The sequence below is a fragment of the Shewanella sp. SM101 genome (assembly GCF_025654465.1).
In the GTDB taxonomy this organism is placed as follows: domain Bacteria; phylum Pseudomonadota; class Gammaproteobacteria; order Enterobacterales; family Shewanellaceae; genus Shewanella; species Shewanella oncorhynchi.
The window spans coordinates 1-57671 of the sequence record NZ_JAKKRH010000017.1 but is presented as its reverse complement, the minus strand read 5'-3'; the positions used below and the strand labels follow the sequence as shown (position 1 = coordinate 57671).

The following is a 57671-nucleotide window of genomic DNA, read 5'->3' as shown; positions in this document are numbered from 1 at the left end:
CGGCGCTCTTTGTATTTTCTATTCACATCATGGGGATTAGTTCGATCATGGGCGCAATCAACGTGATTGTGACCATAGTGAATTTACGCGCGCCAGGCATGACATGGATGAAGTTACCATTGTTTGTCTGGACTTGGCTTATCACGGCATTCCTACTGATTGCGGTTATGCCCGTACTCGCTGGCGCAGTGACTATGGTGCTGACCGATAAGTTTTTCGGCACGAGTTTCTTCGATGCGGCTGGCGGCGGCGATCCTGTGATGTTCCAGCATATTTTCTGGTTCTTCGGCCACCCTGAAGTTTACATCATGATCTTGCCGTCCTTTGGCATCATCTCTGCCATAGTCCCAGCCTTCAGTCGTAAACCCCTATTTGGCTATGCATCCATGGTTTATGCTACGGCTAGTATTGCAATTCTGTCGTTCCTCGTGTGGGCGCACCATATGTTCACCACAGGTATGCCAGTGTTTGCCGAGCTGTTTTTCATGTATTGCACTATGTTGATTGCAGTGCCAACTGGGGTGAAAGTGTTTAACTGGGTTGCCACTATGTGGCGCGGCTCACTCAGTTTCGAAACGCCCATGCTGTTTGCTGTAGCCTTTATCATACTCTTCACTATTGGCGGTTTTTCGGGATTAATGCTCGCCATTACGCCCGCCGACTTCCAGTACCACGATACTTATTTTGTTGTGGCACATTTCCATTATGTGCTCGTGACTGGTGCGATTTTCTCCATCATGGCAGCGGCCTATTACTGGCTACCTAAGTGGACGGGGCACATGTACAACGAACGACTGGGACAATGGCATTTCTGGTGCTCGGTGATATCCGTCAACGTGCTATTTTTCCCGATGCATTTCCTTGGGCTGGCAGGAATGCCAAGGCGTATCCCTGACTACTCGATTCAATTTGCCGATGTTAATCAAATCGTCTCGATTGGTGGGTTCGCCTTCGGCTTATCGCAATTGATTTTCTTAGTATTAGTAATTAAGTGCATCCGTGGCGGCGAAAAAGCTCCCGCTAAACCTTGGGAAGGTTCCGAGGGTTTAGAGTGGACATTGCCAAGCCCTGCGCCTTACCACTCCTTCACGACACCACCTGAGGTGAAATGAAATGGCAACCCAACACCAGCAAGATAAACCTAAGTCAAATCGTAAACTTATCAGCATGTTAGTTATAGGCTGTATTGGAATGTTTGGTTTTGGATTCGCGCTGGTGCCGCTCTACGATGTGCTGTGCGAGCAACTCGGTATCAATGGAAAACCATCCAATACCGCGAGTAGTTATCAAGCAATCACAGTAGATACAAGCCGAATAGTGACTGTGGAATTTATTTCTCAGGTACAAACAGGCATGCCATGGACATTTGCGCCACAAAGCAAACGGCTCGAAGTTCACCCTGGCGAGCTAATTCATACGGCATTTTTGGCGCGCAATATGTCCGCTAAAGCAACGATTGGCCAAGCGATACCTTCAGTTTCGCCCGGCCAAGGTGCCGCTTATTTTAATAAAACAGAATGCTTTTGCTTTAATCAACAACCCTTAGCGGCGGACACTAGCGCTGAGCTGCCGCTCATTTTCTATGTGGATCCTCAGTTACCTGAGTCTATCCATACTCTGACCCTCTCTTACACTCTCTACGACATTACCGACAAGCAGTTAGCGTCTGCCATAGAGCAAGGAGCTGCAAAATGACAACGAAACATCAGTCTTACTACGTTCCATCCCAAAGTGTCTGGCCTATTGTAGGTGCCATTGGCTTGTTCTTAATCGCCTCTGGTGCAGGCCTTTTCGTGCAACAGTTGAAATCAGGTGCATCCGGTGGCGGTTATGTGCTGCTGGTTGGAATAGCTGTGATCCTATTCATGCTGGTAGGTTGGTTTAGAACCGTGATCCAAGAGTCGATGGCAGGGCTCTATTCTAGCCAAATGGATCGATCGTTTCGCCAAGGTATGAGCTGGTTTATTTTTTCGGAAGTCATGTTTTTCGGCGCTTTTTTCGGGGCACTATTTTATGCCCGCATGTTCGCAGTGCCTTGGCTCGGTGGCGCATCGAATAATGCCATGACCCACGAAGTACTCTGGCCTCAGTTTGAAGCTATTTGGCCGCTCATTACTACGCCAGATGGCACTAAAACCCAAGCTATGCCATGGACTGGACTGCCATTAATCAACACTATCGTACTGCTAACCTCCTCAGTTACCTTACATTTCGCCCATGTCAGCCTAGAAAAAGGCAAGCGTTCTGCCATTACTCTCTGGCTTGGTATCACCATACTCTTGGGTATGGGTTTCCTTGCCTTACAGGCAGAAGAATATATGCATGCCTACCGGGAAATGGGACTCACCCTGACCTCTGGGATTTATGGCAACACCTTCTTCCTGTTAACTGGCTTTCACGGCATGCATGTCACACTGGGGACGCTCTTTTTATTCGTGTTGTTTTTCAGAGTGTTGAAGGGGCACTTTAGCGCAGATAAACATTTTGCGTTCCAAGCGGGGAGTTGGTATTGGCACTTTGTGGATGTGGTCTGGCTGTGTTTGTTTATTTTCGTTTACGTTCTCTAGTGCTTTAGTAAGGCGTGGGATTGGGGCTAATTAACCCAGTCCCTAAGGCCACCAGCAATAACAAGATAACGAGCACGGAGAAAATCACTCGCCGCCCAAGATAACGGCTCATAGGCACTTTTTCATCACCTTTCACCATAATAAACAAGGCGCGACCTAGATTAAAAATGATGAATAGCAACAGCAGAACTAAGACCAACTTAAAAATGAACAGGCTATTCATACAATATCCTCATGTTCTGCTGAATAAATTAACGGTTTTTCTACTGATATTGACTGTGGCTGTATTAACTATATTGGTCAAGTTGGGTTTATGGCAGTTAGCCCGTGGTGAAGATAAAACGACGCTTTTAGCCCAGATGGAAGCAAGGCAAGCTTTGCTGCCATTAAGTTTTGAGCAGCTCCAACTCAAGGTCGGCAAAGAAGGTGTGACTGGTTATCGACTGCAAGTACGCGCCACTCCCGCAAGCTCACAAATCTGGCTGCTGGATAATCAAATCTATCAAGGTCAAGTGGGATATTTAGCCTTTCAACCTCTGCAAGTAGAAGTTGAAAAACCTTGGTTGCTGGTCGAGTTAGGCTTTGTTGCCGCTGGCTCCCATCGGGATGAGTTGCCTCACATCACTCCCCTAAGCGGAGCATTAAATATCGAAGGCAGACTTTATCAAAAGCAAATCAATCCCTTGAGCCAAGCTTTAATGGCAGAAACAGGGACAAGCATTCGCTTTCAAAATTTAAATATGCCCGAAATGGCTAAGGTATTAGGGCACCCAGTGTTACCTGTCGTGTTGCAACCAGAGCAATTACCTTCCCTCACATTGCCCCATCCTTGGCAACCTTTCCCACTGTCGGCACAAAAACATTGGGGCTATGCGTTGCAGTGGTTTTCGATGGCAGCCGTATTTGCAGGGCTAATGCTGTGGCAAGGGATTAAATATGTAAAACGCCATAGCGCCCAAACAGTCGCAAACTCAAGGAGCAAATAGGGAAATTCGTACCATACTTAACAAGACACCAATAAAACTAAATAAATATAAAACAATAAATTAGGGATAATTTGAATGAGAGGAGCAAGCATGAACTCCCAAAACAAATCTAAACACAAAGCATTAGGGCTATTACTGCTGGCGTTTATTGCACCCGTAGTGATTGCTAAGCTAGTGCTGAGCCTCAATTTATACCATGGCGGTGCCACCAATCATGGCGAGCTGATCAGTCCCGAAACCAGTTATGCCAGCCTTGGGGTTGAAAATTCTAATCCCAAAGAATGGCAACTACTGTATTTATTGCCCACCAAATGCAACGATGCTTGCCGCGAACGCCTGTATATTTTGCGCCAAAGCCACACAGCGCTAGGGCCAGATCAGGCGCGAGTAGAACCGCTCATCCTCACCCATCCCGACAGCGATCTTAACGCCTTAAGCACCTTTAACTTCAATACTCGTCCCGCCAATGCAGGCTTAAGCAAATGGTTAGATGAACAGCAGCTAATCATAGTCGATCCCTTAGGCAGCTTAGTACTGCGCTACCCTCAAGTGCAGGGCAAAGAAGCACATTTAGCTCAAGGCAAGGCACTGATTGCGGATCTGCGTAAGTTGTTAAAACTGTCGAGGGTAGATTGATGCAACTAACTTGGACCCTACGCTTAACCTTAGTCTTTACCCTATTGGTGATTTTAATGGGCGCTTACACCCGCCTATCGGATGCAGGGCTCGGCTGCCCCGATTGGCCAGGCTGCTACGGCCATATTAAAGTGCCCACCCAAGACCATGAAATCGCCCATGCGCAAACTATATTCCCAGATCACGATATCAATCCAAAGAAAGCTTGGCTGGAAATGATCCACAGATATATCGCAGGCGGACTTGGCTTACTGGTGTTGTTCATCTTAATTTTGTGCTTAAAAACACCGGAAGCACCCAAAAAGTTGCCGATCATCATAGTGCTGCTGATCCTTTTTCAAGGAGCGCTAGGTATGTGGACAGTGACCATGAAACTCATGCCAATAATTGTGATGTCGCATCTTATTGGTGGCTTTAGCCTAATCTCGCTGCTGTTACTCCTTTACCTGCGAACCCGACCTCGGCGTATATTTAATAGCGAAACTCATGCTCGACATCTCGCACCGTTAGCATTGGTGAGCCTATTCGTCCTTGTGGGTCAGATCATGCTGGGCGCTTGGACATCATCGAATTACGCGGCGCTCGCCTGCACCGCATTACCCATCTGTGAGGGAAATTGGGTAGATAACTTAGCAATAGCCGAGGCATTTTCACCGTTCCAAGGCCAACACCCTAGCTTCGAATTTGGTGTGCTCGATTACCCTGCACGAATGACTATCCACGTAGCCCACAGAATTGGCGCTATCGTCACTGCCAGCTTGTTACTCGTGCTCGCCTACCGATTATTTGTTGGCGCTACGGAACTTAAGGCTTTAAGCCTTTTATTAGTGGGGCTAGTCATACTACAAGTGAGCTTAGGTATTTCTAACGTAGTGATGCATTTACCACTCGGTATTGCCGTGTCTCACAACGGTGGTGCGGCACTACTGCTACTGACCTTAGTCACAATCAACTATTTTTTATGGCGCAAAGCATAAGCGAGGGATCCAAGATGGCAAAACCACTCTCAATCACCAGTAGCCTGCCCACTTTCAGCGTAACATGGCGCGCCTATTTTGAAATGACCAAACCTAAAGTGGTTGCACTGATGCTGCTCACAGTCTTAGTCGGCATGTGTCTTGCTGTGCCCCATGCAGTCCCCGTTCAACCTTTAATCGCCGGTATGCTGGGTATTGCTATGATGGCGGGTTCTGCGGCGGCGTTGAATCATCTGATCGATCGCCGTATCGATGGCTTAATGGCGCGCACCTACAATCGCCCACTGCCTAAGGGACGCATTTCGGCCACGCGCGCGTTAATTTTCGCCGCTAGCTTAGGTAGTTTTGGCTTTATCGTCTTATATTCCTTAGTCAATCCACTCACAGCTTGGTTGACCTTTGCCAGCCTGATTGGCTATGCCTTGGTTTATACTGCCTATTTGAAACGCGCAACATCACAAAATATTGTGATCGGTGGCCTTGCGGGAGCTATGCCACCCTTGCTGGGATGGACGGCAGTGACGAACGAATTTCACGGCCATGCGTTATTGCTAGTGATCATCATTTTTACGTGGACGCCACCACATTTTTGGGCACTGGCCATTCACAGACGCGCCGAATATGCCAAAGTAGATATTCCCATGCTGCCAGTCACCCACGGTGTCGAATTTACTAAAACCTGCATCTTGCTCTACACAGTATTGCTGGCGATTGCTTGCCTGTTACCTGTGCTGGTTGGCATGTGTGGGCCAGTGTATTTCGTCAGCTCGAGTTTACTCAGTACGGGATTTATCTATAAAGCATGGCAACTTAAATATCGGGATCATGATGGCTTAGCGATGCAAGTGTTCCGCTTCTCTATCTACCATTTAATGTTGTTATTTATGACATTACTGCTAGACCACTATTTGTGGAACTAGTGTATGGAACGAGTTTGTCGCGCTAACCTGTATTTATGGAGCGAATAATGCAGAAAAGAATTTTAGTCATCGCCATTTTGTTGTTCGGTCTTGGCGGCCTATTTGCGGTGAAATTTAATCCACCAAAACCTATCGAGTTAGAGAGCGGTTTTCTGTTTCCACAGGCCTATGAATTAGCGCCCTTTGAATTGATTGATCAACACAAGCAAGCTTTTACCAATGCCAGTTTGCAGGGAAAATGGAGCTTATTTTTTATCGGTTTTACCTTTTGTCCCGACATTTGCCCTACGACCTTAAATAAACTTGCGGCAGCTTATCCTGATCTAAACAAAATAGCGCCATTGCAAGTGGTGTTTCTATCCGTCGACCCCAAACGGGATACACAGGATAAACTCTTAACCTATGTGAATTTTTTCAATCCAGAGTTTAAAGCTGTAACGGGTGAACAAACGCAAATCTTCCCGCTCACACGCAGCTTAGGACTCACTTATGCCATGGTGGGTGAAGGAGAAAATTACCAAGTCGACCATAGTGCGGGTTATGTGTTGGTGTCGCCGCAGGGAACGCGAGTTGCGGTATTTAAACCTACGGCAGCGTTAGGCAAACCGCCGCAGGTATTAAATGATAAATTAATTAGCGATTTTGAAAAAATAGTGGCGCAATACAAACCTAGCCGTTGATCACTCTTTGACCCAAGAGCCATCGTCCTTTGGCCTTACCCAAGGCTGAGAAAACCAATAGTAGCCATTACGCGCCTTACTCGGCGCTGTGCAGTTATAACGCGAGCGCCCCGCGGGCAAGGCTAAATCCGCTTGAACACTAAACTCGTTTTCATTGAGCCAAGTCGGCTGTTTTGAGCCTTGACCTTGGATATAACACATCACTTGCTTAGCAGATATATCACTCATATCGAGGGTCACTTTAAGCTCTGGACGCCAATGACCACCCTTTAACTCAGGATCACTTGGGGTTTGTGCAATCACAGGCATATTTAAGCTGTATAACTTTGCCTTAAGGCTTTTTAGGTCAGCATATTGTCCAGCAACGGGGAAACGCGGCAGGGCCGTTAATGGCGAATAGGGCCCCGCGGCACCGGACTGTTGCCCAAAAGCGACAAAGCCGTTCTCAGTTAACATATCCTGCAACGCTTGATTGTACTCACCATATGGATACGCCAACATTTTAAAATTGTGCCCTGTGGCATCTGCAATCGCTTTTTCTGTATCTAAGATATTGGCTTTTATCCGCGCTAACCACTGCGCCTGTGATTCATTTTCTAAGGCGCGGATCAAATGTTCGTGCGCCCAACTGTGGTTAGCAATATCGGCGCCTTCCTTGGATAGTGTGATGAGTTCATCCCAAGTCATCATCTCGGTAAACTTTTGTTTAATCGGCTCAATTGCCACAAACAAGGTGTAGGGGAATCCAAATTCCTTTAGGATAGGATGCGCAGTAGTCGCTATACTGCGATAACCATCATCGAAGGTAATTGCGATTGTTTTAGCGGGTAAATCTTGTTTTTGCTTGATCGCTTCAACCACTTTAGAAAGCGGGATCACCTTAAAGCCGTCATCGACGAGAAACTGCATTTGCTCACGAAATTGCGCGGGCGTAACGCTGGTTGCCGCCGGAGTGGTTTCTGACACATGGTGATATTGCAGAATGACCACGGCATGGGCAGAAAACGTCATTAGCCCTATGAGTGCCAACAGCACACGTTTAACCATAATGTAAACACCTCTGAAATTAATGAATACTGCTAAATCAACTTGGCTCGACCTCATGCTCAACGGCGCGAAAAATCGCCAGTTACTGGCGCTCGCCCTGCCGATGATACTCTCCAATATCACTATCCCGCTGTTGGGCTTAGTGGATACGGCTGTTATAGGTCATCTGAGTGAAGCCTATTATTTAGGGGGAGTCGCTGTCGGGTCAACGATTATCACATTAATCATTTGGTTATTGGGATTTTTGCGTATGGCGACGACAGGTTTAGTCGCGCAAGCCTTTGGTGCTGACGATCTTCACGCCCAGCACAAACTCTTAGTCCAAGGCGCTATGCTAGCGATGTTATTGGGCGTAGGCGTTATCGCACTGCAAGTCCCGATATTGAATTTAGCGTTGGGATTATCCGAAGCGAGTAGCGAGGTCGAGCGTTATTGCCGCGAATATTTTCAGGTACGGATTTGGTCAACGCCCTTCGCCCTGCTCAATTTAGTGATGTTAGGTTGGCTCTTAGGGCGACAACAACCTAAAGCCGCCATGTGGCAGCTGATTTTAGCCAACCTTGCCAATATTATTCTCGATGTGGTGTTTGTCCTCGGCTTGGGTTGGGGCGTTAAAGGCGCTGCCCTCGCCTCAGTCTTTGCCGATATCACCGCTTTCTCAGTCGCACTCACTATGGTGTTGCAACAACTCAAGCGCGCACCCGAGTTTCACTTATCTCAGCTATTTCCCCATGTCACCTTAACGGGTTATGGCAAATTACTGAGGCTCAACACCGATATTTTTGTCCGTAGCCTCTGCTTGCAGGCAGCTTTTGCCTTTATGACATTCCATGGTGCAGGTCTAGGTGATAATACCGTTGCGGCCAATGCCGTGTTATTGAATTTACTGCTGTTAATCTCCTATGCACTCGATGGCATTGCCTATTATGCCGAGGCAGAAGTCGGTCGAGCTTATGGGCAAAAACAGGCAGAACAATTAAGGGAAGCTGTGATCTTAGCTTGGTGCTGGTCGGCCATAACGGCACTAGGATTCTGCGCTGTATTTAGTCTTTTTGGCAGTAATATTATCGCGTTATTGACCAGCATTAATGAGGTCAGAGCCACTGCGCAAACCTATCTTATCTGGCTAATATTCTTGCCTTTATGGTCCTTTAGCTCGTATTTATTCGATGGTGTTTACATAGGTGCCGCTAAAGGAAAAGTGATGCGCAATAGCATGATACTCGCCACCTTTGGCGCGTTTTTCCCAACATGGTATTTACTGCAGCTGCTATTACTACCAGAGCAAGGCAACCATGCCCTCTGGGCCGCGATGAGTGTCTTTATGATCATCAGAAGCCTAACGCTCGCAGGGCATTATTATTTCAGTCAGGCCTTTTTACATAAATAAATCTGTAAAGACAGTAGTTTACTAATCTCAAAATCATTATTATGTTGATTTTACAATTGTAACGAAGATGTGAATCGATAATGAAAAGGATTTTACCGCTGCTATTGCTGTGGCTATGTAACTATACGGTTGCCAACACTGCGCCACAATTACCCGTTGAAGCCTTTGCAAGCATCCCAGATGTTAGCTCTGTGCAGCTCTCGCCTAATGGCAAAAAAATCGCTTCTGTTGTACGGGTCGATCAAGCCAAACTCAAAGGTACTGTCGTTAGTATCCAAGATATAGAAACAGGCGAAAAAAGCATTCCGCTGCACACGGATAATCAAAAATTTGTCATCCTGTCTCTGCAGTGGGCAAACGATAATATCTTACTGATCAGTGCTAAGTTTCCGGCTAACCGTTACGGTACACCTACAACCGAAACCCGCCTTGTTAAGTATGATTTGACCACGAAAAAGACCTCGAGTGTCCTTCCGCGCAGCGTCTTAGACCGTCTTAATTGGATCCCGCAACATCAGGGGCAAATTATCGATCTTATGCCAGATGATCCCGATAATATTTTACTGTCATTAGACGGAATGGGCGAAAACGTAGGCGAAGACAGCGTTCTGAAAGTCAATTTAGCGCAGGGGAAATCCAGTTACACCCAAAATGCTAAAAAGAAGATTATAAGTTGGATTACCGACAGGCAGCACAAAGTCCGCATTTCTATCTACAACGATGATACTGAGTACCGTATTTATGAACAGGCCGAGCAAAAGAGTGATTCACGCTTGCTTTGGACCTTTAAAGCTTTTTCTGAGGACACTGTTTGGCCATTAGGTTTTGATGCAGACCCTAATATCCTCTACGTTCGCGCCTATCACCAAGGTTTCGAAGCCATTTTTAAAGTGAACCTGACCGACCCTAATCTTACAAAAGAGTTGGTTTACGCCAATGAAGCAACTGACGTCGAAGGGGATTTACTCTACTCGCAATTAAAGAAAAAAGTCATTGGTATCAGTGAAGGCGACGGCGAGGAATACACCTTCTGGGAAACAGAATATGTTGGACTACAAAATGGTCTTAAGGCTGTATTACCCGATGCTCACAACTATATTACTCAATTCAGTGCAGATGAACGCCGCTACATAGTGTATTCCACCAGCTCGACCGAGCCTGGCACTTATTATTTCGGCGATAGGGACGAAAAAACGTTATATCCCATCGCGAACAGATACGGCAAGCTCAATAGTGAGCTACTCGCCAACACCCAACATCTAACTTACGAAGCAAGGGATAAGCTCAAAATCGATGCTTACCTAACAGTGCCAAAGGGACTCGAAGCTAAACAGCTACCGACGATTATTTTCCCCCATGGCGGCCCGATCAGTTACGACAGTAACGGCTTTGACTATTGGGCACAGTTTTTCGCTAATCGGGGTTATGCGGTATTTCGAATGAACTTCAGAGGCTCGGCAGGTTACGGCTATGAGTTTATGAAGGCTGGCCTAAAAAGCTGGGGACTCGAAATGCAAAACGATGTTGAAGACGGGACTCGTTACCTAATTGCTCAAGGGATTAGCGATCCTAAACGCATTTGTATTGCCGGTGCGAGTTATGGTGGTTACGCGGCCTTAATGGGGGCAGCTATGACTCCCGATCTTTACCGTTGCGCCATCAGTGTGGCTGGTGTGACCGATGTGGCCTACCTAGTCAAATCAAGCCGCAGACATACCAACTATGAAGTGGTTAAAGAGCAAATAGGAGATGATCTCGATGCCCTCTATGAGCGCTCACCTATCAGTAAAGCAGATAAAATTAACATCCCAGTATTACTGCTTCATGGCGATAAAGACAGAGTCGTTAAGGTTCAACATAGCCGAGAAATGTATGACGAGCTCAAATCACTAAATAAACCAGTGGAGTATATTGAGTTGGAAAATGGTGATCATTACCTGAGCAATAACGACAACAGACTCGCGACGTTTAAAGCCTTAGATAAGTTCTTAGCTGATAATCTCAACCCTAAGTTATAACTTAACAGCTGCACTTAAAGCGAAAGCCAAATATAAAAAACGCGACTCAAGGTCGCGTTTTTCATTCAGCTCAACAAACAAGATTAAGCGTAAGAATGTTCACCGTGTTGGTGATCTGTCACGTCACGTACGCCAGTCAACTCACCTGGGAACATGTCTAACAATTGTTTTTCGATACCATCCTTCAGGGTGATATCAACTTGAGAACAACCATTACATCCACCGCCGAACTGCAGTACGGCTACGCCTTCTTTGGTAATTTCAACCAGCATGATATTACCACCATGGCCAGCTAACTGAGGGTTGATTTCAGATTGGATCACGTATTCGATACGCTCGACTAAAGGTGCATCACCAGACACTTTACGCATTTTTGCGTTAGGTGCTTTGAGCGTGAGTTGTGAACCTAATTGGTCAGTCACAAAATCGATAGTGGCATCTTCAAGGAAAGGTGCACTCTTCTCATCGACCATAGCATTGAAGCCAGTGAACTCGATTTCAATATCATCACTTTCTACTGCATCCGGTGGACAATAAGACACACCACACTCGGCTTGCGAGGTACCAGGACTGATCACAAATACACGAATATGAGTGCCTTCAGGTTGATCTGCTAACAACTTAACAAAATGGGCTTGAGCCGCATCGGAAATGGTAATCATGAAAACCTGCTCCGTCAGGGGATACCTGAGTGTTTTAGTAAGAATTAGCCGTATGATACTCCGACTCACCTTCGCTTTGTAGTCCTTTGGATAGCAAGTTTATGGATTTTTGCCATAGCGATCACGATTTATTCATCATAAACAAGCTTTAAACGAATGTGTTGTACGCGAGTGAACTGCATCATTTACAAACAAAAGCGACCCAATTGGGTCGCTTTAAGCCAGACATAAAATACAAACTATTTAGCCGCTTCTTGTCCAGCGATACGACCAAAGACAATGATATCAGTGTAAGCATTTCCACCGAGTCGATTGGTTCCATGGGTTAAACCAGTCACTTCACCCGCAGCAAACAAGCCCGGAATCACCTTTCCTTGTTCATCAAGTACACGAGTACGTGTATCAACCGCAAGGCCACCCATTGTATGGTGCACAGAAGGTGTCGCTTTTAAAATCCAATAAGGTCCTTTACTTAAATCAACCAATCCTGAGCGATGATTAAAGGCTTCATCCTTTCCTGTTACGGCATAACGATTAACGTCTTTAATCGTTGATAACAACTTGTCTTCAGGAATATTAAAGACTTTAGCGGCTTCTTCTAGGGTGTCGACCTTATACATTAGCCCGTCTTTTGTGAATTCCTTCAGTTCACCTTGATGCATTTCAACAGTATGGGCAACATCTTCAATAGCTTGGTTCCAGAGAACATAAGTATAACGGCCTGGTTGGGCTAGAATGGCCTGTGAAATCACATCTCGGCGTTCCAATTCTTCAACAAAGCGCTCACCCTTCTGGTTGATTAACACCGCACCAAAGAAGCGAGAGTCTGCAATCAAGGCAATTGCACCCGAGGTTGGGCTACAAATAGGATATGACTGGATATATCCCATATTTTTAGCTACTGCATGTATTTTTTCTGCCATCACAATACCGTCACCAGTACCACCTGAATGACCAGTGCTGCCATATCGTTCATCTAACTCTGGGTTATATTTTTTACGCATTTCCATGTTAGACGAGAAGCCACCCGTGGCAATCACAACACCGCGTTTTGCATAGTAGGTTACCGTTTTGCCATTATGAGTCGCTTCTACACCCACAATTCGGCCCGTTTGATCTTGAATTAACTTTTCAGCCTTAGTGTTGGTATGAATTGGTAAGCCCACTTCTTCAGCTTTAATAGAAAACTTGCTGATCACCTCTGCTCCGGTATGACCTTTAGGGATTAGCGCCCGTTTCACGCTGTGTCCACCAAACTGAAATAATTGATCTGGGTAAAATTCTACTTTGACGTAATCCCTTAACCACTCCGCAGCATCAACCGCATTATCGACCATGGTCTTAACCATTTCAGAGTCACCTTTGAAATCGCCGCCTTTTAGCGTGTCGCTAATAAACAGCTCTTTGCTATCGGTCACTCCCATATTTTTTTGCACCCAACTACCGGCCACATTCATCTCAGCGCCAGAAATCAAAGAATTACCGCCGATAATAGGCATCTTTTCAATAATCACTGCACTTCGTCCCGCAGTCATAGCCTCTAAACCAGCACTGAAACCTGCACCACCCGAGCCAATAATCACCACATCATAGGTATATTCTGCTGGTGTTAATGCTTCATTTTTTTTAGCTGAAGCGACAGCAACTAACGTAACACCTGCGGCTTCAATACTTTTACCCACAGCTTCTTTAAGCGCTTTAGACGTTACGGTTGCGCCTGCAATACCGTCAACCTCGATAGAGTTATTATCAATAATTGCCTGTTTAACATCTTTAAATACGGCACCAGCAAGGACCTTATTTTCCTTTTGCTTTAGTACATCAATCGCCACAATGTGTCCGTCTTTGAATGTGGTTTCGACCTGCACTTCGCCATGCTTGCCTTGAGCGGTTCCCTGGCTTTTTACTATTTGATGGGTAACTTGGCAGCCGACAATAATTGCTGTTGCCGTGGCAGCAATACCAATAATGGATTTTTTATAATGCATTACAATTCCCTTATTATTTTTAATGAAAACTAGAACAGCATCAAATTAAATGAGATTCTACTTATCAAAAATTCAACCTATTTGATAAACCGTTAAAACTGATAACCAACAGATATACCGTATTCAATCCCATCATTATATTGCGAACCCCAGCTATCATAATGGGTGATATATAACTTTGAAAATATTGAACCTGTGAGGCTTGTTTGTAATGTTGTAATTATCTGATGGCCATAGCTGTCATATGAAAATAATGATTGATGCGCTTTACCCCTATCAATTTGTGCTTCATAATTCAAACTTAAACTATTTTTTAAACCTAGCAACTCAAATGGGTACTTTGCATTTAAAACCATGGCATAACCTGACAGATCATTAAACTTCTCTGATGTGGGGGAAAAGCTACCAATGGTATAATTTAAACCGACACCATAGTTTAGTGATAAATTTTGAATTTTTGCATTATGGGTAATACCTAAGTAAAGATTATCTTCAACTAGCGTTTCACTCGCAGAGATAAAGTTCTGAGTCCAGAAGTTGAACTGCGACTCTCCCAGCTTATTTTCAAGTATCAATAATGACTTAATGGTAGTTTTACCATCAAGGTTCTTCTGATTTTCCGCGATTTCAGCAGGGTTTTCGAGCTTAAGATTAGCAAAGTAAGTACCCCAATCAGCAATGCCTAAATGATTCAACTTTACAAAAGGTTGATTAAAAACACCTGGGTTATCATTTTTTGCGGCACTAGTATAAAACTTATAACCTAAATCCACGCTCGTTTTATTCACATCAGCATATACTGAACCACTAAAAATAATTGCACTGACTAAAATAGATGCCACACTTTTTTTACACATAGAGCCCCTCTCAATCATGTATTCTAGGAAGTATTTTAAAATACTTATCGACCAGTAAACTTTATATAATAAAGTTACTACGAATAGCATGATGACTATGTGATCTAAGCCCAACGGCGCTTTTGCATTTTAAAAGTGTGTGGTTTAATGCAGTAAATCTATAGTTCCCATTCTTTAGTTATTAGATATGACCAGCCTAGCTGTAAATAAATTATTTGCAGATGAGCTAGTAAAAATCCAACCCAGTTGATTAGCGAGACGTTTCACTAGTAAAAGCCCTAAACCAAACCCATGACGGCCATTACTATTATAGGAATTGGCTATCTCTACACAACGACCAATTTGAGTAATGCTAATATCCATCCCACCATGCTCAATACTATTCCTCAATAAATTGCTTAATATGATTTTTAGCGGATAAAGCTGAACGGGCAAGCAAGTATCGTCACACAATAATTGAATTTTTTGCTCATAACCATGTGCCCGTTGCTGCTCCTCGATAATACTGGCAAGTAAAGGCGATAATGCTACGTTTTCCTTTTCTAGGTTTGAACACTCTTTATTAGTTAACCATAGTAGGGTTTCAATAAGTGACTTCATTTGATTGGTCGCTTGGGAAGCATACAGAGTTGCCCCCTTAAGCTCACCTTGTTGTAATGCGAGGATTTCGAATGAAGATTGGCATATGGCGACTGGCGTACGTAACTCATGGCTAGCAAAGCGTAAAAAATTGAGTTCTCGCTGCTGAGCCTCCTGAAGTTGTAAAATCGAGTTATCTAAAGCATCAACAATTGCCTTTAATTCAGCATATTCTTGTTCTGGTAAACTCAGTTTCCCTCCTCTTTCCCAATCATGTTGTTTAATCGCATGACTAATTTGATGAACAGGCGTAATCACTTTACTTTGCATATAAAACGCTAAGCTTGCACTGGCACAAAAGGTTATCAAGACAAGCAGCAAGATCGCCGTCATATTTTTAGGGGCAAAGTGCAAATCATGGGTAACACTAAACTGCAGCCAAACGTAGAGCGGCTGGCCAGCTTGGGTATAGTACACACTCAGCGCGTTAACAATGGGGCCTTCTGCATGCTCATAGTGAATTGTGCTCGCATCAGTTAAGACTTCATTGTTACTTAACTCACGAATTTGCAGCGGAATATCTCGCCAATGAGGATAGACTGTTAAGTTATCGGTTTTTAGAAGTGGTTGATGAAGTAATGATTGCTGAGTTGGCTCCGCCAGCTTCAGTAATGCTTCGGCCGCTTGCCCTGCATTGTGCATTGTGACTTCATGCATAGAAATCATACCTGCACACATCATGCAAAGCGGGATAAAACTATTTACACCTAAGGTTATTAATAGAAAAATAACTCCCCACACTTGATAACTACGCTTGAGGCTAAGTTTAGGCGCTTGCATTGATATCATCTCTAAGGCTTAAACCGACGCCACGAATCGTATGTAATATTTGCCGTTCAAAGGGGCGATCGATCACTCGGCGCAAAAGATGAATATGGCTGCGCAAGCTATCACTATCAGGTGTACTGTCGGGCCAAAGCATTCGCTCAATCTCTTCTCTACTCACCGTTTCTGGACTACGCCTAGCTAATAAAGCCAGGATCTGCCATCCGGTTTTAGACAAAGCCAGCTGTTGCCCTTGCCGATACACCATGTGGTTTGCAAAATCGATTTCTAGGTCGCCAATAGTCAACCTTTGGGGCGCGGGACGACGCTGAGCAACCACCTTCAATCGCGCGACCAGTTCCTCCATTGCAAAGGGTTTTACTAAATAATCGTCCGCGCCCACAGCAAACCCACTCAAGCGATCATTCAGACTACTACGTGCAGTTAACATGATTACTGGTGAGGTAATGCACTGTGCTTTCCAGCGTTCACACGCTTCAATCCCATCACCATCCGGCAAATTTAGATCGAGAATAATAGCGTCGAACTGCTGCTGACTAATGAGCATATCCGCTTGTGCCAAGTTGAAAGCGTAATCACACTCTATACCACTCAATTCAAGATATTGAATGATGTTGTTAGAAAGAAGTCGATTATCTTCAACCAGTAATATCAACATATTTAGATCAACTCATATTGATGGGCTAAATGGATTAAATTTGCTCTATTTGTAGCCCCAAATTTCTTACGCATGGATTCCATATGATATTCAACTCCTCTGACACTTATCGGGAGCTGAGTTGAAATTTCGTCGTTTTGAAGACCGTTTGCGACCATAAGTAGGATATCTCTCGCATTATCTTTAAGCAGAGAGCTTTGTAGAAATGGATTGAACAATTGTTTATTACATTCAAAAAGCTTGTTCTGAGCTTCCTTTAAAGTGCCTGCCAATCCCTCTAACACCACCTCCGAAGCACTAAGATGGCTAAGTAGTATAAACCGGCCTGCCCAATGACGATTAGAGTGGAATGAGATGGGCCAGCTCAAAACACTTTGAATATTATGCTTACTAAACAGTAGGCTGGTCTTATCATTTTTTTCACTCGTGAATCTATACATATAAGATTTTGAAGTATCCAATGAAAAACCAAAATTGAAATCATGGGAGGCTATCTGATTTAAATAAAAACGCTGTAATTCAGCCATAACAGGGGAAGAAGCTATGCTGGCGATAGGTTTTCTTAGTGCCGTAGGAGAGAACAGATTGGTATCTTTTGGAAAGTGATAATTTTCATACGCACAATGTGGAACTCCTTGAAACCAGAAACCACAAAAACCATGTAGCTTCAAAGAGTAGTTTATCGCCTGAATAACGTCCTTCAGCGTTGATGCCGTATCTGCATTTGATCGCGCCAGTTTAGCGTCCATAAATACCCTCCAAACGAAATAACATAGAAAGGTATCTCAATACAAAAAATAAACAAAACCCATTGATACAGATACTTACATCTTGTCGCAAAATTAAAACTTATTCATTTTTACGCAGTATTTTTGACATAATTTTGACATACACAAAGATATAATGGAGCAATGCTTTTAACCTTTTTAAATATCATCCAACAAGCCTGGCGCCTCTGCCCTTGCCAAACACCATACTTGAACATGCACATAACGCGCTTCGAATAAGCGAGCAATTTCAGAGACTGTAGTACCGGTGGTCACCACATCATCCACCAATGCAACACGTTGGAACGCAAAATCATCCGCTAACATAAAGGCATCATGTAAGTTGCGTCGTCGCTGCGCCCCCGAAAGCCCCGCCTGCGGTCGAGTGTCTTGTTGGCGCGTTAACCCTTCGCTCACTAACGGCAGTTGCAAGAGCTGCGATAACTCATGGGCAATTAACCAAGCCTGATTAAATCCCCGTTGTTGCAAACGTTTTGGATGTAATGGAACTGGCACTATCGCTTGAGGCAGCGAGATTAATCCTTGCTGTTCTAATACCTTAAGTCGTGCCACTAAGGCGCGACACAGCACGGGCAAAGCGGCAAGTTGACCTTGATATTTAATCGCACCAACCCAAGCCCCCAAACCTTGATGATAACTACAAGGTGCAATGACTTTACGTGGCTGGCGCTTTTGGCATTCACCGCAATAATCGACTTCTATTTGCATCGACTTACCGCAACCTAAGCAAATAGGCCCATGATATAAGCCAGATTGAAGACAAACGGCACAAATGCCAGTCTCGGGAAGTGATATGGATTGGTGGCACAGCAGGCAACGGTTAGGTAAACTGCCCGCCAACCACCTTGTACCGAGTTGATAGCCTAAACGCATTATCCGCAAAGCAGATTGCGGCCAAATCCTTTTGACAAAGTGCGGCATACATTCACCTATTCCATTTTTGAGGCACTCAAGTGAGCCAAGTGACATCCACAAACCAAGCAAATTTGCATATTGAAATCAGCGGCCAAGGGCCAGATCTGGTGATGCTTCACGGTTGGGGAGTGAATAGCGCTGTGTTTACGCCATTACATGAGTCACTGTCTCAGTATAGGGTGCACTATGTAGACTTGCCGGGCTTTGGCCATAGCCAAATGGTTGAAGGTGGCCTATCAACCTGGGTAGATACCTTAGTCGCTGCATTGCCTGAACACGCTATTTGGGCCGGCTGGTCACTCGGTGGACTCGTTGCGACTCAGGCAGCGTTAAGTTATCCACAAAAAATCAAAGGCTTGATTACTATTGCCTCATCCCCTTGCTTTATGGCAAGGGAAGACGAAGCATGGCCGGGCATTCCGCCACAAGTCCTTCATCAATTTAGAGAACAACTCGGCCAAAATTTACCTAAAACTATAGAGAGATTTCTGGCGATTCAAGCCATGGGTAGCGAAACCGCCAAGGAAGACATCAAACAACTGCGCGATCTTGTCCTCGCACGTCCTTTACCCAATACCAGAGCCTTAACTCAAGGCCTAAATATGCTGACCGACGTCGACTTAAGGCAGCAACTGATAGAGTTGCAACAACCTTGGCTAAGGATCTGGGGCCGACTCGACGGGCTAGTGCCCAAACGCGTACCACCTAAAATGCCCATCACAGCTCAAAGTGAGGATGTGATGCTCGCTAAAGCCTCTCACGCGCCCTTTATTTCCCATCAGCAGGAGTTTTTGCAGGTATTTATGCCTTGGTTAACGTTACAGACACGTTAACGCTTTATCTTTGAGCGATTAATGACTAGTATTTAACCATTAATGTGCCAAGGAATTTTCCATGTTAGTTGTCAGTAACTACCCCCAAGTCCCGCTAGCGACCAGTAATGTCGCGACGGACTCGGCTCGGGTCGACAACCAACTGAAACCTGTGGTCATCCCACCACAAGCGGCAACTAAAGGTCACGAAGAACGCGCCTTTAATCCACAGAATGAACGCACTACGGATCAAGCTCAACAACAGGCAAAAACGCTCGAGCATAATCAGCAGCAAGTTCAAGAAAAACAGCAGCAACAGCAATCCTCACAGCAACAGAACCAACAACAGCAAGAGAAAAAAGCGCCCCTTGTCGTGGCCGAGCGTGTTTTACCTAAAACGCTAAAAATTGCAGCAAGAGGCCAAGCGGCACTGCAACGTAAGGATATACGCTTAAAGGTCAGTCAAGGTGCAACAAGTTATGCCAGTAGTAGCGCTAAAGCGAATGTTCGACAATCGCTTCAAGGCGAATCGAGTCAATTTTATCAACAACTTGGGCAACGCATTGGTCAGTTCTATCAACAACAGACTCAACCAGAACAAGAATCTATTATGTCGACGTGGATTTAACCTATTCCAATCGTATTAATCCATTTGCGCACAAAATTAACCTGAATGATAAACAAAAATGCCGCTAAAAATAGCGGCATTTTTTATGCTGTTTAACGCTTATTTAGGCAAACGATACAGCTCTTGCTGGTAGGCTAAACTGCCCCACAATGCCCAACTTAAGGCTTTCTTCTCTAACGCTGCCGCAGCTGCCGCATAAGGCGTTAACTGCTCAGTTTTTTCATTATATTCGAAACCCTGTGCCTCTTTCTCTGGTTGCAGAATGACCACATCTTTACCTTCCATCAGCGCAAAGTTTTTATCGTATTGCATCAGAGCACGCCCTGGCCAATCATCGCTGACTTGGGTCAAATCTCGGCCCAGCATAGGGTAAGAGTCAGATATTCCAATTAAGGATAACAAAGTCGGCGGCAAGTCAATTTGACTCACGATACGATGATCGCGTTTTGGCGCAACATTATCCCCAAGAATTAATCCCGGAATACGGAAACGCGATACTGGCACCAGATCCGCACCACCCACTCGACTGTCATGGTCGGCAACCACGATAAAAATCGTATCTTTCCAATAGTCCGCGTTTTTCGCCAATTTGAAAAACTCACCAACCGCATAATCAGCATATTTCGCCGCATTGTTGCGAGTTTGCTTCGGTTGTTCATAAAGTTCGATACGATCATCTGGGAATTCAAATGGATCATGGTTGCTCGAACTAAACACTAAACTAAAGAAAGGCTTACCTTCGCTATGCAGACGCTCAAACTCACTGTTCGCCTTGCGCATTAAATCTTCGTCTGACGCGCCCCACGAACCCACGAAGGCTGGAGATTTGTAATCTTTCTGATCTATGATGTCACTAAAGCCGTTGCCCAAGAAGAAGCTACGCATATTGTCGAAATGGCTCTCACCACCATAAATAAACTGCGTTGTATAACCATGATTTTTAAGTAATTCAGCAATACTGAAAAAACCAACTTGGCTCTTACCTAGCTTCACCACAGCGCGAGCTGGCGTTGGCGTAAAACCTGTTGTCACTGCTTCGATTCCGCGTACAGATCGTGTACCAGTAGCGTACAAGTTATCGAAATACCAACCTTCTTTAGACAAGGCATCGATATTCGGTGTCAGGGGTAACCCACCTAAACTACCGACAAAACGGGCGCCTAAGCTCTCTTGCAGTAGGATCACTAAGTTCTTTGGCTTACCAGTATAACTGGCTTGGTTAAAGCTCAGTGATGGGATATCCGTTGAAGTAAAGGCACTTTCAGGGCGACCACTTTCCTGCCGAATCGTTGCAATAATCTCCGTGTTATCTAGCTTGCCATACACTTTAGAAGCATCTTCTTCACTATCCATCTGCTTGATGGCAAACACCAAGGAATAAGCAGAGTTAATCACTAAAGAGTTCACTAATGGATCGTCAGCAAAGGCCACCAGAGCGGGGTTAAGCGGACGATGACCCAAGGTTGAACGGGCACCTAATATCGTAATTGCGATAACAATTAACGCTAATACTGGACGCCAATACCAGCGCGGAAAGCGCAGGTTTCTCGTCAGTTTACCGCTGAGAACCCAACCGCCCCAGAGTGTACCTATGGTTAATAATATTGAGAAAATAAGCTCAAGCTTACGACCCGCCCACAGCATAGAAAGCACTTCTTTCGGGTAGATCAGATATTCCACATACAAACGATTCGGACGAAAACCGTATTCTTCAATAAAGGCGGGGGTCGATGCTTCTAAAAACAGCATTATCCACAGACCGACGGTTAACCACACCCGTAAAATCGGCTGCCATAGACGGCCAATAAAATGATCACCTGAAAATAATGCGGTTCCTAAGGCAGCAATACCCCATAACCAGCACAGGGTAGCGATATCGACGCGTAAACCTTGGATTAAGAGATGCGACCAACCATCAACAGCGGCCACGCGATCGGCTTGCCACAGCCCTAAAGCGATGCGGCTCGCGGTGGCAATGAAAAGCACTAATAGCGAGAAAATAAAGATGGCGCGAAAAGGCCCATGGGCATTGTTTCGCCCGCGAGGTGATAAACCAGATTGCATGTGTTACCCCAAAACGTGTAAAAAGAGCCACTCTGCTTTGGAGTGTCAATTTGAAAAATCGGTGAATAAGCTGTGCTATGACAACCGATTTTGCTTAACGTTGCATTAAATGCCGACTTTATATTCCCTAAGACGACATTTATGCAACAATTTTGTGAGTAACAGGTTAAAAATCGACTCGGACATGACGTATGTCCGAGTATTTACATTACAGCGTCTACTTTTTCAGCTTAGCGAAGGCATCGGCAAAGGCATTGCCCATGGCCGCGTTTGCTGGCGCTTTAGGTGTTTGCTTTTGCGCAGGACGCGCAGCCAGTTTCGCTGACTGCGGTGTTTTACCATGATTAGTTCTGGCAGGATTGTGCGGTCTTTGCTGCGGCTTGCTTTGGTCAATAGCTTCATCCAAACGCATGCTCAAACCGATGCGGCGGCGCTCAACGTCAACTTCCATTACTTTGACTTTCACCACATCTCCCGCTTTCACCACAGTGTGCGGGTCGCTGATGAACTTGTCGGTTAGAGAAGAGATATGCACGAGCCCATCTTGATGTACGCCAATATCAACGAAGGCACCAAAATTAGTCACGTTGGTCACTACGCCTTCGAGTACCATTTCAGGTTTCAGATGTTTAAGTTCTTCAACACCATCTTTAAACTTGGCGGTTTTGAACTCACCGCGGGGATCGCGTCCTGGCTTATCCAGTTCGGCTAAAATATCTGTGACCGTCGGCAGACCAAATTCCGCCGTAATAAACTCTTCTGCCTTGATGCTGCGCAGCAAATCAGAGTTACCCATCAGGCTCGCCAACTCTACTTGCTTAGTCTTAGCGATAGTTTCCACTAGCGAATAAGCCTCTGGATGCACAGACGAGGCATCGAGTGGATTGTCCCCTTCTCGAATACGCAAAAAGCCCGCCGCTTGCTCGTAGGCTTTAGGCCCTAAACGCGGTACTTTCAGCAGCTCTTTACGATTCTTAAACTGACCATTGGCATCGCGATAATCGACCACGTTTTTCGCTAACGTCTTATTTAAACCAGCCACTTGTGACAATAACGGCACTGAGGCCATGTTGAGATCTACACCCACGCCGTTTACACAGTCTTCCACCACGGCTTCCAACGAACCCGATAATTGGCTTTGACTCACGTCGTGTTGGTATTGACCGACACCGATAGACTTAGGCTCAATCTTCACTAATTCGGCTAATGGATCTTGCAAGCGACGGGCGATAGACACTGCACCACGAATCGACACATCAAGATCAGGAAACTCCAACGCCGCCAATTCCGATGCAGAATACACAGACGCACCCGCCTCACTGACCATCACTTTGGTCAAATGTGGATGGGTATCTTTCACTTCGGCAATCAGCTCAGCAGCCAGTTTGTCAGTTTCCCGTGATGCAGTGCCGTTACCAATCGCAATCAGCTCAACCTTATGCATTTTGACTAAGTTAGCCAAAGTACGGATCGACTTTTCCCACAGATTTTGCGGTGCGTGTGGGAAAATAGTCGCATGGCACAACAACTTACCCGTGTTATCGACCACAGCGACTTTAACACCGGTACGTAAACCAGGATCGAGTCCCATGGTGGCTTTAGCGCCCGCAGGAGCGGCCATCAATAAATCACCTAGATTACGGGCGAAAACTTTAATGGCCTCGGCTTCGGCGCGTTCGCGCATTTGCGAAATAAACTCGGTTTCCATCTGTAGCGCAATCTTGATACGCCATGTCGCCGTCACGACGGTTTTCAACCACTGGTCGACGCTGCTATCACCCAATTTCAGCCCTAAATGATCGCAGATAATTACTTCGCAGTAACTGCCTTGGCCCGCTTCGGCAGCAGGATCGGCATTCATAGATAACGCTAAGAAACCTTCGTTACGGCCACGCAGCATCGCCAGCGCACGGTGTGATGGGATCTTAGCTAACTGCTCTGTATGCTCAAAATAATCACGGAATTTCGCGCCTTCTTTCTCTTTACCTGCAATTAAGCGGCTTTCTAACACACTGTTTTGGCTTAAATGTTCACGCACTTTACGCAGTAATTCCGCGTCTTCGGCGTAGCGCTCCATCAGGATATAACGCGCGCCCTCGAGCACAGCTTTCACATCGGCGAAACCCGCTTCGCTATTGATATAACCCGCCGCTTTGGCTTCGACATCGGCGCTACGGTCAGCCAGTAAGGCATCGGCTAATGGTTCAAGCCCAGCTTCGATAGCGATTTGGCCCTTAGTGCGGCGCTTAGGTTTGAAGGGCAGATACAAATCTTCGAGACGTGTCTTGCTGTCTGCGTCGTCAATAGCCCTTTGTAATTCTGGCGTTAACTTACCCTGAGCTTGGATGCTAGACAGAATCACTTGGCGTCTGTCGTTCAGCTCACGCAGGTAACCTAAACGTGTGTACAAGGTACGCAGTTGCGTATCGTCTAATCCGCCCGTGGCTTCTTTACGATAACGGGCAACGAAGGGAACTGTCGCACCATCGTCAAGCAGAGTGATGGTTGCGGCAACTTGTTGCTCACGAACATTCAGTTCTTGAGCGATAATCTGAGCGATGTTATGTGCATTAGTTTGCATAAATAAAGTGTCGTGCCTAACTGTAATGTAAGTCGTTATTGCGCCAAAGATACCACAGGCGCCCCGTATGTTTCATGCTAAAGCCTAGGTCAAAGCAGAGTCTTTGATCTTTCATCGCCATGCCATGGTGACCGCAGCGGTTGTCACGGCGGCAACCCTGTCGCTAATCTGCCTCGCTGGCGAGAGTGGTTTCAAAAGGAGTGTAACGGATCTGATTGATATACCACTCTTTTGGACCCGATGGCGTTTGCACTAGCACCTCATCATCCACTTGCTTGCCGATTAAGGCACGCGCCATGGGCGAGTCGATGGTGATATAGCCTAATTTTGTATCGAGCTCATCTTTACCGACGATCCGATAACGCACGCGATCACCGGCTTCATTTTCAAGCTCAAACCAAGCGCCAAAGAATATTTTGCCTTCCTGCTGCGGCGAGTAATCGACGATTTTTAATTCTTCTAACCGCTTAACTAAGTATCTGACTCGGCCATCAATTTGTCTTAACAAACGCTTGTTGTAAGTGTAGTCCGCGTTTTCACTTCGATCTCCCTGTGCCGCGGCCTCTTGGACTTTAAGGGTGATTTGCGGCCGATATTCTTTCCACAAATACTTCAATTCTTTATCTAAAGTTTGCCAACCCTGTCGGGTGATCAAATGCGCTTTCATACTCATTACTCAATCGTTGGATTAAACGACCACAATTGATGCGGGATAATATATTGGACTGATGATACTCAGACTGGACGCTAAAGTTAACTCACTAAATCATCTCTGTGCATAATGGCTTTTAAATCACCTCTTTTACTGATGCCAATTTAGTTACAATTTCAGCTATAGCGTGAATAAACGCGAGTATTCCCATGCAATTTCATTTGCTTAGTATTAACATTGGGCAATCAATGTCAGCATTTATCGCATTCAAGTTACTAAGGTGAGCTAGTCGCCTTGGTTGAATGCGGCTATATTAGGCAGATTCGTTTTCAATTTCAGCCAGTTGGTTAATCTTAACTGTTTCTCATCAGTAGAAGTAAGCACCAATCTGAGCAATTAAAGGACATCCCATGGGACAAGAAACCTCGAAAATCCTCGTCGTCGATGATGATATGCGCCTGCGAGCGTTACTCGAGCGTTACCTGATGGAGCAAGGTTATCAGGTGCGCAGCGCGGCCAATGCCGAGCAGATGGACCGCCTATTAGAACGTGAAAACTTCCATTTACTCGTGCTCGACTTGATGTTGCCCGGCGAAGATGGTCTGTCTATCTGTCGTAGACTGCGCCAGCAAGGTAACCCCATTCCGATCGTGATGCTGACGGCCAAGGGCGATGAAGTCGACCGCATTATTGGTTTAGAGTTGGGCGCTGACGATTATCTGCCAAAACCTTTCAATCCACGGGAATTACTTGCGCGGATCAAAGCCGTGATGCGTCGCCAAACCCAAGATGTGCCCGGTGCGCCCGCTCAGCAGGAAGCACAGATTAGCTTCGGTGAGTTCTCGCTGGATTTAGCGACCCGTGAGATGTACCACGGCGACGAATCGATTGCGCTCACTAGCGGTGAGTTTGCCGTACTTAAAGTGCTCGTCACCCATCCACGCGAACCCTTGTCTCGGGATAAGTTGATGAACCTCGCCCGTGGCCGCGATTATTCGGCGCTAGAACGCTCCATCGACGTGCAAGTGTCACGTCTACGCCGCTTAATCGAAAAAGATCCCGCGAATCCTCGCTACATTCAAACGGTTTGGGGTTTAGGTTATGTGTTTGTACCCGATGGTGCTGCGCGTCGATGAGCCGCGCTGCCATCTTAATCTCCTGCGGTTATTGAGCCCACGATGAAACCTAAGTTTTGGTGGCGGTTTGTGCCTCGCAGCGCGTTTAGTCAAACCGTGATGCTGATTGGTTGTCTACTACTGATCAATCAGCTGGTGTCTTACGTCACAGTTGCCGTCTATGTGCTTAAGCCAAGCTACCAACAAATCAATCAATTAATCGCTCGCCAAGTCAAATTGCTGTTTGTCGATGGCATAGATATTGGCCGCGAACACTTAACCATAGTCGATGCCCTCAATGCCAAAGTCCACGACGATGGCATGAAGATCTACAATCAACAGCAAGCGCATGAAGCGGGTATTGAGCAAGCCACTTACTATGGTTTCTGGTCATCGCAGATGTCGGAATATCTTGGTGGCGATGCCGAAGTCCGCGTTACCCATGGCAGCGTATTACAGATTTGGATCCGTCCACCACAGGCGCCCTCGATTTGGATAAAAGTGCCACTTATCGGCCAAAATGTTTCAGATCTTTCGCCACTCACCCTTTATTTAATGGTGATTGGCGCACTCAGTGTCGCTGGGGGATGGTGGTTTGCTCGCCAGCAAAACCGCCCACTTAGGCGACTACAAAAAGCTGCGATTTCAGTCTCCCGCGGTGAATTTCCCGATCCCTTGCCGCTAAAAGGTTCGAGTGAAATTGTCGAAGTTACCAATGCTTTCAACCAGATGGCACACAGCATGAAGCAACTGGAGCAGGACAGAGCGCTATTGATGGCGGGGATCTCCCACGATTTGCGCACGCCGCTCACCCGTATTCGCCTCGCCTCTGAGATGATGGTTGAAGAAGATCAATATCTTAAAGATGGCATAGTCAACGATATCGAAGATATGGACGCCATCATCAGCCAATTTATTGCGTATATTCGCCAAGATCAGGAAACCAGCCGTGAGCTAGGGCAAATCAATAAACTCATTCAAGATGTCGCTCAAGCAGAAGCCAATCGCGCCGGTGAAATAGAAGTGGTGTTAACTGACTGCCCCGAAGCACAATTTCAAGCGATTGCCATTAAACGGGTACTGAGTAATTTAGTCGAAAATGCCTTTCGCTATGGTTCAGGCTGGATCCGCATTAGCTCACAGTTCGATGGTAAACGTATCGGTTTTAGCATTGAAGATAACGGCCCAGGGATCGATGAGTCGCAAATTACCAAATTATTCCAACCATTTACCCAAGGTGATATCGCCCGTGGTAGTGTTGGTTCGGGCCTAGGCCTCGCCATTATCAAACGGATTATCGACAGACACCAAGGGCAAATTACCCTCTCCAACCGCGCCGAAGGCGGTTTAAAAGCCCAAGTGTGGCTGCCGCTGGAATAACGCGAGATCACATATTTGCAAATCAAATGACAACGCTGACATCCAAGTGAGCACTTGTCATATTAATGTCACCTTAAATTCATAAACTCAGCACAGTTACTGGCTCTGACCATTATGAAGATTGCAAAATGAAAATTTCAACGCTGTCGCTTTCTGCTTCTGCCCTATTGTTATTGCTCGCGGGATTGCTAGCAGCCGTAGTGCTGTGGAGCAGTGATCAGCGGCAACAAATTGAGCAGCAAACACTGACATTACAAGCTATTCAGCAGGATTTTCTCGTCGGTGTACGCCGCGATCTCGATGGCTATTTAGCCAGTGGCAACGCTAGCCAACTTGAACAAGCGAAAACCAAACTCAGCGCCATTAAAAACCAGCTCACGCAGCTTAACCTCGCAGCCATGGGCGCGACCGACAATGACTTGCAAGCCAGCCTAAGCAACTTCATTCAAGATTTAGATACCAAGTACCGCGCCGCGGGTAAACTCGCTGGCAATCCTAGGCAACTGCTCGCCCACGCCGAATCTGAAATGCTCGACTACAACCGTCGTCTGGGCAGTTATGCCGATAAAGGCTTAGCCACAAATGCGGCGGTCGCCGAACAATATCTGCAATTGAGCCGCGATTTACCTTCTATCGTCTACCAACTTTCCCAGTTGACCGATGGTTATCTGATCGGTAAAAATCAGCAGCTCAAGGGCATTTTAGACAGCACCAGCAAAGAGCTAAATACGTGGCACGACACCCTCAGCGCACTGCCGTTAATCGGCGTATATGAACAGCAAGAAGCAGATGAATTTGCACTCGGTGCCAGCGAACCGAAACAAATTGAAATCGGCGAGAGTGACCGCAGTGAACTGCTCAGTCTCGCCAATCGATATAACAAAGAAGTCGCCAATACCCACCAATTACTGCAAACAAACCAAGAGATGCAAGATCAACTCATTCAAGCGATTAGCAATGTGGAGCAACAGCTTATTGGCTTAGGTGAGGCTCAGGCAGCGAAGAACCAGCAGCTGAAATATGAGTTACAGCTAATCCTCTACACTATGGTTTCCATCATGGCCTTGTTTGCGATTGGTTATTTAATCCTGCAGCAAAATCGCGTCGTCAAACCGCTAAAACGTCTCAACCAAGCTTTTATGAAATTAAGCGAATCGAACAGCCGCGAGCGTTTAGATATTAATCGTCGCTGCGAGACGGGCCAAATCGCAGGTCATTTCAACCAGTTACTGCACAGGTTTGAGCAGGAAGACGAGGCACAGCGCCAGCAAATCACTAAAGTTTCTCAATCATTAAGCCAACTAGTGGCGCGCATTACTCAGCTGTCGCAGCACACAGAGCATACCCAGACGATTGTGGCCGATACGCAAACACAGACCGAACATATCCGCAGCCTCGCCAATGAGGTGAGCCACACTTCGGCACTCGTGGAAGACAGCGCCGCCGAAACCATGCGCCAAATGCAGTCGAGTCAAGCACAAGCCGAGGCGGTATTGAGCGCAACCGAGCAAACACAAACCGCGGTCGGTCTGTGCCATTCGTCCCTTGAAAGCCTAAATAACTCAGTGACGGATGTATCGAAAATCATTGATGTGATTGGCAATATTGCCGAGCAAACTAACTTACTCGCCCTTAATGCTGCCATCGAAGCTGCGCGGGCTGGCGAGCAAGGTCGCGGCTTTGCCGTGGTGGCCGATGAAGTGCGTAATTTAAGCCAACGCACCCAAGTGTCTTTGAATGAGATCGTGAAAATTCTGCAACAACTTACCCAATCAAATCATGCTCTCAGTGAGAGTGTCGATGGCATAGCACAGGCCACCAGCAGCCAGAAACTGCGTGCTCAAAGCCTGTGGCAAGTGGCGCAAACAGTGCAAAACCAAGCAAGTGAAATGGCTAATACCGCCAAACAAGGCTCGCTAAATGCCAAAGAGCAAGTCGATTATCTCGATGAATTTGTTCGCACTATGGATAGTTTAAAAGAACAAGCGCAAACCAGTTCACAGCAGAGTGAGGTCATCGCCCAAGAAGTACAGCAGAGTGTAGAAGATATTGAAACCAGCTTGGGGATTGGGCAAAGCCAAATAAACCGTGCGGCCTAAAACCGCACGTTTATTCACTTAATTTCTCTATTTGTGTTTAATCGTCGATTCGACAATTGTGGATATTAGAGCCATCGAACTGACATTCGACATCAACCCATTTGCCTTCAAATGGCGTTAATGAAGCATCAGTCGCTTGATAGCCCCACAAGGTCTTTTGCATCACTAAACCCGACAAATCAAGCTCATTGCTTCGCACTTCAAGATCAACTTCTTTCACTAACCACTGGTTGTCTGCGAGTTCAACACCTTCTATTTGAATCCATTTTTGGTCAAGTGTCGCTAAGGTTAAACCGTCATCGAATTGAGTTCTGGCATCAATATCAAATGTAAATCCATTAATTTGTAGCTGATTATTGGTGGTCAGTGTCGCCAGACCTTCTAGCTCGAACTTTTTACCTAAGGTTGGAGGTATTCCACCATTATCATGTGATGTTTCAAATTCAACTTCTCTGGCCCATAAACCCTGCGGCATAGATTGAATATCTACATCGACTAACTTGCCTTCAACCAAGTTAGCTTGCTTGCCATCTTCAAATTGAGTATTTGTAGTGACATAGAGTCGAGTACGGGCATTAAGCTCAAACTGCGTTTTATCTTGGTTGACCCAAGTAATAGTCCCTTCTAGCTCCATATCGTTAAAAGACGCCGTATCTTCCACCTCGACTTCAGAGGCCAAAAATGAAGCACCACTTTGCTGGCCTTCCACTTCGACCCATGATCCTTCCTGTAAGCTGCCTTCTAAACGTGCGTTGGCATAATTAATCACTGCCGAACCGATATTGAATTGTTGCGCAGTCTTATTTAATCCAGAGACACGTCCCTCGATTTCAGCAAACGCAAAATTGGGGATAAGGTTTATAGAATTAACCTGCCATTCTCCCATTACCGTTGGATAACCATTTACCGCCACCCAATCGCCTACTTTATACTGGGTCGCGTCCGCTGGTTTAACGACTAAATTAATCCCATTAACGGCAATAGTATTTTGATTAACGGAACTGATTTCACCCACAAGGCTTGGATCTAATATGACATTTTTAGCCTGTTGGCCTTCATTATCTATTTTGACCCTCATCCCCATTTGAATGGCATTAACCTCTAACGGCTGTTGTCCATAGTGAATCTTAGCATTAGCGATATTTACGCTATATCCGTTTACAGTAATCGAATTATTGTCAGAAGCGATATTTGTTACTGTACCGTTAATTTTTGCGGGTAACGTAGGTTGTGGAACGATAGGATCGGGTTTAGAGGTATCTGTTGATGAATCATTACCACCGCAACCTGCCAGCAAAATGGCCGTAATACAGACTAAGAGTTTATTCATTTTCTTCCCTATTATGTCTTGTTAAATCAGTGCTGGGCATCTTAGTATGAAGATCGTCAAGCAAATGTGAAGAAATGAATTAACCTATGAAAGTATTAATTGTTGATGATAATCATGATGTTATTGAAACAATCATGGATTATTTAACCCTAGAGGGGATTATTGCCGACTGTGCATATCACGGGGAAAGTGCAATCAATTTAATTCAACAAAACCATTACGATGTCATCATAATGGATATTATGATGCCCAAATTAGACGGTATTAATACCGTCAAAAAACTGCGTGAAGAAATTTATTGTAATACACCGATTATATTTTTAACCGCCAAAGATAGTCTGCAGGATAAAATTGATTCTTTTACATCAGGTGGGGATGATTTTTTAAATAAACCTTTCGCGATGGAAGAATTATGCTTAAGACTGCATTCACTGCATAATCGTGGCCCACGTTTAGATGTGGGTATTTTGCGCTTCAGTGATATCAGTTTAAATTTGCAAACCCATCAAGTTACCCGTGCTGGTAAAGAAATTAAGCTCAGTAAAATTCAGCGCACCATTCTTTCACTGTTACTAAAACATGCGCCCGCTATCGTGAGTAAAGAGCAATTGGTAGATACAGTATGGGGAGATGATGCACCTTCGAGTGATTCACTTCGCAGCCACATATACAGCTTACGCAGTGCACTCGATAAAGGTTTTTCAGACTCAAAATTAGAGACTATCCATGGCCAAGGTTACCGACTTATCCCCTGAGCATTTTCCGAGTTTATATAAAAAAATCCGCCTCACTTTTTTAATATTAACTAGCTTGATGTTTGCCATTTTTTGGAGCCTCATTTATATCGCCGAAGAACAAATTGAGAAGATTAGCCTCGAGCAAACGCTGGCCACAGAGACTCGCGAATATCTAAAGAATTATCAAAGGTTTGGTGATAAAGCACAGTTCCCCGATATCAATGAATTGAAAACATATTGGAGCAAAGAGTTTGTACCAGCTTGGCTGCAACCTTATCAAAATACCGGATTTTACGAACATCAACTGGGTGACGAAGATAAACACTTTTTAATATCCGCTCATCCTTCTGGGCAAGGGCTGTTGTATGTGGTTTATAAGGATGACGCGGACGATTTCCTTGATAGCTATGAAGATAGAATGCACATTTTGATCTCTATTATGGGGATCGGTTTGCTCCTGTTTATCATGGCGTATGGATTGTATTTTGTACGTCTGCTATCCAGTCCTCTCGCTGAGATTGAAAATAAAATCAATCAACTATCACCCAAAAGACCGACATCAACACCGAGTACTTCATACCGTGAAACCCGCCAGATTGAGCAAACCCTATTAAGCAACAAAGCTAAAATTGCCGCCTACTTCACTCGGGAACAAGAATTTAGCCGTTTTGCCTCCCATGAACTACGCACGCCCATTATGGTGATCCAAGGTTCAGTAGAATTGCTCAAAAAAATCCCCAATGCGACAACCGAGGCTCAACAATTAATGGTCAAAAAAGCCATTACACGTATTGATTACGCAGGGCATCAAATGAAAACGCTCACCGAGGCCTTTTTACTTCTCGGAAAAGAAGACATTGAGTCCCAGCACTACAGCCAAATTGATTTAGCACCACGCCTTGAACACATTTTAGCTGAAATGGCGCAGCACTTTGCCAAGCAAGAAATCACCTACAGCTTAACGCTTAAAGATTGCTTGAGCATCAAGGCGCCACTGAGCTTTATTGACATAGTGATAGGTAATTTAATTAAAAATGCTTTCAATTACAGTGCCGGAAACATTGAAATTACGATGCAAAGCAACCAATTATGGATACTGAATCCACTAAGCACTCAAAGTACTGATACATCAGGCTATGGCTGCGGATTAATTATTATTGAACGTATTTGCGAGCGAATGGGCTGGGCATTTTCAACCCAAAACGATGGTGCTAGCTATCAGGCTTATGTTCAGTTTATAGATAATGCCCATTAACTGAAGTTATCTTGGATAAATGACCTCGTTTTAGCAAATTCTGAGTTGCAAACCCAATCTTCACAACCGCTTCACGCTTGTCTTGGCACTATGCTCGCAACACTGTAATAGCCATTGAGGCTGAGTTACATAAAACCATAGAAAGGACAAACAGATGAATAAAATGACTCTTACCGTTTTCGCAATGGCACTTTCATTCACGACTATGGCCAGCCAAGCGGGCTTTCAACCTACAACGGGTGAACCTCAAATACAGGGTGGCTTCCAAGGGCCGAGCGCAAGACAAGTGATTCATGATGTGGTGAGCGCGCTCAATGCCAGTGATGACGCCCAAATTGAGTTAACGGGCCATATCATTTCTTCCATTGGACACGATGATTATATTTTCCGTGACGCTACGGGTGATATTAAGGTCGAAATTGATGATGATTTATGGCGCGGCAACACAGTAACACCTGAGACTCAGGTCATTATTCGTGGTGAAGTGGATAAAGATTGGTCTGAAGTGACCATAGATGCAGACAACATTCAAATCGTACAATAAATTGATTTAGTTAAAGCCAGCCAATCAATGGCTGGCTTTGGTCACATCCAAACTTCATGTCTTAAATACGCTTAGATAGCAGCCAAAACAACTTCAGCTTTACTGGCTTCAAAAGCCTTTGGCTCTTCTACATTCAGTAGAGTCACTACACCATTATCGATGATCATGGCATAACGTTGTGAACGCACGCCACCAAAACCGGCAGTATCCATATCTAAACCTAAGGCTTTAGTAAAGCTGGCATCGCCATCGGCTAACATCATTAATTCAGAGGCATTTTGTGCTTCGCCCCACGCTTTCATCACAAAAGCATCGTTCACAGCAACACAGGCAATCAAATCCACGCCTTTCGCTTTAAATTGATCGGCTAATACCACATAGCCAGGTAAATGCGCTTCAGAACACGTTGGAGTAAAAGCACCTGGCACTGCAAACAATACGACTTTTTTACCCGCGAACAATTCGGTAACTTGGTGATTCACCATGCCATCTTTAGTCAGTTGACCTAATGTGGCAGCAGGTAATGTTTGACCTTGAGCAATCATGTCTTTCTCCATTTAGTTAAAATAACTCATCCATACTAGCCCTATTTACCGCAGATAAACACCGAGAGAAATAAGGGCGATTAGGCTCGAGTTCGATTCAACCGCAGCCCCGCACACAAACTAAGACATAACAAACCTAATACTGAGAAGGCGCCGCCACTTTCCTCAACAACGATAATGTCGGGCTCTCTGTCTCGATCGCTACTCTCCAATGGCAGCGCATACAAACTATCGGTCTCATCGGCGCTAATGGTCGCAACAATATCGCTGTAACCCACTTCATACACATCAATCAACACATCATAGTGATCCGTCGCATAACCCGTGTAAAGCGTGGTCAACACTTCGTAATCGTCCTGTGTCGAATCGCCGTAAATGGTAAATACGTCTGTGGTGTAGTAATGCACCCAAGGGCCACCATCACGACTGAGATAAAGCTCGGCAAATAAATCAGCTCTTTCATTAAGATATGCACCATTGACATCAACGTCGAAGGTCACGCTAAACGTTTGATAAAACCCATCGTAATCAAAGTCTTCAAACAAACGACTGCTGGCATCAAAAATCGAAAAGCTGTGATACACAGGTGCGCGGTAGGGATCTTCACTGGTCGCGCTCGAACTCGGAATCCCTTGGCTCGCATGTTTCGCTGTTACTTGCTCACGCGTCATCGGCGAGGCGCCCATAAGTTGCACTCGGTTTGTCGTCGGCGCTTTGGATGATAAGGCTGGCGCCAAGGATTTCACGGCCGCAGCGGCGACTTCAGTGACATTTTTTGCGGGCGCGGCTTGTTGTAACAAAGCTAAGGCTTGTTGTTCCTGCTCGGCAGCTTGCTCGCTATTTTCCGCTTTTTTAGCAATGCCAACGCTGGCTGCAGTAAATGGCGTTAAGCTTTGCGATGACTCCAGTTCGCGGGGCTGAGCGCTAGCGACAGATGACGCTAAAAACAGCGCAGCAATAGCCGTTGCCATAAACAGCTTAACATTAACTGTGGCTGCCATATCTTGCTTATTGAGTGTGTTCATCTTGAATATCCTATGGATAACCCGTTCAAATTGGAGCTATTAAAGTGCAATGAAGGTGAACATAAGCTGAACATCAATGCCCACTGTTCTCAGTCAGAAGTACGTTCAGCCCGAGTTCATCTGGAATGGGTAACACTCACAAAACTTAAACGATACAAGCGCGAGCATAGAGATAGACTCGCCAACAGAACTTCAGTTCTGTCACGAATAACAAAATAACTGCCAGAGTTAATTTTGAAGGAATTGTGCCAACCAATTGGCTGATCTCTATGTGTTTGTTAAGGTGATGAGGTATTCTTAGTCGACTCGATAAGTTATCCATCTCACTCATTAACTTAAGATCGCTGAACATTGCGGGTACCCGATATGAAACTTGGTTTGACCTTGGCCCTAATCACTTGCTTATTAGCCTCCTTTGGTTGCATAGCAGGTAATGATAGACATGATGATCGCAATCCGCCTCGTAACCAAGGTGCGAAGAATGAGCAGCGCCGTCTAGCGGTCAATAGCCCTGATCAAGCGGTGGCAATGGCGCAACGACAATTTCAAGGCAAAGTATTGAGTGTACAATCCAGCGGATCGGGATATCGTATTAAAATCCTCAATAATGATGGCCAAGTATTTTCTGTTTCAGTAGATGCCGCAACGGGCCGAGTCTCGAGGAACTAACGATGCGATTGTTACTAGTTGAAGATGATATAGAACTACAGACTAACTTAAAGCAACATCTCCTCGATGCCCATTACAGTATCGATGTGGCGAGTGATGGTGAAGAAGGCTTATTTCAAGCGCTCGAATACAACTATGATGCAGCAATTATCGATGTCGGTTTGCCTAAACTCGATGGTATCGCCTTGATCCGTAGCGTGCGTGAACAAAAACGCGACTTTCCTATCCTGATTTTAACCGCAAGGGACAGTTGGCAAGATAAGGTTGAAGGACTCGATGCTGGTGCCGACGACTATCTGACGAAACCTTTCCATCCCCAAGAACTCATCGCACGACTAAAAGCCCTGATCCGTCGCTCCGCCGGTAAGGCCAGCCCCCTGATCTACAACGGCCCCTTTAGCCTTAACACCAGCAGTCTAGAAGTACGTAAAGGCGAAGAACTGGTTAATCTCAGTGGTTCTGAATACAAGTTATTCGAATTTTTTATGTTGCATCAAGGCGAAGTCAAATCAAAAACCGTCCTCACAGAGCACATCTACGATCAGGATTTTGATTTAGATTCTAACGTCATCGAAGTCTTTATCCGCAGGTTACGCAAAAAACTCGATCCTGATAATCAATACAACCTGATTGAAACCCTGCGCGGCCAAGGTTATCGCCTAAAAGCGTTAACGTCTGGGCAAGCAACCGATGAGTAAACGCGCCATGGCGTGGCAAGTGCTGAACTCCCTAAAAGCACGCTTAGTTGCCAGCGCGCTATTATTTATCTTAGTGTTATTACCCTTGATCGGCGTTGCCTTAAACGATGCCTTTACTGAACAAGTTAAAAGCGCAACCAAGAATGAACTCAGTGCCTATGTCTATTCAATTCTCGCGGTGACTGAAGTCGAAAACAAACAAATCTCCATCCCAGAGTTAGTGTTAGAGAATCGTTTTAACCTCATTCAATCAGGACTGTATGCCATTGCAACCACTGAAGACGCCAGCGGCAAACAAGATATAGTGTGGCACTCGCAATCTTTTATGGGGATTACGCCACCGCCACATTTTACCATCCCAGCCACAGGTCAAAGCGCATTTGAGCAAATCGAGCTCGCCGATCAACTCCATTTGATTTATAGCTTTAGTGTCAGTTTTGCCAGCCAAAATCAAAACGTGCCAGTGACAATCCACATCATTAAAGACGAGCGAGAATTTCAGCAGCAAATTGATCAGTTTAATCAACAGCTTTGGACTTGGCTGCTGATCTTAATGTTAGTCATGTTAGTGTTTCAATTGAGTTGGTTACTGTGGACGTTGCGGCCATTGGCACGCTTTACCCAAGAGTTACATTCCGTCGAGCAAGGTAAGTCGATGCAGCTAAGTAGCCAGTACCCCACTGAATTACAAGCGGTTGCTCGGCAGCTTAATATTTTGCTCAATACCGAACAAACCCAACGAAAACGCTATCGTAATGCCTTGGCCGACCTAGCCCATAGCCTCAAAACACCACTGGCGGTGATCAAGAGTCAGGCCGACTTAAGCGAATCCTCCAGTGAGCAAGTATCAGTGATCAGCAGGATCATTGGCCACCAGCTAAAACGCGCCCAAACCGCAGCGGCGGCCTCGTGGCATTTAGGTATTCGTGTCGATGAAATCGCCGCTAAGTTATTACGCACCTTAGCTAAAATTTATCGAGAGCCACAAATCAATCTCAGCGGCGAGATGGTAGAACACGCAGTATTCAAGGGGGATGAAGCAGATCTGACTGAAATTCTAGGCAATTTACTCGACAACGCCTGTAAAGCCGCGAAGTCTACGGTGACATTAACGGTCACAGGCGATGCCTATCAACTGCTAATCTGTATCGAAGATGATGGCCCAGGGATCAGTGAAGCCCTGCAAAATCAAATCTTTGAACGTGGTATTCGCGCAGACTCCTACCTTCAAGGTAATGGTATTGGGCTTGCTATCGTGCGCGATTTAGTCGACAGCTATAACGGCAGAATTTCTGTCTCTCGCTCAGAAACCTTAGGTGGTGCCAAATTTAGCATCAGCTTTGCACACTCAGTTTAAGTCTTTATTTTCAATGCGATAGATTTATTACTTCTCTTAAAACTTGGCTATAAATAAATATTTAACCGCAAAACACTTTCAGCTTATGTTCATATTCACACGCCTAATATGCCCATAACATCCTCGAACAGGATTATTGGAGCAAACCATGAACAGACTACATCGATGGAATTGGCTAGTGTTAACGGCGGCATTAGTGGCCTTGCCTTTCACTACCACAGCACAGGCTGCGGGCATATCTGCGAGCCAAGGATCGAGCACAGCGGCAAGCCAAGCCGAACTCGAACAAATGCTGGCGCCTATTGCCCTGTATCCCGATAGCTTATTGACCCACATACTTATTGCCTCAACTTATCCACTCGAAATAGTGCAGGCACAGCGTTGGTTAACCCAACGCCCCAAATCATCGATCGACCAAATTATGTCGCAAGCCGAAGATCAGGACTGGGACCCGAGCGTCAAAGCCTTGCTGGCCTTCCCGACGCTGCTGCAAAAAATGAGTGAAGATCTCGAATGGACTCAAAGACTCGGTGAAGCCTTCTTAGAAGATGAAGGCCAAGTGATGAACAGCATTCAGTCCCTAAGACAACAGGCTGATAAAGCGAATAGCTTAGCAGACATGGATAACATGGCAATTACCCGCGCCAACAATCAGATCATCATAGAACCCGCTAAGCGAGAAATCGTCTACGTCCCCTATTACGATCCACGCGTGGTTTACGGCACATGGCGTTGGGGTGTGGCTTATCCTCCTGTATATTGGGAATTTGGCGGCTATGCTGGCTATCCCTATCGTCCGAGTCATAACCATTTCTACTGGTCACCGGGCATCCATATTTCCTTTAACTACTTCTTCAGTTCGTTCCACTGGCACAACCATAAAGTGGTGGTGATCGACTATCGCCATTCACACCGATATCGCCCACGGGAAAGATACAGTGTTAGCCATGGCGCACAACCTTGGAAACATAAACCCGAACATAGACGCGGTGTGAGTTATCACAATCCAGTGGTGAAACAACGCTATTACCATGATGATAAATATCGCGGCAGAGATTCACACTCAAGCGGCAGTAAACAGCACTTCAATAGCCAATATTCGAAGTCTAAAGAACGCCAAGATACCCATAGTAATCTGGGTAATATGAGTAATCAGGGCAATAAAAGTCGTGATAATAAAGACTATCACAACGTCAGCCGTGAACGTGATAACCGCACACCGAGTTATCAGAAAACGCAAGCCGAGTTAAAGGAGCGTCGCGCCGCGACTATGGTACAAACGCCGACTCACAAGGAGCGTAATGACATGCAATCAAGACCCGTGCAGTCAAAGCCAATGCCATCGAGGGAGCCGCAGCAAAGGCAATATCAAACTCGGGAGTCACAGCCGCGTAATGTCGATCAACAAAGGGCACAGTCACAAAGGCAAGAAAAACCAAGAACTATGACCCCAAGAGTTGAAACGCCACGGCCTGAAACAAGACGTACAGAGCCACAACGGATTGAACAACCAAGACAAGCGGCGCCTAGACAACGCGAAGAAGTGAGAGTGAGACAAAGTGAGCCACGCCAAAATGCGCAAACCGCTCGCTCGGTAGAACATAACCAAGGTCGATCAACTCAAAGCCAAGAACGCCGTCATAGGGAATGATCCCGCTATGGCCGCAGTAAAACAAAGAGCGCAGTTATCTGCGCTCTTTTTTTTTTAAGTCACTTATTTTTAAATCGATTAAAACTTCAAGGTCAAGGACTGACCTTCTCCCATTCCCTGCCACTCGACACTCAAATCCATAATCTCATTGAGAATATGATCAAAATCTGTTTGGTTAACAGTAGGAACGGCCAAGTCTCGACTGCTACAGGCTTGCTCTAATAGATAAATAAAGCCGTCATAGGTTGGCGTTTCACCCGACCACAGTAGCGACTGCAGGGTCTCAACTATGGATTCGGCTTGCCACACCTCCGTTTTATCAGCGATGCCGCGGGAGGTTTCATTATGCTCTAAGGTAAAGCTGATATCGGCGCCAGCTCTGATCTGCGAGAAAAAAGCGCCTTGAATATGCAGGCGTTTTTCAACCACATAGTGGATCATATCGTGAGGTGCTATACCTTGTTCTGGCATTTGGGTTTGGGTCGCACTACCGTCCATGCGCACACAGCGCAACTGGCCATAACACTGAGTACCTTTAGTGAAGATGACTTGCATAAAACCATCCTTAGTATTTTGATTAACGCATGCATAATGCGAACTCAAGTATAGTCCAACTCTGCGCCAGCATTAGAAAAACAACAACAGTCTACCGTTATAAATTACGCTGGATAAAGCGGAAACACTCTTCTGCCGCTAAGGGTTTACTAAAGTAAAACCCTTGCACTAAGTCGCACCCCATGCTCGACAATAATACCAATTGCGCCTCGTTTTCAACCCCTTCAGCGACCACAGTTAACCCCAATTCATGGGACATAGAAATAGTTGCAGCGCTAATGGCTGCATCGTTCGAGTCGGTCTCAATATCCTTCACAAAGGATCGGTCAAGCTTTAACCTGTCTAAGGGCAAGAGTTTCAAATAGGATAAAGAGGAATATCCTGTACCAAAATCATCGATGGCGAGCTCGATACCATGTTGACGTAATTCCGCTAATAGGCGCGCATTCTGCTCAGGATATTGCATCGCCACACTCTCGGTGATCTCGAGCTCCAGTGCGCCTTTGCCCAACTTGTGCTTCACCAGCACATTGGTAATATCGGCGACTATCGTATCCTTACGGAGTTGATGTGCCGACAGATTCACTGCCATTCGCAACTCAGTGGCACCCGCTGCGCGCCAGACAGCAAGTTGCGCCATCGCCGTTTCTAACACCCATTGGCCAATTGGGATGATCATGTCGATCTCTTCGGCAATGGGAATAAAACGGTCAGGCGCTATCATGCCAAATTCGGGATGCTGCCAGCGCACAAGCGCTTCGACACTGACCACTTGCCCGCTTCTAATATCAATTTGTGGCTGATAATGAAGTCGTAATTCGTCGTTTGCTAACACTTGCCTTAGGCCAGTTTCAATATGCTGGCGCTCAGTGATCAAGGTGTTCATTGCCACAGTAAAGAATTGATAGTTATTGCGTCCAGCCGCTTTTGCGCGGTACATGGCCATATCGGCATTTTTCATCAAGGCTTCAACACTGTCACCATCATTGGGGAATAAACTGATCCCTATACTTGGCGATGAATGTAATGCTTGATTATTAATCACATAGGTTTGACTCAAACCACTACGCAGCGCCTCGGCCAAACTGGCCACTTCATCATGGTTTGTATCGGACAAGGCAACTACAAACTCATCGCCCCCCAAACGCGCCACAGTATCATTATCACCAACGATGTATTTCAAACGTCGGGCCACCTCTAGCAGCAGTTGATCGCCCACATGATGGCCCAAGGTATCGTTGATATTTTTAAAGTGGTCCATGTCGATAAACATTACCGCTATTTGGCTGTGGGATACCAGAGCATCCTTAAACACCACTTCGAGGCGCGACTGCAAGCTCAGTCGATTAGGCAATAAGGTCAAAGAGTCATGATGGGCAAGGAAATGAATGCGTTCCTCACTGACTTTACGCTCACTGATATCGGTAAAGCTGCCAATATAGTGACTCACGGCACCAGAATCATCCCGCACCACAGACATCATCAACCATTTCGGAAAATCGTAGCCTTGTTTATGCCTATCCCAGACTTCACCTTGCCAGAAACCCGTTTGTTCGAGGGCAGCACGGACTTGAGAATCGATACTTTTATCCGTTCGTTCAGCCTCTATAAAACGGCAGTTTTTACCAATAATGTCCTCTCTGGAATAACCCGTGATCTGAGAAAATGCGCTATTCACATCCACAATGATATCGTTGGCATCCATAATCGTGATGCCTTCACCACTCTGCTGAAATACTTGTGCCAAAAGATTTACCCGCGCAACGGTACGCTCCTGCTCGGTAATATCTTCGACGATAAACAAAATTAGCTGTTCACCATTAGCACCAGTAACTAAAGCCCCGTTGAGGCGCACCGCCACTAATTGGCCATTTTTATGTAAATAATGCTTCTGATAGGGGCCGTAACGGCGCGTCTGCTTTAAGCGCTCTAATTGCTCAGTTTCACTTAATTGATAACGCTTTGGGGTAAGATCCCAAGGATCAAGTTGATTAAGCTCATCGAGCGAATAACCCGTAATCGCTTGAAAGGCGGGGTTAATCGCCACAAATTGACCATCATCTAAACGTTTAAGCACATGCCCCACTGGGGCCTTATCAAATAGGTTTCGATATTTTTGCTCACTTTCGACCAAGGTAGCTTGAAAAGCCTGACGGCGGGCAATTTCCTTCGACAATGCCATGGTTTTTTCTGTCACTTTTTCGGCAATACGTTGGCGCTCGCCGGAGGAAACCAGTGTCATACCGCCCACGACCGCACAAGTGATAAAGGCGAGCAGCAGCATTAGTAGCGATAAGCTAAAAGTATCGCCCATCAGCACCGCATAGGATTGATAAATCACTATATGCCAATGACGATCCGCTAACATCAGATTTGCCTGAAAATACTGCCCAGTTTTATCGCTGAAGAGCTTGCTGCTAAATTCGGGAAACGATTTTTGAGTATTGCTATAAAGTAAGGTACCGCCCGCACTCATATCTGTCAGTTGCCACTGCAACCCTTTTACACTATCAACATCATCAATAATGCCTTGCAAATCAATTACAGCTGAACAAAACCCTGAGATCTTACCCAATCGGTCAAAAGCAGGAGCAATGAGTAAAGTGCCACCAGGGCCATTGGGATCTTGTGCTAATTGAATCTTGGCTGTCATCACGGGTGCTAACGTCGCACGCACTTTTGCTATGGCTGCGGCTCGCGTCGGCTCACTATTGAGATCTAATCCCAAGGCCGCTTCATTACCTATCTGCGGCTGAATATACATCACAGGGACTAGCCAACCATCAGTATTCGCCTGCCAGCCTTCGGGATGAGTCACTTTGTAGGAACCACCAACCACAGAACGAATGGATGCCTCAAAACTTTGCTGATCGGCTGCCGCCACAAGCGGTGACCAAGACCAAGCTCTAAAGCCATCCTTCATCAACATATTTCGTTTGCCAAACTGTACAAACTCATCCTCAGAAACCTGCTCGCTATTATCGAACAAGCTTGCTAAGGCAACAATTTGTTGGAGGTTAGCATCTTGAAAACTTTCAATATTGCTAATAATCGCATTAGATTGAACCAGAAACTTATCCTGCAACTGTTGGCGCTGATTCATATCTGAGTAGTAATAAATCCCCACGCAGAATAAAAAGCCCACCAGCAAAGGCACACCCGTCTGAATGCGGCGAGAACGCCAAATAACTCGCTTATCAAATAGCAACATAGTCAGAGGGATAAATATCACGGCACCGAGCAAATCCCCAGTCCACCAATTTATTAAACTACCCAGTAAATCGGACTGTGGAATCGTACCGTTAATCACTAAGGAGAAATTGCCAAAAACAGTCGCTACAGTACAAGTTAAAGCTAAACTCAAGCAGGATTTAATGACGGCGTTAGGATTATCTAGGGTGAATAAATGATCGACTCGCCCAAGAACATAGGCAGAAAGCACTGCCTGTATAGATGAGCCAATTGAAATCGCAAAGGGCAACCACCCCCAATGGATATGTCCGCTGATGTTGAGATTAATCAACAAAGAACCAATGAACACGCCAATCCAAGGCGCATATTCCTTCCATAAAACACAAGCGGCAATAGCAATACCCGCGGCAGGCCAAATTGCAGCAGAATATCCAGGCGGCAAAGCAATCATCAAACCAATTTTACCTACAATAACGTAAGCTAAGGCGATGAAAATGTTTACCTTAAGGTATGGGATAAATGACTTTATGTGTAGTCCTTCATGCTGACGCACTTCGAGAATTGAGAAGCATCATGCCTACTCACAGGCTCAATCTCAAGCACATATCAGGGGCGAGATAAGTTCACAGTTTAATAATCGGTTTATCTAATGTAAATAGCGTAAATGACTGACACAATCACTCATTTAACGTGATGTTTTTATTTGGGATGCCGATCTCAAATGCACTTAATCACACAGCCAAACTTGGCGAGCCCAATCTTGCGACAAACAAGCTAACCCATCAAGACAACTATCGGCAACATTAGCCCCACCATAGAAGTTAAGCTTAGTCTTTTTGCGGGTAAAGCTAACATGTTTATAGGGGCTATAATCAACTCAATGACACCACAAGCAAATCAACTTTAGTCAAAATGAATAAATGAGAGGCTTCACAATTTTTTATTTTATGAGAACAAAATCAGTTTAAATACTGTTAATTTCGTAAAGATAACGATCCTATTTAGTTTTAATTAAGGTTTTTTTAATACTAAAGCCCTTTTACTACGGGGATCCGCTTTCATTCAATAGCCGCTTCTTGGTATCCTCCTGCCGCATAAAAAAGTTGCATGCTGAATATTTTTTGTTCTGCCAACTGACTCCCTTTCCCGTTCAACCGGATCCGTTAATTGAAATTAGCTCTTAGCCAATTCATTGCTGAAAGATTGAACCTGATTATTCGGTTTTCAACCTTTAGCATGACAAACCTAACCCTGTTTTTCGGGTTATTGTTTGTGCTGCCTGTAGCTGACGTTTTGTACGTATTGATCGGCGGTTGTGTCGATATTAGTGAACTCATCAGCCTCAGCAATGGCTTTTTAGTCGAGTTTATCGGCGCCAGTCTGCTCAGCCTGTTATTGCTCAACCCCCTCGTTATTCTGCAGTTATGGCATTTAATCGACTGCTGCTTCAAATTTTTCAATAATCTCGATTTAACTAACGCTTCACTTTTTTTAGCACCCCCAAGGCTAAAATCACTCGAACATACCGCCCACGGTTGTCGCGCCCCGCCATTTTAACCCTCTGTTTTTAAATTCAAATTAAGCATTAAGCGCTGAAAGCTGCTCTTCGATTTCGTCGGGATGGCGGCACATTTTGTGTCATTCCTCTTGGGTTTCAGGATTTGCGCTCAGATAACGCCGCTTAGTGCGACTGCCGGTTCACGCTTGGCAGAGTTGTAAACCTTAGGGTTAGAGGAATCTTCCTTTGTTAATTCGAAAATTAAGTAAAGCGGCAATCGCGGCAATAGCATTCACGCTCGCGGGTTGTGATGGCGGTGTGTTGGACCCTAAGGGCCAAATCGGTATCGATGAAAAACACCTGATTATCGTCGCCACCCTACTCATGCTGATTGTTGTTATCCCTGTGATTGCCATGACATTGTACTTCGCGTGGAAATATCGCGATGGCCGTGATCAAGAAATCTATGCGCCTAAATGGGCACACTCAACAGCGATTGAAACCGTCGTGTGGATAGTGCCGATTGTGATCGTAATAGTGCTCGGTGTGATCACTTGGGGTTCGACCCATGATCTTGATCCATATAAGCCTTTAGTGCACGAAGCTAAACCCGTCACGGTTGAAGTGGTGTCGCTGGACTGGAAATGGTTATTCATTTATCCAGAACAAGGCGTGGCATCGGTCAATGAGTTGGCGTTTCCAGCCAATGTGCCGGTGAACTTTAAGATCACCTCTGATACTGCGATGAACTCCTTCTTCATCCCGCAGTTAGGCAGCCAGATTTACTCTATGGCGGGCATGACTACTAAATTGCATTTGATCGCTAACGAGCCAGGCACCTTCGATGGTATCTCGGCTAACTACAGCGGCGCAGGATTTGCGGGCATGAAGTTTAAAGCGATTGCCACTCAGACACCTGCCGACTTCGATGCATGGGTTGCCAAGTTAAAACAACAGGGCAAGACATTGGACTCAGCGGCCTACGCCACACTGGCTAAACCGAGTGAATACAATCCGGTTGAATACTTTGGCTCAGTGAGCAAAGGGATGTTTGACCAAATCGTGATGCAGTACATGCACATGGACTCACATGACGGCATGAAAGGTCACGAAGGAATGGACATGCACGCAGGCATGGAACACATGGGCACTGAACACACATCTGACATGGCAGACATGAAAGGTATGCACGACATGGCACATATGGCAGGCGAGCACGCGATGGAAAATACACAGAACATGGCCGACATGGATAGCTCAACACCTTCTGTACCGTCATCAGCACAGGACTCATCCACAGAACCTTTATCCTTAGAGCACTCATCCACTCAAAAAGTGGAGGCGGAGTAATCATGTCATTTCTCGGTAAATTAAGCTTAGATGCGATTCCGTATCACGAGCCTATCATCATGGTGACCTTAGCGGTCGTCGCAGTGGTAGGTTTGTATATTGCAGCCTTAATCACTAAACACAAAAAATGGAGCGTACTTTGGAACGACTGGTTAACCTCAGTTGACCATAAACGCCTAGGTATCATGTACATAGTGTTAGCTTTGGTGATGCTCATTCGTGGCTTCTCCGATGCCATTATGATGCGTACCCAGCAAGCACTCGCCACCAACGGCGCCGCAGGTTATCTGCCGCCTGAACATTACGACCAAATCTTCACCGCCCACGGCGTGATCATGATTATCTTTATGGCGATGCCATTTATGATAGGTCTGATGAACTTAGTGTTGCCGCTGCAAATTGGTGCCCGCGACGTTGCCTTCCCATTCTTGAACAACCTCAGCTTCTGGCTTACCGCCTCTGGCGCTGTGTTGATCAATATTTCATTGGGTTTAGGTGAATTTGCTAAGACAGGTTGGGTGGCGTATCCACCCCTCTCAGAGCTGGCTTACAGTCCGGGAGTTGGGGTCGATTACTATATCTGGGCACTGCAGATTTCGGGCATAGGGACGACCTTAACCGGGGTGAACTTTATCGCCACCGTACTGAAGATGCGTGCCCCTGGCATGAAGCTGATGCAAATGCCAATCTTCACTTGGACTTGTACGTGGGCGAACATATTGATCGTCGCGTCATTCCCAATCTTAACCGCTGTGTTAGCCCTGCTGACACTCGACCGTTACATGGATTTCCACTTCTTCACCAATGACGGTGGCGGTAACGCCATGATGTATATCAACCTGTTTTGGGCGTGGGGACATCCTGAAGTTTACATCCTGATTTTGCCTGCTTTTGGTATTTTCTCCGATGTGATCTCAACCTTTACCTCTAAGCGTCTGTTCGGTTACACCTCTATGGTGTGGGCGAGTGGTGCGATTTCAATTCTAGGTTTCATCGTTTGGTTACACCACTTCTTCACCATGGGCTCAAGTGCCAACGTCAACGCTTTCTTCGGGGTGATGACTATGGTGATTGCGGTTCCAACCGGGGTAAAACTGTTTAACTGGTTGTTCACTATCTACCGTGGCCGCCTACGTTTAACGGTACCTGTGTTGTGGACACTAGGCTTTATGGTGACTTTCACCATAGGCGGTATGACAGGTGTGTTATTAGCCTTACCGGGTGCCGACTACGTTCTACATAACAGTTTGTTTTTAATCGCACATTTCCATAACACTATTATTGGTGGTGCGGTATTTGGTTACTTAGCAGGCTTTGCTTACTGGTTCCCGAAAGCGACAGGTTTCCACTTAAATGAGCGTTTAGGTAAAGCGTCATTCTGGTGCTGGCAAATCGGTTTCTATGTAGCCTTTATGCCGCTGTACGTACTGGGCTTTATGGGTATGACACGCCGTATCAACCACATTGATAACCCAGCGTGGAACGTATGGATCTACTTAGCCGCCGTGGGTGCTTGCATCATCATGGTCGGTATCATTCTGCAGTTTATCCAACTGTACGTGAGTATCCGTGACCGCGACCAAAACCGCGATACTACGGGCGATCCATGGAATGGCCATACTTTAGAGTGGTCAACCGCTTCACCACCGCAGTTCTATAACTTCGCTAAGCTGCCACAGGTTGATGATATCGATGCCTTTACCGATGCGAAAGAAAAAGGCGTGGCTTATCAACGTCAAAAACACTACCAAGCTATCCATATGCCGAAAAATACCCCAAGCGGTATCTTAATGGCGCTGGGGATCACTGCCGCTGGTTTTGCCGCTATTTGGCACATCCTGTGGTTAGCCATTGTGGGTTTAGTGGGCGCTTTCGTGGTGTTCCTGTTCCGTGCTTATAACAATGACGTCGACTATTACGTGCAACCCGATGAAGTGGCTCGCATTGAAAATGCCCACTTAAACAATGTAGTAAGGGGCTGATATGAGTATTGCAATCCCAGCAGATTTAGAAGTAGCTCACGCAGAAGATCACCACGAACACCATGACACCAGTGGCAACACTCTGTTTGGTTTTTGGATTTACCTGATGACCGACTGCATTTTGTTTGCCTCGGTTTTCGCAACCTATGCCGTGCTCTACATGAACACGGACGGTGGCGTTTCGGGTAAAGACATTTTCGAATTGGACTTTGTGCTGATTGAAACTGCCGCCCTGCTCGTTAGTAGTATTACCTATGGCATGGCGTTGATTTTTGCTAAGCGCCACAACAAAGCCGCGACCTTGGCTTGGTTACTCGTCACCTTCGCCCTCGGTTGTGTGTTTATCGGGATGGAAGTCTATGAATTCCATCACCTGATTGAACACGGCAATGGCCCACAGCGTAGCGCTTTCCTGTCGTCCTTCTTCACCCTTGTCGGTATGCACGGCTTGCACGTGACCGCAGGTCTGATTTGGATGGCGATCATGATGATTGAAGTGGCGAAAACCGGTTTAGGTAATCGCAGCATCACCCGCCTGAGCTGCTTAAGCTTGTTCTGGCATTTCCTCGACATAGTGTGGATTTGTGTATTCACGGTCGTGTATTTATTGGGAGCACTTTAATGAGCGCACATAGTCATACTGATAAGCCTAACCATGGCACTGACGATCTGGCCGCGAGCATTAAGTCATATCTAATGGGCTTTGTGCTGTCAGTGGTATTAACCGCCATTCCGTTTTGGGCCGTAATGACCCATCACTTCGAGAAAGCGACCACCCTTAGCTTAGTGCTAGTGATGGCGATAGTGCAGATAGTGGTACATCTTAAGTACTTCTTACACTTAGATTTCTCGAAAGAAGGCAAAGTAAACACCTTCTCCTTCCTGTTTACTGCCCTGATTATTGTCATGGTAGTCGGCCTGTCGGTGTGGATCATACTCGAAGCCAACGCTTTGATGATGTAACGAGAAACAGTCTATGCAAATACAAGACAGATTTATGTCACCGCAATGGAAAGCACGCTTCAAAGGGTATGTACAGGTGACTAAGCCTGGCATCATTTTCGGGAATCTGATTTCCGTTGCTGGCGGTTTTTTATTAGCCGCCAAAGGCGACGTAAATCTGGTCTTGATGCTAGCGAGCTTAGTAGGATTGTCCTTGGTCGTAGCCTCGGGTTGCGCAATCAATAATTGTATTGACCGTGATATCGACGCCAAGATGCAGCGAACCTGCAAACGCGTGACCGTCACGGGCGAAATTGCCGTGGGTAACGTACTCGCGTTTGGACTCGCCTTAGGCGTGTTGGGCTTTAGCATCTTAGCCTTGTTTACCAATGCATTAGCCCTGCTATTTGCCGTTATTGGTTACATAGTATATGTGGGGGTTTATAGCCTCTACATGAAACGTAACTCAGTGTATGGCACTTTAGTTGGCAGCTTCTCGGGCGCAGTACCGCCCGTGGTTGGCTATTGCAGTGTGACAGGGCAAATGGACATGGGCGCGGCTATATTGCTGTTGATGTTCAGTTTATGGCAGATGCCACATTCTTACGCCATCGCGATTTTCCGTTTTAATGACTATGCGGCAGCCAATATTCCTGTGCTACCGGTTGCAGAAGGCATGACCAAAGCAAAGCTGCATATCGTGCTTTATATTGCCGTGTTCGCCTTAGTCAGTGCACTGTTGCCACTCGCGGGTTACACAGGTATCGCCTTTATGGCGGTCACCTGCGCAACCAGCCTGTGGTGGCTTGCCATGGCATTAAAAGGTTATCGCCACGGCGTCGACATGCAACGCTGGGCTCGCCAAGTGTTTGGTTTTTCAATCATCACTATTACGGCGCTCAGTGTGACTATGGCGCTCGACTTCCAAGTTGTGAGTCAGGCACCACTACTCACTTTAGTGAAGTAAATCCTAAGCTTTTAGCTAGTTGTCTAGTCCTGAAATAAGTTGATAATACAAAAGCGCTAACTAAGATTAGCGCTTTTTTTCTCTCCTAAAACAGCCCCTGAAGCATCACTTCTAAGTGAACATCATTCGCCACCACATACCGGGTAGGCTAGTAAAGCCAGTCGTGTAGTGTTTTAACTCGCCATCTTTAAAGATCATAATGGTTGGCGTCGCCTGCAATGACCAATCACGGGCAATCTTGCTGTCACTATCGTTAATAGTGTCAAAGCCATAATCCTGATGCTGAAGATATTTTCTCAGTTTCTCATCCTCACCCGAACTCATGGCAACCGTCACCACGGGGTAATAGGCCGACATTTGATTAACCGCCGGGCTGACAAAATTACACACAGGGCACCAAGTGCCCCAGAAGTACACCAATACCGCCTGATCTTGGCTGAGCGTGGCAATATCAAGCGTCTCCCCAGCCAAGGTCGTCCCTTGTAGCTGTGGCAAATTATCCCGTGGGATATCTTTGCCGCGCCAGATGTCCATCACGCTGGTCACGATAATGACAATGAGCAGCAAAAGTGCCAGCTGCTTAATCCAGCCCAATATGCGTTTAGGTAAAGATATCGAAACTTGTTCGGCGCTCATATTTTCAGTTTCCTTTGGCTGCATCTTAACTGCTCTTCTGCGTCTTATCTTTAGCGGCAATCGCGGCTTCGAGCTGCTCTTTTAACACTTCGTAAGGCACTAGTCCGGGAATAAGCGTATCGGCCACTATCATACTTGGAGTGCCACCTATACCTAACTCATTCATTAAATTAACATTGTCATCTACCATTTTAGCGACGCGCTCATCTGTGTTGCCGACCCAGCGCTCGGTTGCCGTCAGTTTAGCGACCTTAGCGATGGCTGCGGCATCGAGTCCACGCGGACTCGACATCAACATATCCTTCACCTTGAGATACTTTTCGGGCTCGTTTAACCAAACCGTTTGGGCAAAATCGACCGCCATTTTGGAGCCTTCGCCCTGCAGCGGCACCATTTTGACTATGATTTTTAACTGCGGAAATTCTTCAATCAGCTGGTTCAGCGAAGGCTCGATTTTCTTGCAGTATGGGCAGTTAAAATCAGTGAAGTACACCATCTCAATCTCAGGTGTCGCAGCGCCCTTCCACGGATCGCTTTTGGTCTCATACATGGCTTTATGATGAGTCACAAGACTGGTTTGCATGGCTGTATTTGCACCCTCTTGCTCCCTTGCTTGCCACGCAATAATTGCTTCTCTCATTAGGTCAGGATCATTGATCAAGGCATCTTTAAGAATCGCTCGCACCTCTTGCTGCTGCGCCGCCGATAAACTGCTGTCTTTGGCATAGGCCATGGTGCTCACCGAAGGCAAGGAAACCACCAGCATGGCCATGGCGACACCCGAGACAGCAAACATCTGCAACTTGCGATGTTTGAATAAAGAGCTAAATTTCGACATTTTAGTGCCTCCGATGACTTGAGTATTCCGCATTGATTCAGTGATGTTTTGTGCTTCAATTGTCTGTTTCATAATCGATTTCCATTGTTTCAGGTCAGGAGCTTCCTGACCTGAGTATTTGTTGAGTGCCACTCGACTCGCTATTGAATGAAACTCGCCAGTGATATTGCCGAGTGACATATCCGAGTGAATGGCTGGTCGTTAGCGTTATTTCCCTGCCGCTACGGATGACTTTTCAGGGGACGCAGAGGCCTGCTCAATCGCAGCAAGCACAAGGTCAGTCGATAGAATTTCCGGTAACTCAATCCCCTGCGGTGCACCCGGGCCGTAAACCACGTTAAATGGCACTCCAAAACGATTATGGCTTTGCAGGTAGTGAGTAATGGGCTCAGAAGGCGTAGTCCAATCGCCCTTCATCGACAAAATATGCGACTGTTGCAACAGGCTATAAACAGGATCTTGCAAGATCACGCCAACTTTATTGGCCTTACAGGTAATGCACCAATCGGCAGTGACATCAACAAACACAGTTTTGCCTTGGGCAACCTGCTGATTAATCAATGCTTGATCCAATGGCGTCCAAGTAAGATCCGCAGGTAAAGGTTTAGCCCACTGGTTCGCCGTCATAAATGCAATAACCGCCGACAGTAAAATGCCGATACCTAAGCAGCTCACAATGGCAATCGCGCCATATTTTTTAGCCATAAACACCATAAATATCAGTGTAATGACACCCGCTAACGGCCAGAGGTAGAGCACATCAATAAAGCTGGCCAACAAGCTAATCAACCACAAACTGGTGATGAGCAACATGCCGGAGAAAAACACTTTAACTGTATTCATCCAGCGACCGGGTTTAGGGAAATAACCCGCCACTTGCGGAAATGCCGCCACAATCAACCAAGGGAACGCCATACCCACGGCCAACGCGGTAAAGATAGCAAACAGGCTCAGTACATCGGCACCTAAAGCGAAGGCGACCGCAGTACCCAGAAATGGCGCACTGCACGGTGTCGCGAGCAGAGTCGCAAACATGCCCTGTAAAAAGTGACCGCTGTTATTATTGCCGCCCGTCGTCGCCAGCTTGGTTTGCACGTTAGAGGGTAAGTTAATCTCAAACACACCTAACATATTGAATGCAAACACTGTGGTCACCAGCGCCATAAAGCCAATGAACCAAGGGTTTTGGAACTGCACACCCCAGCCAATCGCTTGCCCCGTGAGCTTAAGCATTAGGATAAAACCAGCCAGCAACCAGAATGAGGCCAATATCCCCAGCGCCGATGCGATAAACTGCTGGCGGATTTGATTACGCTTAAGATCGGGCGCAGCCACCACTGAACTGAGCTTCATACCAAGCACAGGTAGCACGCAGGGCATAACGTTTAAGATCAAACCACCGATAAGCGCCAGCAGTATCATGCCAAATATCGAGGTGCTTTCTTGGGCAATGACGACAGGCTTAACTTCGGCGCTGTATTCCAGTGCTCGCTCGCTATCGACGACGGTAACATTCAGCGACTTACCTAAAACTTCAGGCTCGCCCAGCCAGCTTTGACCAGTAAAAATACCAATCAATTGCTGGCCGTTAGCATCACTTTCGTTTGGTTTTAAGCTCACTAGCTTAAATGTGGTATCTGGCTCGCCATCGATAATCACGGTTGGACTTTGCCAGTTGGCATCATTAAGTCTGACTTCAAGTTGACCTTTGGTGGCATCCCAACCCATGGTCATGGCAGGATTTTGGCCCTCTTGGGATAACACTTTTTGTGGCACCAGCGACACGGCCTTGTTGTAGGCCAGCATGGCATCGGTATCCGCTTGCAGCGCATTGGGCGTAAAGTCGAGACTAATCTGATAATCCGTCAGCACACAGATAGTGGTACAGGTCGACAAGGTCACTTTGCCACGCAACTGAGTTGGGGCAGAGATATCATCGACTTTCAAGGTTAATGGAAAGGTGGTATTACCTTTGTAACCAAAGGTTTGTAATCCCAATAATGAGAATTCCTCTGGCGCTGGCCATCTCCAATCCACTTGCTGTAGATTGCGAGAGCCATCCCACTTGATGGTAGGCGCGATACCGCCTTCCCCAGGACTGCGCCAATAGGTTTTCCAATCGCCCTCAAGTTGTACTTCAAGCACCGCGGGCAAAGTGTTCGTTGCGGGATCAACTTCGCCCGTCAGCATAAAACGTACTTTGGCTGGCGGGTGATTATCGTTAACTAACCATCCTGTCGATGCCGCCATGAGCGACGGGCTCGTCACTATCAAGGCGAGTATCCAGAATCTGGTTAACATGGATTTTAATGTACTCATTTTGTCCCCATTGGCATGAACCGTTCGTTATGCCCTGTAAATGCTTGCTTTACTGCTTAACTCTGCCCCCATTACAAAGGGCGTGATGGCTTAAGAAAAATCAGTGTGATAGCAGGCTTAATTCAAGAAATTTGATCTGGGATAGGATGTGTAAAATCAGACGTTCTGCAGCTGGGTAATGGTCCTTTCTACCGGTAAACGGGTAAGAAAAGCCAACTATTGAGCTAGAGAATGGGCGCCAGAATAAACTCACCTATCAGTTTGATAAGTAAATTATTTCTATTCTTGAAAGCGACAGAGAGTGAGATGTATTCGCCTAGGTTTAGCCTGATAACCTTGTATGGGTAACAGTGTTATCACGCGGGAGGCGCGGGGAAGTAATGGCAGCAGGAACAACAGGATAAGAAATGGAATGGAACTCGGAGCATCGATACAGGTTCGGATCGATTTCTCAGACAATTCACATTTTTTAGGCTCGCTTTTGACCAGCTCAGTACCCGCCACTTGGGCATCGACGTGACTCGCCATATTGCTTGAAGCTGAGCTGCTGTTTAAAGCTGAACTTGAGTTTAAAACTGAGTTGGCGCTAAAACCAGCTCCAGAAAAAGACGCAGCCGACATCGCTTGCGCGCTCGACTCCTTGAGCAACAAGTTAAGTATTCCACTATTTTGAGTCAAACAGAACAAGGTCAGAATGGTAAACACCATAACACCCCATAGGTTGCCTGTTTGCTTAGTCGATAACTTAGAAATTTGGATTTCCCTTCGTCTTATTCTTTGATAATAAAGATAAAAATGAGTGTCTTTCAACAGATAGCTGAAGATAAGACCGGCGGATTGTAACAATAGTTCTTCAACAAGCAAATTAATTTGTCTTGCCTGAAAAATGGATACAGACAAAGCTTATACAGAAAACCCACCATCAATCATCAGACTCGCCCCTGTGATATAGCCCGCTTCAGGACCCGCGATAAAGGCGACAAAACTAGCAATCTCTTCGGCTTTACCAAAACGCCCTAGGGCGCCCATCGCCTTAACGGGCTCAGATGAATCGCCGTTATCAGGGTTCATATCGGTATCCACAGGGCCAGGCTGAATGTTGTTCACCGTAATTGCACGTGGGCCTAAATCCCGCGCGAGCCCTTTGGCTAAACCGACTAAGGCCGATTTACTCATGCCGTAAATCGCACCACCTACAAACGGAATACGCTCGGCGTTGGTGCTACCGATATTGATGATGCGGCCGCCGTCATTCATGTGCAGCGCCGCTTCTTGACTGGCCACAAACACACTGCGCACATTAGTGTTAATTGTTCGTTCCCAGTCTTCTAACGTCAGATTTTCGATGCTATCCCAAATCAGCGTGCCCGCATTATTGACCACTATATCTAAACCACCGAAGTGCGCTTTGGTCTCGCGAATGGCACGACGGATCGCCTCTGGCTCAGTGCTGTCGGCCTTAATGGCAATGGCTTGACCGCCATGGGTGATAACTTCGTCAACAAGCAATTGTGATTGGGCTTCAGATGACACATAAGTGAAGGCAACCGCGGCGCCGTCACTCGCTAAACGCTTAACGATGGCGGCACCGATACCACGGCTACCACCTTGTACAAAAGCCACTTTACCTTGCAGATTATTTGACGATTTCATAGTTAGCTCACTCAATGGATATACGAAAGTATTGTATATAAAAACGTTGTTAATCCATCACAAATTAGCTGCCGCTCAGTGATTAACACCCATTTTCATACTCTGGTCGTAGCTTACGCTATTAACTTACTCTGATTAAGTCATCAAAATGACCATCACTAAGTCGTACAAGGAATTAGTTGCCTTACAATTTGTTGAAAGTTTATCCTTCAATACAAACGCATTTATATCTTAAAACTGAATCGCTAAGAAAAACAGGTTTAAACTAACTCTTTTAAGGGGGATTTATATAATTTAACTTTAATCAAAATACTGACTAATGCTAAAGCAGTGAACATAAAACTCACCATAAATAAGTTTTCGATGCCAATCTTATATATAAACCACCCGGCAAATGCCGATCCAATCGTGATGCCTAAGTTAGAAAATGAAACAAATAAACTATTAGCAAAAACATGTGCATCACCAGCGTCATCCATAATCCATGTCTGACTGACCAATAAACCTGCAGAGTGTACCGCGCCCCAGAAAACGATAATAGCAATCATAAAATAATATGAGAAACCTAAAAAATTTATCATTGCAAATATCACTAAAAGCATTATCGGGTATAACACTACGGCTCTTAGCATATTGGCATTAATTAGATGACCAAAAATGAAATTACCTACTACGCCAAAAATACCAAAACACATCAGCATTGCACTGATTAACTTACCACTCATACCTGTCACTGTGCTCAAATACTCAGCGATATAACTATATGAAGAGAACATTGCAGCAAAGATAGACACGACAGTCATCAAGGATAACCACATAGCAGGGTTTCGTAAGATATTTACCTGCGCTCCAAATGACATCTTAGTTCTTACGGGCATGTTCTCCATCAACAATAAAACACTCACCAGAGCGATAGCACATGCTGTTAGGCCGAAATAAAACGCTGCTGATAAAGAATATTGCTCCGCAATAAATGAACTCACTGGAACACCTAAAACAAGGCCAACTGCAACACCTGCAAATACTTTCGCTGCGGCATTCGCCTGCTCACTCTCTGCAACCATACTGGTAGCGACCACTAAAGTTACCGAGAAGAACACCGCATGGACTAACGCGGGTAAAATACGGAATATCATCATGGTGGAGTATTCTTGCGTATTCGCATACACCAAGTTTGACACCACAAATAATGCAAGTATCCCAGCCAGCACATACTTACGATTCCACCCAGACATAAATAGCGTCACAAAAGGACCAGTGAATGCAACCACAATGGCATAAATACTAACTAAGAAACCAGCTTGTTGAATGTCTACCTGAAATTGTTGAACAACATAAGGTAGCAAACCAATAATAGACAACTCTGTTGTTATGATGCCAAATACCGCTAACGACAGTGAGAATAACAATATGTTTTCTTTTTTCATCATTCAAAACTCTTAGAATATTGGGATCATAAGAAAGCGTTGCAACTTCTAACGACTAAATCTATGGACAATAGATTTGAGGTAAATTAACGAAAAAATAAATGCCGAGCATTTAAATTACTCGGCATTAGACTCGATATGAATACAGTATTTCTGTTACTTAGTATTAAAAAACTTAAGCACTAATGGTTCCACTTGAGTTGGACACTCCTCCATTAGCCAGTGTCCACATCCATCCAATATATGTCCTTCAACTTGAGTAGCGTACTCATTCATTTGGTCAATTTGAGTTTGACCTAAGCTGCCTAGACCATTACCCGATATCGCTAACAGTGGCATTTTTAGCTTACCTTGAGCCAATATTTCTTTATTTTGTAGAACCGACTTTGGTAAAGCTCGGTAGTATTCACCAGAATTCAGATAATAACTGCGACACTCTAATCGAGGTGTAGAAGAAGCCAACTGCTGAAAAGTGGTACGCTTTATCTCGCCAAAGTAAAAGAGTATCACCATGAATTATCAACAATTGACCGAAGCAAGACGATACCAGATTTCCGTACTGTTAGAACAGGGCTTTTCGATAGCACACATAGCTAAATGCATTGATTGTCATCGCTCTAGTGTCTATAGGGAAGTTAAACGATGCCAAGGGCAAT

Annotated in this window: 53 protein-coding genes (1 of these 53 running past the window's edge); 29 read left to right on the top strand and 24 right to left on the bottom strand. The window is 45.7% G+C overall.

Annotation, left to right across the window (positions count from 1 at the left end; all coding sequences use genetic code 11):
* The 3 genes in view from ctaD to L5M38_RS11215 are tightly spaced (at most 1 nt apart) and all read left to right on the top strand, a layout consistent with a single transcriptional unit that may run on beyond the window.
* A protein-coding gene (ctaD, locus tag L5M38_RS11225) for a cytochrome c oxidase subunit I (protein WP_105250642.1) crosses the window boundary here: on the top strand, positions 1–1112 show its 3' portion. 481 nt of this gene lie to the left of the window's left edge; only the last 1112 of its 1593 coding nucleotides appear in the window; its start codon lies off the left edge, out of view; the stop codon is at positions 1110–1112.
* A 1-nt stretch (position 1113) separates the two neighbouring features.
* A complete protein-coding gene (locus L5M38_RS11220; protein ID WP_263179129.1) occupies positions 1114–1695 on the top strand; it encodes a cytochrome c oxidase assembly protein in 582 nt (193 codons plus the stop codon).
* Positions 1692–2567: a cytochrome c oxidase subunit 3 gene (locus tag L5M38_RS11215; RefSeq protein ID WP_105250644.1), complete on the top strand. Its 876-nt coding sequence runs from the start codon at positions 1692–1694 to the stop codon at positions 2565–2567. Before L5M38_RS11220 ends, L5M38_RS11215 begins: the two co-directional genes overlap by 4 nt.
* A 4-nt stretch (positions 2568–2571) precedes the next feature.
* Here L5M38_RS11215 and L5M38_RS11210 read toward each other — a convergent pair whose 3' ends face one another.
* A complete protein-coding gene (locus L5M38_RS11210; protein ID WP_105250645.1) occupies positions 2572–2790 on the bottom strand; it encodes a DUF2909 family protein in 219 nt (72 codons plus the stop codon).
* On the opposite strand from L5M38_RS11210, the gene L5M38_RS11205 reads away from it, so the two are divergent.
* The 5 genes from L5M38_RS11205 (at position 2789) to L5M38_RS11185 (ending at position 6766) form a co-directional block, all read left to right on the top strand.
* Positions 2789–3553 carry an SURF1 family protein gene (locus L5M38_RS11205; protein WP_263162685.1) on the top strand — a complete coding sequence of 255 codons (765 nt, stop codon included), beginning with the start codon at positions 2789–2791 and terminating at the stop codon, positions 3551–3553. The two genes, L5M38_RS11210 and L5M38_RS11205, sit on opposite strands and share 2 nt — an antisense overlap.
* A 90-nt stretch (positions 3554–3643) precedes the next feature.
* Entirely contained in the window at positions 3644–4189 is a 546-nt protein-coding gene (locus tag L5M38_RS11200; protein WP_173497970.1) for a hypothetical protein, read from the top strand.
* Positions 4189–5166: a COX15/CtaA family protein gene (locus L5M38_RS11195; RefSeq protein ID WP_263179128.1), complete on the top strand. Its 978-nt coding sequence runs from the start codon at positions 4189–4191 to the stop codon at positions 5164–5166. The genes L5M38_RS11200 and L5M38_RS11195 overlap by 1 nt, the downstream gene beginning before the upstream one ends.
* Before the next feature lie 14 nt (positions 5167–5180).
* Positions 5181–6086, top strand: a complete 906-nt coding sequence (gene cyoE, locus L5M38_RS11190) for a heme o synthase (protein WP_263179127.1) — start codon at positions 5181–5183, stop codon at positions 6084–6086.
* A gap of 47 nt (positions 6087–6133) precedes the next feature.
* Positions 6134–6766: an SCO family protein gene (locus tag L5M38_RS11185; RefSeq protein ID WP_263179126.1), complete on the top strand. Its 633-nt coding sequence runs from the start codon at positions 6134–6136 to the stop codon at positions 6764–6766.
* Here the strand turns inward: L5M38_RS11185 and L5M38_RS11180 are convergent, their stop codons facing one another.
* A complete protein-coding gene (locus L5M38_RS11180; protein ID WP_168827212.1) occupies positions 6767–7813 on the bottom strand; it encodes a polysaccharide deacetylase family protein in 1047 nt (348 codons plus the stop codon).
* 22 nt (positions 7814–7835) lie between these two features.
* Here L5M38_RS11180 and L5M38_RS11175 point away from each other — a divergent pair, with 22 nt between their 5' ends.
* Both L5M38_RS11175 and L5M38_RS11170 read left to right on the top strand, forming a co-directional pair.
* Positions 7836–9203, top strand: a complete 1368-nt coding sequence (locus L5M38_RS11175; RefSeq protein WP_263179125.1) for an MATE family efflux transporter — start codon at positions 7836–7838, stop codon at positions 9201–9203.
* Between the two features lie 80 nt (positions 9204–9283).
* Positions 9284–11221, top strand: coding sequence for an alpha/beta hydrolase family protein (locus L5M38_RS11170; RefSeq protein ID WP_219234915.1), 1938 nt, complete (start codon positions 9284–9286; stop codon positions 11219–11221).
* An 83-nt stretch (positions 11222–11304) separates the two neighbouring features.
* Here the strand turns inward: L5M38_RS11170 and nfuA are convergent, their stop codons facing one another.
* The 7 genes from nfuA to L5M38_RS11135 all read right to left on the bottom strand — a co-directional run bounded on the left by nfuA (position 11305) and on the right by L5M38_RS11135 (position 18520).
* Positions 11305–11883: a Fe-S biogenesis protein NfuA gene (gene nfuA / locus L5M38_RS11165; RefSeq protein WP_006079591.1), complete on the bottom strand. Its 579-nt coding sequence runs from the start codon at positions 11881–11883 to the stop codon at positions 11305–11307.
* A gap of 239 nt (positions 11884–12122) precedes the next feature.
* Complete coding sequence (gene urdA / locus L5M38_RS11160) at positions 12123–13871, bottom strand: urocanate reductase (protein ID WP_263179123.1); 1749 nt, start codon at positions 13869–13871, stop codon at positions 12123–12125.
* Between the two features lie 92 nt (positions 13872–13963).
* Positions 13964–14728 (bottom strand): outer membrane protein OmpK, encoded by a 765-nt coding sequence (locus tag L5M38_RS11155; RefSeq protein WP_263179122.1) that lies wholly within the window; start codon positions 14726–14728, stop codon positions 13964–13966.
* Positions 14729–14902: 174 nt separating this feature from the next.
* A complete protein-coding gene (locus L5M38_RS11150) occupies positions 14903–16147 on the bottom strand; it encodes a sensor histidine kinase (protein WP_263179120.1) in 1245 nt (414 codons plus the stop codon).
* Positions 16134–16811 carry a response regulator transcription factor gene (locus tag L5M38_RS11145; protein WP_219251885.1) on the bottom strand — a complete coding sequence of 226 codons (678 nt, stop codon included), beginning with the start codon at positions 16809–16811 and terminating at the stop codon, positions 16134–16136. Before L5M38_RS11145 ends, L5M38_RS11150 begins: the two co-directional genes overlap by 14 nt.
* A 2-nt stretch (positions 16812–16813) precedes the next feature.
* Positions 16814–17560 carry a helix-turn-helix transcriptional regulator gene (locus L5M38_RS11140; RefSeq protein WP_219251886.1) on the bottom strand — a complete coding sequence of 249 codons (747 nt, stop codon included), beginning with the start codon at positions 17558–17560 and terminating at the stop codon, positions 16814–16816.
* A 177-nt stretch (positions 17561–17737) separates the two neighbouring features.
* Positions 17738–18520 (bottom strand): ComF family protein, encoded by a 783-nt coding sequence (locus L5M38_RS11135; protein ID WP_219251887.1) that lies wholly within the window; start codon positions 18518–18520, stop codon positions 17738–17740.
* 32 nt (positions 18521–18552) lie between these two features.
* On the opposite strand from L5M38_RS11135, the gene bioH reads away from it, so the two are divergent.
* Together bioH and L5M38_RS11125 are read left to right on the top strand one after the other, a co-directional pair.
* The gene (gene bioH / locus L5M38_RS11130; protein WP_263168594.1) at positions 18553–19347 is read left to right on the top strand and encodes a pimeloyl-ACP methyl ester esterase BioH; all 795 of its coding nucleotides are present in this window, start codon (positions 18553–18555) and stop codon (positions 19345–19347) included.
* A 61-nt stretch (positions 19348–19408) separates the two neighbouring features.
* A complete protein-coding gene (locus tag L5M38_RS11125; protein WP_105250659.1) occupies positions 19409–19954 on the top strand; it encodes a hypothetical protein in 546 nt (181 codons plus the stop codon).
* 99 nt (positions 19955–20053) lie between these two features.
* Here the strand turns inward: L5M38_RS11125 and L5M38_RS11120 are convergent, their stop codons facing one another.
* The 3 genes from L5M38_RS11120 to greB form a co-directional block, all read right to left on the bottom strand.
* Positions 20054–22018, bottom strand: a complete 1965-nt coding sequence (locus tag L5M38_RS11120) for an LTA synthase family protein (RefSeq protein ID WP_263179117.1) — start codon at positions 22016–22018, stop codon at positions 20054–20056.
* Between the two features lie 217 nt (positions 22019–22235).
* Positions 22236–24599: a Tex family protein gene (locus L5M38_RS11115; protein WP_263179116.1), complete on the bottom strand. Its 2364-nt coding sequence runs from the start codon at positions 24597–24599 to the stop codon at positions 22236–22238.
* 163 nt (positions 24600–24762) lie between these two features.
* Positions 24763–25266, bottom strand: a complete 504-nt coding sequence (gene greB, locus L5M38_RS11110) for a transcription elongation factor GreB (RefSeq protein WP_220776486.1) — start codon at positions 25264–25266, stop codon at positions 24763–24765.
* Positions 25267–25661: 395 nt separating this feature from the next.
* On the opposite strand from greB, the gene ompR reads away from it, so the two are divergent.
* The 3 genes from ompR to L5M38_RS11095 all read left to right on the top strand — a co-directional run bounded on the left by ompR (position 25662) and on the right by L5M38_RS11095 (position 29845).
* Positions 25662–26387, top strand: a complete 726-nt coding sequence (ompR, locus tag L5M38_RS11105; RefSeq protein WP_006079507.1) for a two-component system response regulator OmpR — start codon at positions 25662–25664, stop codon at positions 26385–26387.
* Positions 26388–26429: 42 nt separating this feature from the next.
* Complete coding sequence (envZ, locus tag L5M38_RS11100) at positions 26430–27746, top strand: two-component system sensor histidine kinase EnvZ (protein WP_263179115.1); 1317 nt, start codon at positions 26430–26432, stop codon at positions 27744–27746.
* A gap of 128 nt (positions 27747–27874) precedes the next feature.
* Positions 27875–29845 (top strand): methyl-accepting chemotaxis protein, encoded by a 1971-nt coding sequence (locus L5M38_RS11095; protein WP_263179114.1) that lies wholly within the window; start codon positions 27875–27877, stop codon positions 29843–29845.
* 37 nt (positions 29846–29882) lie between these two features.
* On the opposite strand, the gene L5M38_RS11090 is transcribed toward L5M38_RS11095, so the two are convergent.
* Positions 29883–31175 (bottom strand): DUF5666 domain-containing protein, encoded by a 1293-nt coding sequence (locus tag L5M38_RS11090; RefSeq protein WP_263179113.1) that lies wholly within the window; start codon positions 31173–31175, stop codon positions 29883–29885.
* An 86-nt stretch (positions 31176–31261) separates the two neighbouring features.
* On the opposite strand from L5M38_RS11090, the gene L5M38_RS11085 reads away from it, so the two are divergent.
* The 3 genes from L5M38_RS11085 (at position 31262) to L5M38_RS11075 (ending at position 33711) form a co-directional block, all read left to right on the top strand.
* On the top strand, positions 31262–31930 hold the full coding sequence (locus L5M38_RS11085; protein ID WP_131525518.1) for a response regulator transcription factor: 669 nt from the start codon (positions 31262–31264) through the stop codon (positions 31928–31930).
* The gene (locus L5M38_RS11080) at positions 31902–33167 is read left to right on the top strand and encodes a sensor histidine kinase (protein WP_263179112.1); all 1266 of its coding nucleotides are present in this window, start codon (positions 31902–31904) and stop codon (positions 33165–33167) included. The genes L5M38_RS11085 and L5M38_RS11080 overlap by 29 nt, the downstream gene beginning before the upstream one ends.
* A 154-nt stretch (positions 33168–33321) precedes the next feature.
* Positions 33322–33711: a YgiW/YdeI family stress tolerance OB fold protein gene (locus L5M38_RS11075; protein ID WP_113940229.1), complete on the top strand. Its 390-nt coding sequence runs from the start codon at positions 33322–33324 to the stop codon at positions 33709–33711.
* A 71-nt stretch (positions 33712–33782) separates the two neighbouring features.
* On the opposite strand, the gene L5M38_RS11070 is transcribed toward L5M38_RS11075, so the two are convergent.
* Positions 33783–34256, bottom strand: coding sequence for a peroxiredoxin (locus L5M38_RS11070; RefSeq protein WP_263179110.1), 474 nt, complete (start codon positions 34254–34256; stop codon positions 33783–33785).
* An 80-nt stretch (positions 34257–34336) separates the two neighbouring features.
* Complete coding sequence (locus L5M38_RS11065; RefSeq protein WP_263167989.1) at positions 34337–35281, bottom strand: choice-of-anchor H family protein; 945 nt, start codon at positions 35279–35281, stop codon at positions 34337–34339.
* Between the two features lie 366 nt (positions 35282–35647).
* Here L5M38_RS11065 and L5M38_RS11060 point away from each other — a divergent pair, with 366 nt between their 5' ends.
* From L5M38_RS11060 to L5M38_RS11045, 4 genes are all read left to right on the top strand, one after another.
* On the top strand, positions 35648–35950 hold the full coding sequence (locus L5M38_RS11060; RefSeq protein ID WP_263167988.1) for a PepSY domain-containing protein: 303 nt from the start codon (positions 35648–35650) through the stop codon (positions 35948–35950).
* A gap of 2 nt (positions 35951–35952) precedes the next feature.
* The gene (locus L5M38_RS11055) at positions 35953–36648 is read left to right on the top strand and encodes a response regulator transcription factor (protein WP_113940226.1); all 696 of its coding nucleotides are present in this window, start codon (positions 35953–35955) and stop codon (positions 36646–36648) included.
* Positions 36641–38005, top strand: coding sequence for an ATP-binding protein (locus L5M38_RS11050; RefSeq protein WP_198572432.1), 1365 nt, complete (start codon positions 36641–36643; stop codon positions 38003–38005). Before L5M38_RS11055 ends, L5M38_RS11050 begins: the two co-directional genes overlap by 8 nt.
* Before the next feature lie 148 nt (positions 38006–38153).
* Positions 38154–39656 (top strand): DUF3300 domain-containing protein, encoded by a 1503-nt coding sequence (locus tag L5M38_RS11045; RefSeq protein WP_263179107.1) that lies wholly within the window; start codon positions 38154–38156, stop codon positions 39654–39656.
* A 78-nt stretch (positions 39657–39734) separates the two neighbouring features.
* Here L5M38_RS11045 and L5M38_RS11040 read toward each other — a convergent pair whose 3' ends face one another.
* Together L5M38_RS11040 and L5M38_RS11035 are read right to left on the bottom strand one after the other, a co-directional pair.
* On the bottom strand, positions 39735–40211 hold the full coding sequence (locus tag L5M38_RS11040) for a cytoplasmic protein (RefSeq protein WP_263179106.1): 477 nt from the start codon (positions 40209–40211) through the stop codon (positions 39735–39737).
* A 97-nt stretch (positions 40212–40308) separates the two neighbouring features.
* Positions 40309–43956 carry an EAL domain-containing protein gene (locus L5M38_RS11035; RefSeq protein WP_263179105.1) on the bottom strand — a complete coding sequence of 1216 codons (3648 nt, stop codon included), beginning with the start codon at positions 43954–43956 and terminating at the stop codon, positions 40309–40311.
* 614 nt (positions 43957–44570) lie between these two features.
* On the opposite strand from L5M38_RS11035, the gene L5M38_RS11030 reads away from it, so the two are divergent.
* From L5M38_RS11030 to cyoE (L5M38_RS11005), 6 genes are all read left to right on the top strand, one after another.
* A complete protein-coding gene (locus L5M38_RS11030) occupies positions 44571–44960 on the top strand; it encodes a hypothetical protein (RefSeq protein ID WP_006079495.1) in 390 nt (129 codons plus the stop codon).
* A 187-nt stretch (positions 44961–45147) separates the two neighbouring features.
* Positions 45148–46251 (top strand): ubiquinol oxidase subunit II, encoded by a 1104-nt coding sequence (cyoA, locus tag L5M38_RS11025; RefSeq protein ID WP_263179102.1) that lies wholly within the window; start codon positions 45148–45150, stop codon positions 46249–46251.
* A gap of 2 nt (positions 46252–46253) precedes the next feature.
* Positions 46254–48233 (top strand): cytochrome o ubiquinol oxidase subunit I, encoded by a 1980-nt coding sequence (gene cyoB / locus L5M38_RS11020; protein WP_259559976.1) that lies wholly within the window; start codon positions 46254–46256, stop codon positions 48231–48233.
* A 1-nt stretch (position 48234) separates the two neighbouring features.
* A complete protein-coding gene (gene cyoC / locus L5M38_RS11015; protein WP_006079490.1) occupies positions 48235–48855 on the top strand; it encodes a cytochrome o ubiquinol oxidase subunit III in 621 nt (206 codons plus the stop codon).
* On the top strand, positions 48855–49196 hold the full coding sequence (gene cyoD / locus L5M38_RS11010) for a cytochrome o ubiquinol oxidase subunit IV (protein ID WP_259566140.1): 342 nt from the start codon (positions 48855–48857) through the stop codon (positions 49194–49196). Before cyoC ends, cyoD begins: the two co-directional genes overlap by 1 nt.
* A 13-nt stretch (positions 49197–49209) precedes the next feature.
* Positions 49210–50142 (top strand): heme o synthase, encoded by a 933-nt coding sequence (gene cyoE, locus L5M38_RS11005; RefSeq protein ID WP_006079488.1) that lies wholly within the window; start codon positions 49210–49212, stop codon positions 50140–50142.
* Between the two features lie 111 nt (positions 50143–50253).
* Here cyoE (L5M38_RS11005) and L5M38_RS11000 read toward each other — a convergent pair whose 3' ends face one another.
* From L5M38_RS11000 to L5M38_RS10970, 7 genes are all read right to left on the bottom strand, one after another.
* Positions 50254–50778, bottom strand: coding sequence for a protein disulfide oxidoreductase (locus tag L5M38_RS11000; protein WP_063882191.1), 525 nt, complete (start codon positions 50776–50778; stop codon positions 50254–50256).
* A gap of 25 nt (positions 50779–50803) precedes the next feature.
* The gene (locus tag L5M38_RS10995) at positions 50804–51688 is read right to left on the bottom strand and encodes a thioredoxin domain-containing protein (RefSeq protein ID WP_263167966.1); all 885 of its coding nucleotides are present in this window, start codon (positions 51686–51688) and stop codon (positions 50804–50806) included.
* A gap of 135 nt (positions 51689–51823) precedes the next feature.
* Complete coding sequence (locus tag L5M38_RS10990; RefSeq protein ID WP_263179099.1) at positions 51824–53935, bottom strand: protein-disulfide reductase DsbD family protein; 2112 nt, start codon at positions 53933–53935, stop codon at positions 51824–51826.
* Between the two features lie 279 nt (positions 53936–54214).
* On the bottom strand, positions 54215–54643 hold the full coding sequence (locus L5M38_RS10985) for a hypothetical protein (RefSeq protein WP_317630244.1): 429 nt from the start codon (positions 54641–54643) through the stop codon (positions 54215–54217).
* 195 nt (positions 54644–54838) lie between these two features.
* Entirely contained in the window at positions 54839–55588 is a 750-nt protein-coding gene (locus tag L5M38_RS10980; RefSeq protein ID WP_263167963.1) for a 3-oxoacyl-ACP reductase family protein, read from the bottom strand.
* A gap of 260 nt (positions 55589–55848) precedes the next feature.
* Complete coding sequence (locus tag L5M38_RS10975; protein ID WP_263167962.1) at positions 55849–57018, bottom strand: MFS transporter; 1170 nt, start codon at positions 57016–57018, stop codon at positions 55849–55851.
* Positions 57019–57171: 153 nt separating this feature from the next.
* Complete coding sequence (locus L5M38_RS10970; RefSeq protein WP_263179097.1) at positions 57172–57528, bottom strand: alpha/beta fold hydrolase; 357 nt, start codon at positions 57526–57528, stop codon at positions 57172–57174.
* On the opposite strand from L5M38_RS10970, the gene L5M38_RS10965 reads away from it, so the two are divergent.
* On the top strand, positions 57527–57671 hold a 145-nt coding region (locus L5M38_RS10965), incomplete at its 3' end, for a helix-turn-helix domain-containing protein (protein WP_263179145.1). The two genes, L5M38_RS10970 and L5M38_RS10965, sit on opposite strands and share 2 nt — an antisense overlap.

Excerpts from the sequence above, each read along its gene's own strand:
- L5M38_RS11220 (WP_263179129.1), top strand. The coding sequence starts at position 1,114 with ATGGCAACCCAACACCAGCAAGATAAACCTAAGTCAAATCGTAAACTT.
- L5M38_RS11215 (WP_105250644.1), top strand. The coding sequence starts at position 1,692 with ATGACAACGAAACATCAGTCTTACTACGTTCCATCCCAAAGTGTCTGG.
- L5M38_RS11210 (WP_105250645.1), bottom strand. The coding sequence starts at position 2,790 with ATGAATAGCCTGTTCATTTTTAAGTTGGTCTTAGTTCTGCTGTTGCTA.
- L5M38_RS11200 (WP_173497970.1), top strand. The coding sequence starts at position 3,644 with ATGAACTCCCAAAACAAATCTAAACACAAAGCATTAGGGCTATTACTG.
- L5M38_RS11195 (WP_263179128.1), top strand. The coding sequence starts at position 4,189 with ATGCAACTAACTTGGACCCTACGCTTAACCTTAGTCTTTACCCTATTG.
- cyoE (WP_263179127.1), top strand. The coding sequence starts at position 5,181 with ATGGCAAAACCACTCTCAATCACCAGTAGCCTGCCCACTTTCAGCGTA.
- L5M38_RS11185 (WP_263179126.1), top strand. The coding sequence starts at position 6,134 with ATGCAGAAAAGAATTTTAGTCATCGCCATTTTGTTGTTCGGTCTTGGC.
- L5M38_RS11180 (WP_168827212.1), bottom strand. The coding sequence starts at position 7,813 with ATGGTTAAACGTGTGCTGTTGGCACTCATAGGGCTAATGACGTTTTCT.
- L5M38_RS11175 (WP_263179125.1), top strand. The coding sequence starts at position 7,836 with ATGAATACTGCTAAATCAACTTGGCTCGACCTCATGCTCAACGGCGCG.
- L5M38_RS11170 (WP_219234915.1), top strand. The coding sequence starts at position 9,284 with ATGAAAAGGATTTTACCGCTGCTATTGCTGTGGCTATGTAACTATACG.
- nfuA (WP_006079591.1), bottom strand. The coding sequence starts at position 11,883 with ATGATTACCATTTCCGATGCGGCTCAAGCCCATTTTGTTAAGTTGTTA.
- urdA (WP_263179123.1), bottom strand. The coding sequence starts at position 13,871 with ATGCATTATAAAAAATCCATTATTGGTATTGCTGCCACGGCAACAGCA.
- L5M38_RS11155 (WP_263179122.1), bottom strand. The coding sequence starts at position 14,728 with ATGTGTAAAAAAAGTGTGGCATCTATTTTAGTCAGTGCAATTATTTTT.
- L5M38_RS11150 (WP_263179120.1), bottom strand. The coding sequence starts at position 16,147 with ATGCAAGCGCCTAAACTTAGCCTCAAGCGTAGTTATCAAGTGTGGGGA.
- L5M38_RS11145 (WP_219251885.1), bottom strand. The coding sequence starts at position 16,811 with ATGTTGATATTACTGGTTGAAGATAATCGACTTCTTTCTAACAACATC.
- L5M38_RS11140 (WP_219251886.1), bottom strand. The coding sequence starts at position 17,560 with ATGGACGCTAAACTGGCGCGATCAAATGCAGATACGGCATCAACGCTG.
- L5M38_RS11135 (WP_219251887.1), bottom strand. The coding sequence starts at position 18,520 with ATGCCGCACTTTGTCAAAAGGATTTGGCCGCAATCTGCTTTGCGGATA.
- L5M38_RS11125 (WP_105250659.1), top strand. The coding sequence starts at position 19,409 with ATGTTAGTTGTCAGTAACTACCCCCAAGTCCCGCTAGCGACCAGTAAT.
- L5M38_RS11120 (WP_263179117.1), bottom strand. The coding sequence starts at position 22,018 with ATGCAATCTGGTTTATCACCTCGCGGGCGAAACAATGCCCATGGGCCT.
- L5M38_RS11115 (WP_263179116.1), bottom strand. The coding sequence starts at position 24,599 with ATGCAAACTAATGCACATAACATCGCTCAGATTATCGCTCAAGAACTG.
- greB (WP_220776486.1), bottom strand. The coding sequence starts at position 25,266 with ATGAAAGCGCATTTGATCACCCGACAGGGTTGGCAAACTTTAGATAAA.
- ompR (WP_006079507.1), top strand. The coding sequence starts at position 25,662 with ATGGGACAAGAAACCTCGAAAATCCTCGTCGTCGATGATGATATGCGC.
- envZ (WP_263179115.1), top strand. The coding sequence starts at position 26,430 with ATGAAACCTAAGTTTTGGTGGCGGTTTGTGCCTCGCAGCGCGTTTAGT.
- L5M38_RS11095 (WP_263179114.1), top strand. The coding sequence starts at position 27,875 with ATGAAAATTTCAACGCTGTCGCTTTCTGCTTCTGCCCTATTGTTATTG.
- L5M38_RS11090 (WP_263179113.1), bottom strand. The coding sequence starts at position 31,175 with ATGAATAAACTCTTAGTCTGTATTACGGCCATTTTGCTGGCAGGTTGC.
- L5M38_RS11085 (WP_131525518.1), top strand. The coding sequence starts at position 31,262 with ATGAAAGTATTAATTGTTGATGATAATCATGATGTTATTGAAACAATC.
- L5M38_RS11080 (WP_263179112.1), top strand. The coding sequence starts at position 31,902 with ATGGCCAAGGTTACCGACTTATCCCCTGAGCATTTTCCGAGTTTATAT.
- L5M38_RS11075 (WP_113940229.1), top strand. The coding sequence starts at position 33,322 with ATGAATAAAATGACTCTTACCGTTTTCGCAATGGCACTTTCATTCACG.
- L5M38_RS11070 (WP_263179110.1), bottom strand. The coding sequence starts at position 34,256 with ATGATTGCTCAAGGTCAAACATTACCTGCTGCCACATTAGGTCAACTG.
- L5M38_RS11065 (WP_263167989.1), bottom strand. The coding sequence starts at position 35,281 with ATGAACACACTCAATAAGCAAGATATGGCAGCCACAGTTAATGTTAAG.
- L5M38_RS11060 (WP_263167988.1), top strand. The coding sequence starts at position 35,648 with ATGAAACTTGGTTTGACCTTGGCCCTAATCACTTGCTTATTAGCCTCC.
- L5M38_RS11055 (WP_113940226.1), top strand. The coding sequence starts at position 35,953 with ATGCGATTGTTACTAGTTGAAGATGATATAGAACTACAGACTAACTTA.
- L5M38_RS11050 (WP_198572432.1), top strand. The coding sequence starts at position 36,641 with ATGAGTAAACGCGCCATGGCGTGGCAAGTGCTGAACTCCCTAAAAGCA.
- L5M38_RS11045 (WP_263179107.1), top strand. The coding sequence starts at position 38,154 with ATGAACAGACTACATCGATGGAATTGGCTAGTGTTAACGGCGGCATTA.
- L5M38_RS11040 (WP_263179106.1), bottom strand. The coding sequence starts at position 40,211 with ATGCAAGTCATCTTCACTAAAGGTACTCAGTGTTATGGCCAGTTGCGC.
- cyoB (WP_259559976.1), top strand. The coding sequence starts at position 46,254 with ATGTCATTTCTCGGTAAATTAAGCTTAGATGCGATTCCGTATCACGAG.
- cyoC (WP_006079490.1), top strand. The coding sequence starts at position 48,235 with ATGAGTATTGCAATCCCAGCAGATTTAGAAGTAGCTCACGCAGAAGAT.
- cyoD (WP_259566140.1), top strand. The coding sequence starts at position 48,855 with ATGAGCGCACATAGTCATACTGATAAGCCTAACCATGGCACTGACGAT.
- cyoE (WP_006079488.1), top strand. The coding sequence starts at position 49,210 with ATGCAAATACAAGACAGATTTATGTCACCGCAATGGAAAGCACGCTTC.
- L5M38_RS11000 (WP_063882191.1), bottom strand. The coding sequence starts at position 50,778 with ATGAGCGCCGAACAAGTTTCGATATCTTTACCTAAACGCATATTGGGC.
- L5M38_RS10995 (WP_263167966.1), bottom strand. The coding sequence starts at position 51,688 with ATGAAACAGACAATTGAAGCACAAAACATCACTGAATCAATGCGGAAT.
- L5M38_RS10990 (WP_263179099.1), bottom strand. The coding sequence starts at position 53,935 with ATGAGTACATTAAAATCCATGTTAACCAGATTCTGGATACTCGCCTTG.
- L5M38_RS10985 (WP_317630244.1), bottom strand. The coding sequence starts at position 54,643 with ATGGTGTTTACCATTCTGACCTTGTTCTGTTTGACTCAAAATAGTGGA.
- L5M38_RS10980 (WP_263167963.1), bottom strand. The coding sequence starts at position 55,588 with ATGAAATCGTCAAATAATCTGCAAGGTAAAGTGGCTTTTGTACAAGGT.
- L5M38_RS10975 (WP_263167962.1), bottom strand. The coding sequence starts at position 57,018 with ATGATGAAAAAAGAAAACATATTGTTATTCTCACTGTCGTTAGCGGTA.
- L5M38_RS10970 (WP_263179097.1), bottom strand. The coding sequence starts at position 57,528 with ATGGTGATACTCTTTTACTTTGGCGAGATAAAGCGTACCACTTTTCAG.